Origin of the sequence: uncultured Methanobrevibacter sp. (genome assembly GCF_934746965.1) — an archaeon.
GTDB lineage: Archaea > Methanobacteriota > Methanobacteria > Methanobacteriales > Methanobacteriaceae > Methanocatella.
Genome location: NZ_CAKVFS010000001.1, coordinates 57,672 through 115,342, shown reverse-complemented (window position 1 = coordinate 115,342; position 57,671 = coordinate 57,672). Strand labels below are relative to the sequence as shown.

The 57,671-nt window shown below is 28.9% G+C and carries 54 protein-coding genes, 1 tRNA gene and 1 pseudogene (2 of these 56 cut by a window edge); 22 read left to right on the top strand and 34 right to left on the bottom strand.

Going from position 1 to position 57,671, the window contains the following annotated elements:
• The 3 genes from Q0984_RS00505 to Q0984_RS00495 form a co-directional block, all read left to right on the top strand.
• Window positions 1-1,148, top strand: the final stretch of a protein-coding gene (locus Q0984_RS00505) for a transglutaminase domain-containing protein (RefSeq protein WP_299521966.1). 6,073 nt of this gene lie to the left of the window's left edge; only the last 1,148 of its 7,221 coding nucleotides appear in the window; its start codon lies off the left edge, out of view; the stop codon is at window positions 1,146-1,148.
• Window positions 1,148-1,924: a hypothetical protein gene (locus tag Q0984_RS00500; RefSeq protein WP_299521963.1), complete on the top strand. Its 777-nt coding sequence runs from the start codon at window positions 1,148-1,150 to the stop codon at window positions 1,922-1,924. The genes Q0984_RS00505 and Q0984_RS00500 overlap by 1 nt, the downstream gene beginning before the upstream one ends.
• A 115-nt stretch (window positions 1,925-2,039) precedes the next feature.
• Window positions 2,040-2,846: a hypothetical protein gene (locus Q0984_RS00495; protein WP_299521960.1), complete on the top strand. Its 807-nt coding sequence runs from the start codon at window positions 2,040-2,042 to the stop codon at window positions 2,844-2,846.
• 387 nt (window positions 2,847-3,233) lie between these two features.
• Here Q0984_RS00495 and trpA read toward each other — a convergent pair whose 3' ends face one another.
• The 11 genes and pseudogenes from trpA to Q0984_RS00440 all read right to left on the bottom strand — a co-directional run bounded on the left by trpA (window position 3,234) and on the right by Q0984_RS00440 (window position 11,926).
• Window positions 3,234-4,007, bottom strand: coding sequence for a tryptophan synthase subunit alpha (gene trpA / locus Q0984_RS00490; protein ID WP_299521958.1), 774 nt, complete (start codon window positions 4,005-4,007; stop codon window positions 3,234-3,236).
• Window positions 4,000-5,184 carry a tryptophan synthase subunit beta gene (gene trpB, locus Q0984_RS00485; RefSeq protein ID WP_299522339.1) on the bottom strand — a complete coding sequence of 395 codons (1,185 nt, stop codon included), beginning with the start codon at window positions 5,182-5,184 and terminating at the stop codon, window positions 4,000-4,002. The genes trpA and trpB overlap by 8 nt, the downstream gene beginning before the upstream one ends.
• 21 nt (window positions 5,185-5,205) lie before the next feature.
• Window positions 5,206-5,781: pseudogene (locus Q0984_RS00480) on the bottom strand (phosphoribosylanthranilate isomerase); the annotation flags it as partial.
• Window positions 5,774-6,550: an indole-3-glycerol phosphate synthase TrpC gene (gene trpC, locus Q0984_RS00475; RefSeq protein ID WP_299521955.1), complete on the bottom strand. Its 777-nt coding sequence runs from the start codon at window positions 6,548-6,550 to the stop codon at window positions 5,774-5,776. The gene trpC and the pseudogene Q0984_RS00480, both read right to left, overlap by 8 nt.
• A 5-nt stretch (window positions 6,551-6,555) precedes the next feature.
• The gene (trpD, locus tag Q0984_RS00470) at window positions 6,556-7,563 is read right to left on the bottom strand and encodes an anthranilate phosphoribosyltransferase (RefSeq protein WP_299521952.1); all 1,008 of its coding nucleotides are present in this window, start codon (window positions 7,561-7,563) and stop codon (window positions 6,556-6,558) included.
• Window position 7,564: 1 nt separating this feature from the next.
• A complete protein-coding gene (locus tag Q0984_RS00465) occupies window positions 7,565-8,146 on the bottom strand; it encodes an aminodeoxychorismate/anthranilate synthase component II (RefSeq protein WP_299521949.1) in 582 nt (193 codons plus the stop codon).
• The gene (trpE, locus tag Q0984_RS00460; protein ID WP_299521946.1) at window positions 8,143-9,651 is read right to left on the bottom strand and encodes an anthranilate synthase component I; all 1,509 of its coding nucleotides are present in this window, start codon (window positions 9,649-9,651) and stop codon (window positions 8,143-8,145) included. The genes Q0984_RS00465 and trpE overlap by 4 nt, the downstream gene beginning before the upstream one ends.
• A 103-nt stretch (window positions 9,652-9,754) precedes the next feature.
• Window positions 9,755-10,153, bottom strand: coding sequence for a hypothetical protein (locus Q0984_RS00455; protein WP_299521943.1), 399 nt, complete (start codon window positions 10,151-10,153; stop codon window positions 9,755-9,757).
• A 50-nt stretch (window positions 10,154-10,203) separates the two neighbouring features.
• The gene (locus Q0984_RS00450; RefSeq protein WP_365906961.1) at window positions 10,204-10,950 is read right to left on the bottom strand and encodes a CPBP family intramembrane glutamic endopeptidase; all 747 of its coding nucleotides are present in this window, start codon (window positions 10,948-10,950) and stop codon (window positions 10,204-10,206) included.
• A 40-nt stretch (window positions 10,951-10,990) separates the two neighbouring features.
• Window positions 10,991-11,719, bottom strand: coding sequence for a DUF4013 domain-containing protein (locus Q0984_RS00445; protein WP_299521937.1), 729 nt, complete (start codon window positions 11,717-11,719; stop codon window positions 10,991-10,993).
• Between the two features lie 3 nt (window positions 11,720-11,722).
• Window positions 11,723-11,926, bottom strand: a complete 204-nt coding sequence (locus tag Q0984_RS00440; RefSeq protein WP_299521934.1) for a helix-turn-helix transcriptional regulator — start codon at window positions 11,924-11,926, stop codon at window positions 11,723-11,725.
• A gap of 171 nt (window positions 11,927-12,097) precedes the next feature.
• On the opposite strand from Q0984_RS00440, the gene purB reads away from it, so the two are divergent.
• Together purB and Q0984_RS00430 are read left to right on the top strand one after the other, a co-directional pair.
• On the top strand, window positions 12,098-13,450 hold the full coding sequence (gene purB, locus Q0984_RS00435; RefSeq protein ID WP_299521931.1) for an adenylosuccinate lyase: 1,353 nt from the start codon (window positions 12,098-12,100) through the stop codon (window positions 13,448-13,450).
• Between the two features lie 33 nt (window positions 13,451-13,483).
• Complete coding sequence (locus Q0984_RS00430; protein ID WP_299521928.1) at window positions 13,484-14,335, top strand: hypothetical protein; 852 nt, start codon at window positions 13,484-13,486, stop codon at window positions 14,333-14,335.
• A gap of 5 nt (window positions 14,336-14,340) precedes the next feature.
• Here the strand turns inward: Q0984_RS00430 and Q0984_RS00425 are convergent, their stop codons facing one another.
• From Q0984_RS00425 to Q0984_RS00390, 8 genes are all read right to left on the bottom strand, one after another.
• Window positions 14,341-16,788: a copper-translocating P-type ATPase gene (locus tag Q0984_RS00425; RefSeq protein ID WP_299521924.1), complete on the bottom strand. Its 2,448-nt coding sequence runs from the start codon at window positions 16,786-16,788 to the stop codon at window positions 14,341-14,343.
• A 161-nt stretch (window positions 16,789-16,949) separates the two neighbouring features.
• The gene (locus Q0984_RS00420; protein ID WP_299521921.1) at window positions 16,950-17,321 is read right to left on the bottom strand and encodes a hypothetical protein; all 372 of its coding nucleotides are present in this window, start codon (window positions 17,319-17,321) and stop codon (window positions 16,950-16,952) included.
• A gap of 428 nt (window positions 17,322-17,749) precedes the next feature.
• Window positions 17,750-18,118: a hypothetical protein gene (locus tag Q0984_RS00415; RefSeq protein ID WP_299521918.1), complete on the bottom strand. Its 369-nt coding sequence runs from the start codon at window positions 18,116-18,118 to the stop codon at window positions 17,750-17,752.
• Between the two features lie 204 nt (window positions 18,119-18,322).
• Window positions 18,323-18,478, bottom strand: a complete 156-nt coding sequence (locus Q0984_RS00410) for a hypothetical protein (RefSeq protein WP_299521915.1) — start codon at window positions 18,476-18,478, stop codon at window positions 18,323-18,325.
• Window positions 18,478-19,818, bottom strand: coding sequence for a hypothetical protein (locus tag Q0984_RS00405; protein WP_299521913.1), 1,341 nt, complete (start codon window positions 19,816-19,818; stop codon window positions 18,478-18,480). The genes Q0984_RS00410 and Q0984_RS00405 overlap by 1 nt, the downstream gene beginning before the upstream one ends.
• Window positions 19,819-19,965: 147 nt before the next feature.
• Window positions 19,966-21,189 (bottom strand): amidohydrolase family protein, encoded by a 1,224-nt coding sequence (locus tag Q0984_RS00400; protein ID WP_299521910.1) that lies wholly within the window; start codon window positions 21,187-21,189, stop codon window positions 19,966-19,968.
• 13 nt (window positions 21,190-21,202) lie between these two features.
• Window positions 21,203-21,592, bottom strand: coding sequence for a DUF126 domain-containing protein (locus Q0984_RS00395; protein WP_299521907.1), 390 nt, complete (start codon window positions 21,590-21,592; stop codon window positions 21,203-21,205).
• Between the two features lie 67 nt (window positions 21,593-21,659).
• Window positions 21,660-22,850, bottom strand: coding sequence for a YhgE/Pip domain-containing protein (locus tag Q0984_RS00390; RefSeq protein ID WP_299521904.1), 1,191 nt, complete (start codon window positions 22,848-22,850; stop codon window positions 21,660-21,662).
• Window positions 22,851-22,976: 126 nt separating this feature from the next.
• On the opposite strand from Q0984_RS00390, the gene Q0984_RS00385 reads away from it, so the two are divergent.
• Window positions 22,977-23,384: a PadR family transcriptional regulator gene (locus tag Q0984_RS00385; RefSeq protein ID WP_299521902.1), complete on the top strand. Its 408-nt coding sequence runs from the start codon at window positions 22,977-22,979 to the stop codon at window positions 23,382-23,384.
• 19 nt (window positions 23,385-23,403) lie between these two features.
• Here the strand turns inward: Q0984_RS00385 and truD are convergent, their stop codons facing one another.
• The 8 genes from truD to cfbD all read right to left on the bottom strand — a co-directional run bounded on the left by truD (window position 23,404) and on the right by cfbD (window position 29,702).
• Window positions 23,404-24,666 (bottom strand): tRNA pseudouridine(13) synthase TruD, encoded by a 1,263-nt coding sequence (gene truD, locus Q0984_RS00380; RefSeq protein ID WP_299521899.1) that lies wholly within the window; start codon window positions 24,664-24,666, stop codon window positions 23,404-23,406.
• A gap of 31 nt (window positions 24,667-24,697) precedes the next feature.
• Window positions 24,698-24,771, bottom strand: a tRNA-Arg gene (locus tag Q0984_RS00375).
• Between the two features lie 93 nt (window positions 24,772-24,864).
• The gene (locus Q0984_RS00370; RefSeq protein WP_299521896.1) at window positions 24,865-25,062 is read right to left on the bottom strand and encodes a hypothetical protein; all 198 of its coding nucleotides are present in this window, start codon (window positions 25,060-25,062) and stop codon (window positions 24,865-24,867) included.
• Window positions 25,063-25,075: 13 nt separating this feature from the next.
• Window positions 25,076-26,020, bottom strand: coding sequence for a hypothetical protein (locus tag Q0984_RS00365; protein ID WP_299521893.1), 945 nt, complete (start codon window positions 26,018-26,020; stop codon window positions 25,076-25,078).
• A 145-nt stretch (window positions 26,021-26,165) separates the two neighbouring features.
• On the bottom strand, window positions 26,166-26,597 hold the full coding sequence (locus Q0984_RS00360) for a hypothetical protein (protein ID WP_299521890.1): 432 nt from the start codon (window positions 26,595-26,597) through the stop codon (window positions 26,166-26,168).
• 52 nt (window positions 26,598-26,649) lie between these two features.
• The gene (locus Q0984_RS00355; RefSeq protein ID WP_299521887.1) at window positions 26,650-28,014 is read right to left on the bottom strand and encodes an AIR synthase-related protein; all 1,365 of its coding nucleotides are present in this window, start codon (window positions 28,012-28,014) and stop codon (window positions 26,650-26,652) included.
• A gap of 18 nt (window positions 28,015-28,032) precedes the next feature.
• Window positions 28,033-28,629 (bottom strand): imidazole glycerol phosphate synthase subunit HisH, encoded by a 597-nt coding sequence (hisH, locus tag Q0984_RS00350; RefSeq protein WP_299521885.1) that lies wholly within the window; start codon window positions 28,627-28,629, stop codon window positions 28,033-28,035.
• 5 nt (window positions 28,630-28,634) lie between these two features.
• A complete protein-coding gene (gene cfbD / locus Q0984_RS00345) occupies window positions 28,635-29,702 on the bottom strand; it encodes a Ni-sirohydrochlorin a,c-diamide reductive cyclase catalytic subunit (protein WP_299521882.1) in 1,068 nt (355 codons plus the stop codon).
• A 135-nt stretch (window positions 29,703-29,837) separates the two neighbouring features.
• On the opposite strand from cfbD, the gene Q0984_RS00340 reads away from it, so the two are divergent.
• A complete protein-coding gene (locus tag Q0984_RS00340) occupies window positions 29,838-30,797 on the top strand; it encodes a hypothetical protein (RefSeq protein ID WP_299521879.1) in 960 nt (319 codons plus the stop codon).
• A 42-nt stretch (window positions 30,798-30,839) separates the two neighbouring features.
• A complete protein-coding gene (locus Q0984_RS00335; protein ID WP_299521876.1) occupies window positions 30,840-31,235 on the top strand; it encodes a C-GCAxxG-C-C family protein in 396 nt (131 codons plus the stop codon).
• A 65-nt stretch (window positions 31,236-31,300) separates the two neighbouring features.
• Here Q0984_RS00335 and Q0984_RS00330 read toward each other — a convergent pair whose 3' ends face one another.
• The gene (locus Q0984_RS00330; RefSeq protein ID WP_299521873.1) at window positions 31,301-31,585 is read right to left on the bottom strand and encodes a hypothetical protein; all 285 of its coding nucleotides are present in this window, start codon (window positions 31,583-31,585) and stop codon (window positions 31,301-31,303) included.
• 69 nt (window positions 31,586-31,654) lie between these two features.
• Window positions 31,655-32,845: a redox-regulated ATPase YchF gene (locus Q0984_RS00325; RefSeq protein WP_299521870.1), complete on the bottom strand. Its 1,191-nt coding sequence runs from the start codon at window positions 32,843-32,845 to the stop codon at window positions 31,655-31,657.
• A gap of 93 nt (window positions 32,846-32,938) precedes the next feature.
• Here Q0984_RS00325 and Q0984_RS00320 point away from each other — a divergent pair, with 93 nt between their 5' ends.
• The 5 genes from Q0984_RS00320 to Q0984_RS00300 all read left to right on the top strand — a co-directional run bounded on the left by Q0984_RS00320 (window position 32,939) and on the right by Q0984_RS00300 (window position 40,097).
• On the top strand, window positions 32,939-33,826 hold the full coding sequence (locus tag Q0984_RS00320) for a metallophosphoesterase (protein ID WP_299521867.1): 888 nt from the start codon (window positions 32,939-32,941) through the stop codon (window positions 33,824-33,826).
• A 6-nt stretch (window positions 33,827-33,832) separates the two neighbouring features.
• Complete coding sequence (locus Q0984_RS00315) at window positions 33,833-35,974, top strand: phage holin family protein (RefSeq protein ID WP_299521864.1); 2,142 nt, start codon at window positions 33,833-33,835, stop codon at window positions 35,972-35,974.
• Between the two features lies 1 nt (window position 35,975).
• Window positions 35,976-36,614: a cobalt-precorrin-7 (C(5))-methyltransferase gene (locus Q0984_RS00310; RefSeq protein ID WP_299521861.1), complete on the top strand. Its 639-nt coding sequence runs from the start codon at window positions 35,976-35,978 to the stop codon at window positions 36,612-36,614.
• 129 nt (window positions 36,615-36,743) lie between these two features.
• Entirely contained in the window at window positions 36,744-39,881 is a 3,138-nt protein-coding gene (locus Q0984_RS00305) for an Ig-like domain-containing protein (protein ID WP_299521858.1), read from the top strand.
• Window positions 39,882-39,893: 12 nt separating this feature from the next.
• The gene (locus Q0984_RS00300; protein WP_299521855.1) at window positions 39,894-40,097 is read left to right on the top strand and encodes a hypothetical protein; all 204 of its coding nucleotides are present in this window, start codon (window positions 39,894-39,896) and stop codon (window positions 40,095-40,097) included.
• Between the two features lie 44 nt (window positions 40,098-40,141).
• Here Q0984_RS00300 and Q0984_RS00295 read toward each other — a convergent pair whose 3' ends face one another.
• Window positions 40,142-41,149: an ArsA family ATPase gene (locus Q0984_RS00295; protein WP_299521852.1), complete on the bottom strand. Its 1,008-nt coding sequence runs from the start codon at window positions 41,147-41,149 to the stop codon at window positions 40,142-40,144.
• 146 nt (window positions 41,150-41,295) lie between these two features.
• On the opposite strand from Q0984_RS00295, the gene Q0984_RS00290 reads away from it, so the two are divergent.
• The 3 genes from Q0984_RS00290 (at window position 41,296) to Q0984_RS00280 (ending at window position 47,154) form a co-directional block, all read left to right on the top strand.
• Window positions 41,296-42,096: an NAD+ synthase gene (locus tag Q0984_RS00290; RefSeq protein WP_299521849.1), complete on the top strand. Its 801-nt coding sequence runs from the start codon at window positions 41,296-41,298 to the stop codon at window positions 42,094-42,096.
• A complete protein-coding gene (gene leuS / locus Q0984_RS00285; RefSeq protein ID WP_299521846.1) occupies window positions 42,096-44,951 on the top strand; it encodes a leucine--tRNA ligase in 2,856 nt (951 codons plus the stop codon). Before Q0984_RS00290 ends, leuS begins: the two co-directional genes overlap by 1 nt.
• A gap of 592 nt (window positions 44,952-45,543) precedes the next feature.
• Window positions 45,544-47,154 (top strand): hypothetical protein, encoded by a 1,611-nt coding sequence (locus Q0984_RS00280; protein ID WP_299521843.1) that lies wholly within the window; start codon window positions 45,544-45,546, stop codon window positions 47,152-47,154.
• A 31-nt stretch (window positions 47,155-47,185) separates the two neighbouring features.
• On the opposite strand, the gene Q0984_RS00275 is transcribed toward Q0984_RS00280, so the two are convergent.
• Both Q0984_RS00275 and Q0984_RS00270 read right to left on the bottom strand, forming a co-directional pair.
• The gene (locus tag Q0984_RS00275; RefSeq protein ID WP_299522336.1) at window positions 47,186-47,911 is read right to left on the bottom strand and encodes a tRNA (adenine-N1)-methyltransferase; all 726 of its coding nucleotides are present in this window, start codon (window positions 47,909-47,911) and stop codon (window positions 47,186-47,188) included.
• 15 nt (window positions 47,912-47,926) lie between these two features.
• Entirely contained in the window at window positions 47,927-48,886 is a 960-nt protein-coding gene (locus Q0984_RS00270) for a zinc metalloprotease HtpX (protein WP_299521840.1), read from the bottom strand.
• 264 nt (window positions 48,887-49,150) lie between these two features.
• Between Q0984_RS00270 and Q0984_RS00265 the strand changes: the two genes are divergently transcribed.
• On the top strand, window positions 49,151-50,098 hold the full coding sequence (locus tag Q0984_RS00265) for a replication factor C small subunit (RefSeq protein ID WP_299521837.1): 948 nt from the start codon (window positions 49,151-49,153) through the stop codon (window positions 50,096-50,098).
• Window positions 50,099-50,107: 9 nt separating this feature from the next.
• On the top strand, window positions 50,108-51,604 hold the full coding sequence (locus tag Q0984_RS00260) for a replication factor C large subunit (RefSeq protein WP_299521834.1): 1,497 nt from the start codon (window positions 50,108-50,110) through the stop codon (window positions 51,602-51,604).
• Here Q0984_RS00260 and Q0984_RS00255 read toward each other — a convergent pair.
• Window positions 51,590-52,273, bottom strand: a complete 684-nt coding sequence (locus Q0984_RS00255) for an ATPase (protein WP_299521831.1) — start codon at window positions 52,271-52,273, stop codon at window positions 51,590-51,592. The genes Q0984_RS00260 and Q0984_RS00255 overlap by 15 nt on opposite strands.
• 9 nt (window positions 52,274-52,282) lie before the next feature.
• Window positions 52,283-53,128: a shikimate dehydrogenase gene (aroE, locus tag Q0984_RS00250; RefSeq protein WP_299521828.1), complete on the bottom strand. Its 846-nt coding sequence runs from the start codon at window positions 53,126-53,128 to the stop codon at window positions 52,283-52,285.
• Window positions 53,129-53,183: 55 nt separating this feature from the next.
• On the opposite strand from aroE, the gene Q0984_RS00245 reads away from it, so the two are divergent.
• The 4 genes from Q0984_RS00245 to Q0984_RS00230 all read left to right on the top strand — a co-directional run.
• Window positions 53,184-53,990, top strand: coding sequence for a CPBP family intramembrane glutamic endopeptidase (locus tag Q0984_RS00245; protein ID WP_299521824.1), 807 nt, complete (start codon window positions 53,184-53,186; stop codon window positions 53,988-53,990).
• Window positions 53,991-54,135: 145 nt separating this feature from the next.
• Complete coding sequence (hisS, locus tag Q0984_RS00240; RefSeq protein WP_299521821.1) at window positions 54,136-55,431, top strand: histidine--tRNA ligase; 1,296 nt, start codon at window positions 54,136-54,138, stop codon at window positions 55,429-55,431.
• A gap of 3 nt (window positions 55,432-55,434) precedes the next feature.
• Complete coding sequence (gene hisI, locus Q0984_RS00235) at window positions 55,435-55,842, top strand: phosphoribosyl-AMP cyclohydrolase (RefSeq protein WP_299521818.1); 408 nt, start codon at window positions 55,435-55,437, stop codon at window positions 55,840-55,842.
• A gap of 1 nt (window position 55,843) precedes the next feature.
• Window positions 55,844-57,671: the 5' portion of a PINc/VapC family ATPase gene (locus Q0984_RS00230; protein ID WP_299521815.1), read on the top strand. It continues 23 nt past the right edge of the window; only the first 1,828 of its 1,851 coding nucleotides appear in the window; it begins with the start codon at window positions 55,844-55,846; the stop codon falls past the right edge of the window.

The window sequence follows — 57,671 nt, the reverse complement described above, 5'->3', positions numbered from 1 at the left end:
CAATTAGTGTTAAAACTTTAAGGTATGGTGATACTAATTATGATAATAAATTAAAAAGTATGAATTGGAATTCCAATTTAGGTTATGAAACAGTAGAAAGCTTTTTAAATATTGAAAATATTAAAGTAACTGATGATGTTTTAGCACAAAACTTAAACCATGATAATTTTAATACACAAGCAGAATATGTTGCATACAATGCATACCTAACAAATCTTGCATATAGGTGGTTATCTGATAAATTAGCAGATGAAATAAGTGAAACTTACTATGTAACATGGTTTAGATTTGGTGGATCTACAGGAATGACAAGAACCAACATAGGATTAGATGGTGTAAATTTTGATGATAAAGATACATTAGATTTTAAAGGAGATAACTTTGCATCTTATAAGGCAAATAATGATTATTATCTAAAAGCTAGTGTATTAGAAGAATATGTAATGTATTTACATGGAGGAAATAGTACTTGTGGTGTTAAAGAAGTTATTAATGGTTTGATTAATGATAAAAACATGTATTGCAATATTTCATCAAGTAATCTTACATTAGGATTATCTGATGATTCTGCAACATTAATCTTTAATCTAATTAGGGGTAGTGTAGGTAGTTTAATTAGGCCGGATATTTCGATGAATCAAACTCAAAATGGAGGAGTATATCTCAGTAATTTTTCATTTTTAGATATTGGAGCTTTTTGTGACAATTTAATAAATGTATATAATGTTATTAAATCACCTGATGATATGGCAGGATACATTTGTGACCAATTAGGATGGGATGAACGAGCAAAAACCATGTTGTCTTTTACATTGGATGTTGGAGTCTCTGTTGCAATCATAGGATTTACAATTGCGTTTCCAGAATTTGCAATGGCTGCAATTGCACTTAAAGTAGGATCAAGCTTATGGTCTAATGGGATATTTAAAAATCCAATGGATAGAAATGCATGGCTTGGTGTTGGTGCTGATGTTATTGTTGGTAAAGCAGGTAGTAATGCAGTGAATTATTTTGTTAGACATAGTAAGAATACTAAGTTAAATCATGCAATAGCTGAAGGTTTATGGTATGTGAATGTTGAAAATCCAGTTAACATGTTAAAAACAGCATCCAATAAAGTAATGGATGATATTTGGGGAGAAGAATAATGGTTAGATTTATAAAAACGTTCATATATCATCATTCTATTGATTTGTTAACTGATAAAGAAAGGAAAATAAATGTTATATTTCAAATTATTATTGTAACATTTTTTTACTTTTTCCTTTCAGTTATGATGACTTTTAGACAGAATTATGAATATTTTATTCCAATATTTATAATAGGAATCAGTTTTTGGATACCTGAATGGATATTTAAAATATTCCTAAAAAAAATAGACAAATATTACAATGTATATGATAAAATCAGGCCAGATAAATTTTCATTTGATGGATATGCATTAGAAAATTTAATAAGAGGAATTAGTGTTTCTTCATCATTTTTAATCTTTTTTATAGCAATAAAAGCAACATTACCAGGGTTTTGTGTAGCTTTTTCCATGATCTATACAGTAATTTTCATATTCCTCCGAAGAAAAAAATACTGGAAAATGTTTGAACCCAAATTTGAAGAAGACCCAGACCCCATAAAACTACGAAAATTTATCAACATATTTTCTGGCGAAGGAGGAGTGATTTGTGGAATGATGTCTGTGGGATCTTCTTTTTATTTGATAAATGAATATATTATGGGGATTTCTCATACACCAATAATTTATCTGGTAATACTGACAATAATCGCATTCATTTTATTCACAATGACATTATACATTGATTTCTGGAATAAAATACTCCCATGGGACTTAACAGAATTTAAAAACTATTGGAATTATTGTACTGTTGCAAATGGTATTTGCTTAGGATTTACATTTTTAATATTTTAATATAATGTGATACTAATGTTTTAATTGTTTGTAATTTACTGTAATTTTAGCAAATTTCATCTGATAAAATAAAATTTAATATTTTATTTATCATTTTAAATAAGGATGTTTAAAAATGGTTAGATTTATAAAAACTTTTACATTTCATTATTCTATTGATGAGTTAACTGATAAAGAAAGGAAAATAAATGTTATATTTCAAATTATAATTGTAACATTCTTTTACCTTTTCCTTTCAGTTATGATGACTTTTAGACAGAATTATGAATATTTTATTCCAGTATTTGTAATTGGAATCAGTTTTTGGATACCTGAATGGATATTTAAAATATTCCTAAAAAAAATAGACAGACATTACAATTTATATTGTAAAATCAGACCAGACAAATTTTCATTTGATGGATATGCATTAGAAAACCTAACAAGAGGACTTAGCACCCCCACTTGCTTTTTAATAGTTCTTATAGGATTAAACGCAACATTGCCAGGGTTTTGTATAGCTTTTCCCATAATATATACAACAACTTTCATATTCATCCGAAGAAAAAAATACTGGAAAATGTTTGAACCCAAATTTGAAGAAGACCCAGACCCCGTAAAACTACGAAGATTTATCAATATACTTACTTGTGAAGGAGGATCTATCTGCGGATTTGCCTCAGTCGGATCATCTTTTTATGTGATAAATGAATATATTACAGGGATTTCTCATACGCCCATAATTTATCTGGTAATCATGACGATAATCGCATTCATTTTATTCACAATGACATTATACATTGATTTCTGGAATAAAATACTCCCATGGGACTTAACAGAATTTAAAAATTATTGGGATTATTGCAGATATGCAAATTATATTTGCTTAGGATTTACATTTTTAATATTTTATATATTTTCATGGTCTGGGCTTTTTTATTAATTGTCTGTAATTTACTGCAATTTAGTAAATTTCTTCTGATAAAATAAAATTTAGGGAGTGTCCTAAAACTCTCAAATTTTTTTCTTTTTTATTTTAAATTAAACTTTCGTTAAACTTATTTATTTTGTCTAATTTTAGTAAATTATTGTTTATTTTTTTAAAATAATTATATGAAAAAATTTTATTGGAAATAAGTTAAAATTAGAAAATAAACTTAAATATAAAGAGAGATAAAATCATTAATAAGCATAAAAACACAAAATCTCTCTTCAATTAATATTTTGATTGATTTTAACAAAATATGATATTTAGTTTTATAACTATCTTTTTTTCTGATTTTTTAAAAAATTTGTACAATAAAGGAAAAAGATTATATTTCCCTTTATTTTATTCATTGCATGCTTTTTTCATAGCTGATACATATTCTTTTAGTGGTTCTGTTGCATTTTCACCATGTTCTTCAATGATTTTTACAATGGCACTGCCTACAATTACTCCATCAGCTATTTTTCCTATGTTGGATGCTTGTTCAGGTGTGTTAATACCAAATCCAACTGCTAGGGGCAGGTCGCTAACTGCACGAATATCAGTTAAAATAGATTCCAAGTCGGTTTTTATTTCACTACGCATTCCAGTTACGCCTAATGAAGAAACAACATAGATAAATCCTGTTGCATCACTAGCTATTTTTTGAATTCTTTCTTTTGAGGTTGGAGCAATTAGTGAAATAACATCAACATTATTATCTGCTGCTATATCTGCAATTTCTCCTTTTTCTTCGTAAGGTAAGTCTGGTGAAATAATTCCATCAATTCCTAATTCTCCACATTTTTTAAAGAATTTTTCATACCCGTAGAAGAAAACCGGATTGATGTATGTTAAAAATATTAATGGAATGTCTGTTTTTTGACGGACTTTTTTAACTATTTCAAATACATCATCAGTTGTTGTATTGTTTTTTAATGCTCTTATGTTTGCGTCTTGAATTACAACTCCTTCAGCCATGGGATCGGAAAATGGAATTCCAATTTCTATTAAATCACAGCCTGCTTCTTCCATTGCCAAAATATATTCTACTGTTTTTTCAACTGTTGGATCTCCTGCAGTTAAAAATCCGATAAATGCTTTTTCATGTTTAAATGCATTTGCTATTTTACTCATTTAATTCAACTCCCCTATATTTTGCAATTGATGCAACATCTTTATCTCCTCTTCCTGAAAGACATATCATTATAATTTCATCTTTATCCATTTTTGGTGCTATTTTCATAGCGTATGCTACTGCATGTGCACTTTCAATAGCTGGAATAATTCCTTCTGTTTTTGATAAATATTCGAAAGCATTTACTGCTTCTTCATCTGTAATTGGAACATATTCTGCTCTTTTAATATCTCTTAAGTGTGCGTGTTCCGGCCCTACTCCAGGATAGTCTAAACCTGCTGAAACTGAGTATACTTCTGATATTTGTCCGTATTCTCCCTGATTAAATATTGATTTCATTCCATGGAAAATTCCGATTTGTCCTTTAGTTAAGGCTGCTGCATGGTATGGAGTGTCTATTCCCTGACCTCCTGCTTCACATCCAATTAATTTAACTTTTTCATCATCAATGAAGTTGTAAAATGCTCCCATTGCATTACTTCCTCCACCAACACAAGCTAAAACTGCATTTGGAAGTTTACCTTCTTTTTCTAAGAATTGTTCACGAGCTTCAGCACTTATTACTGCCTGGAAATCCCTAACTATCATTGGAAATGGATGAGGACCCATTGTAGATCCAATTACATAATTTGTATCATGAACTCTTCCAATCCAATCTCTAAATGCATCATTTACTGCATCTTTTAATGTTTTTGTTCCTGATTTTACTGGATGAACTTTTGCTCCAAGTAATTCCATCCTATAAACATTTAGTGCCTGACGTTGAGTGTCTAACTCTCCCATATATACTTCACATTCCATGTCTAAAAGTGCAGCTGCTGTTGCAGTAGCTACTCCATGTTGACCTGCTCCTGTTTCTGCTATTACTCTTGTTTTCCCCATTTTCTTAGCTAATAATACTTGACCAAGTACATTGTTGATTTTGTGAGCTCCAGTGTGATTTAAATCTTCACGCTTCAGATAAATCTTAGCTCCACCCAAATCTTCTGTCATTCGTTTCGCATAGTATAATAAAGAAGGTCTTCCAGCATATTCTTTTAGAAGTGTATTTAATTCTTCTACGAATTCTGGATCATTCATGTAGTGATAATATTGTTCTTCCAAGTAAATTAACTCATTCATTAATGTTTCAGAGATGTATTGTCCACCATACTCCCCATATCTTCCGTTGTTCATGTTTTTAGCCTCCATGACTTTTTTTATTTTTTTCTCATCTTTAAATCCGTCTGTTTCCACACCACTGCTTAAATCAATAGCATATGGTTTAAATTCTTTAATAGCTTGGGAAATATTTTCACTATTTAATCCACCTGCTAAAAAGAATTCTTTTTTTAAATCTTCTTTAATCAGACGCCAGTCAAACCTTTGACCAGAACCTTTCCCACTATCAAGCAATAAATAATCAGCTAATGAATTATCATATTTATGTAAATCAACATCTTCAGACATTTCAATAGCTTTAATAATCTTTAGTTTGTAATCTGTTTTTTCTTTTAGATTTTTAATATATTCTTCATTTTCATTTCCATGAAGCTGTGCTATGTCAATTACATTATCACTATAAAGTTTTAGAATTTCTTGAGAATCAGCATTTACAAAAACACCTGTACTTTGAATATTTTTAGAAAGTTTTTCTTTCATTTGTTTTGCAAGGCTGTGACTTATTTTTCTTTTACTTTCAGCAAAGACAAAACCTATATAATCTGGATTATAGTTATTTACAATGTCAATATCTTCCAATCTTTTAAGTCCGCAGATTTTAATTTTAACCATTCTTCAACTCCTTAATCATAGCTTCTTTATCCTCTGCTTTCATTAAAGTTTCACCAATTAAAACTGCATCAACATTATTTTCTTTTAATCTAGCAACATCTTCTTTTGTTTTGATACCACTTTCAGAAATAAATATAATATCTTCACCAACACATCCTCGTAGACGAATACTATTTTCAATATCAACACTGAAATCTTTTAAATTTCTATTATTAACTCCAATAATATCTGCTCCAGCATCAATTGCCCTTTTAATTTCTGTTTCATCATGAGCTTCAACAACAGCAGACATTCCTAAAACTCGAGCTACAGTTAAACATGTTTCCAACTGTTCATCAGATAAAATAGCTACAATTAATAATACTGCAGAAGCACCAAGTAATTTAGCTTCATAAACCATATACTCATCAACAACAAAATCTTTTCTAAGTACTGGAATTCTAACATTTTCAGTTATTTCTTTTAAATAATCATCAGACCCTTGAAAAAAATAAGGTTCTGTCAAAACTGAAATAGCTGAAGCCCCTGCTTTTTCATATTCTTTTGCAATAGCTACATAATCAAAATCCTCTGCAATTAAACCTTTAGATGGAGATGCTTTTTTAACTTCAGCAATAATACTAATATCATCACCACTTAAAGCTTTTTTAAAAGGATAATTCAGACGAACATCCTTATTAAGTAATTTAAATTTAAGCCTATCTAAAGAATTAATCTTTTTAGCATCATCTACTCTTTTCTTTGTTTTTTCAACTATTTTATCCAACATTATAATCAACTGTTTGTGTATTTAATGAATTTTTCAAGTTGTTCTTTAGCCTTACCAGAATCAATAATTTCACCAGCTAATTTAACACCTTCTTCAAGAGAATTTACCTTACCAGCAACATATAATGCAGCTGCTGAATTTAAAACAACAGCATTCCTTTTAGGTCCTTTTTCACCATTTAAAATAGATAATGTAATTTGTGCATTTTCTTGAGGGTCCCCACCTACAATATCTTCCTTGGAACACCTTTCCATTCCAAAATCTTCAGGTGCAATTTCATAACATTTTAACTCACCATCTTTAAGTTCACAAATAGATGTTTTATCACTAACTGAGATTTCATCTAATCCATCCTGCCCATATACAGATAATGCAGATTTAACACCTAAATTTTTAAGAACTTCACAAAGTGGTTTTGTAAGTGCATCATCATAAACCCCCAATACCTGCATTGAAGCTCCTGCAGGATTTGTTAGTGGTCCTAAAATATTGAAAATTGTTTTTATAGACAATTCCTTTCTGACTCCAGCTACAAACTTCATAGCTAAATGATAATTCTGAGCAAATAAGAAACATAAATTAATTTCTTTTAATATTTCTAAACTTTTTTCAGGTTCAATGTAAATATTAACACCTAATGCTTCTAAAACATCGGCAGCACCACATTTACTTGATGCAGACCTGTTTCCATGTTTAGCTACTGGAACTCCTGCTGCAGAAATTACAATTGAAGAAGTTGTTGATATGTTAAAACTATTGGATCCATCACCACCTGTTCCAACAATCTCCAATACTTCCTTATCATTTAACAGTTTTACACAATGTGCCCTCATAGCTTTTGCAGAAGCTGTAATTTCTTCAATAGTTTCACCTTTCATTGATAAAGCAGTCAAATAAGCACTCATCTGAACTTCACTAGCTTCACCAGACATTATCTCATCCATTGTTTCATAAGCTTCATCAGCAGTTAAGTTATTCCCATTTACAACTTTCAAAATAGCTTCTTTAATCATTTTAATTATCCTCCTTAATTTTATTTGTGAAATTTTCAATTATTTTAAGTCCATCAGGTGTTAATATAGATTCTGGATGGAACTGAAGACCATAAACATTATATTTTTCATGTTTAACAGCCATAACATCCTTATTGTCAATTGTCTGAGAAATTATTTTTAACTCTTCAGGTAATGTGTCTTCAACTAAACTTAAAGAATGATATCTTCCAACAGTAATCTCATTATTTAAATCTTTAAATATTGAATCATCATCTAATCTGATTAGAGATGATTTTCCATGCATTAATTTACTTGCATATGACACTTCTCCTCCAAATGCAACACATATTACCTGATGACCAAGACAAACTCCCAAAATAGGGATTTTATCATAGAATTCTTTTACAACATCAACACATATTCCAGCATCTTCCGGTCTTCCAGGTCCTGGAGATAAAATAATAGCTTCGGGATTTAAATCTTTAATTTCATTAGTAGTTATTTTATCATTTCTATAAACTACAATATCCTTATTTACCTGTCCGATTAATTGATATAAATTATATGAAAAGCTGTCATAGTTATCTATTAATAAAATCATAAAATTCCCCCATCAGCTATTTTTAAAGCATCAATTACTGCAGCAGCCTTATTTAAACATTCGTCAAATTCATTGTCAGCAATACTGTCTGCTACGATTCCTGCACCGGATCTTATGAAAACTTTATTATTACGTGCAAAAGCTATTCTAATTGAAATACAAGTATCTACATTACCACTTAAATCAATATATCCAATAGCTCCTCCGTAAATTCCTCTTTTATTATTTTCAAGTTCATTAATAATTTCACAAGCCCTGATTTTTGGAGCTCCGGATAATGTTCCTGCTGGAAGAATTGAATCAATAGCTGCAAGTGAATCCAAGTCTTTCCTTAAAGTTCCAGTTACTGTTGAACCAATATGCATTACATGTGAAAATCTCTCAATTGAAAGATATTTATCAACATTTACAGAACCTATTTCAGAAATTTTTCCAATATCATTACGTCCTAAATCTACAAGCATATTATGTTCAGCTAACTCTTTTTCATCACTTAATAATTCTTCTTCAAGAGCCAAATCTTCACTTTCTGTTTTTCCTCTAGGTCTTGTTCCTGCTAATGGAAATGTGTATAATTTTCTATTATTTAATTTAACTAAAGTTTCAGGTGAAGCTCCAGCTATCTCAATATCATCACTTGAGAAATAAAACATGTATGGGGAAGGATTGGTTGTTCTTAAAACTCTGTAAGTATCAAATAAGCTTCCTGAAATATCTGCTTCAATCCTGTTTGACAATACTACTTGGAAAATATCTCCTTCTTTAATATAATGTTTAGCTTTATTAACCATTTCACAATATTTTTCACGTGAAAATACTGGTTTAAAATCTGATTTTAATTTTAATGGTTCAATTTTTGCTTTTTTTCCTGTTTTGATTAATTTAGCTATTTTTTCCAATTCTTTGCAAGCTTTTTTATAGTTCTCATCCAGATTATCGGTTTTTATATTTGCAATTAAAATTATTTTTTGTTTAAAATTATCAAATGCAACAACCTTATCAAATAACATTAAATCAATGTCTTTAAATTGATCTTGATTTTCAGCATCTAAATTTAAGGAAGGTTCTGCATATTTAATATAATCATAAGCAAAATACCCTACAAAACCACCAGTAAATGGAGGTAAATTATCTAATTTTGGAGATTTATTTTTTCTGATTAAATCTTTAATAACTTCTCCAGGATTATCTGTTTTAATAACTACTTTATCATCATCAGTTAATTTAGAACTATCTTCAAAATCACTATCTCCCTTGATTTGAACAACACCATTTTGACAAGTAAATTCTAAAAGAGGATCAAATCCCAAGAAACTATATCTTCCCCATTTTTCAGAATCTTCAACACTTTCCAACATATAACAATGCTTACTGATTTCTTTTAAGATTCTTAATACTTCTATAGGAGTAGCTATATCTGAATATAATTCATAAGCTACTGGAACACGTTTGTATTGTTTATTTTCTGCAATTTTTTTTACTTCTTCCAGACTTGGGGAAAACATTTTCATCACTTAATTAATTATTCTTATATATTATACTTATAATAATGTACTATTTAAATCCTTGCTGTACTTTTTTGTACATTGAAAATTATTTTAAAAAAAATTATAATTTATTTTGCTCCTTACTAAAATCAATGACAATCTTTTTAATCTGCCTACTTTCCAAATAAGGAAGATTTTCCTTAAGTTCCATCTCTAAATTATGATTCAACTCCATTCTTTTTTGAACATAATCATCACCAGAATACTGAGTCAAATACTGCTTATTTAAATTAGAATACTTAGTTATCAAAGGCTGTATAACTCTTGTAATATCCTCATCCAACCTATCATTAATAAATTTTTGTTTTTTAACAGCAGATAAATAACCTATCAAAGTTATAAGAAAACCAAAAACAGTAACAGTCAATGCAGAGACCATGTATTTATAAGAATCAATGAACATCACACATAATGACAAGCCCACAATAATTACTGCAAAACCTATTTTTTTAATATCCATATCAAAAACACCTTTAATTATATAATTAATTTTTAGAATATATAAAAATATTATTTTTTATTCAAATAATTTAATTCCATCTTTAAAGAGTTTAATATTAAATATAGAGATATAATCGCCAAAATAGTAATCACAGTCATTACAATACCATTACTGAAAAGTATTGCATCATGATCCAGGTAAAATAAAACTTCTGCAAAGAAATTATTCATAATATGAGCAGAAATCGGCACTAAAATATTATCTGTCTTAACATATAAGACACACATACATAATCCAAAAACAAATGCAGAAATCATACTTCCATAACTATGAAGAACACCAAAACATAAAGAAGACACTAAAATAGCCATATCTACAGGAACAACTAATTTCAACCTATTTAAAATAATACCTCTAAAAATCAATTCCTCAGAAATAGGAGAAATTAAAACAGTTCCAATCAAACCTCCAACAAAAGCAATATCTTTTAAATTTGGAATTAAATTAAAAGCAAGCAGATTTCCTAAATTTAAAGTGTTTGCTAAGTAAAGCATCCCATATGAAAAAAATACATTTACAATAACAATTAAAAATACATATTTAAATTTAATTTTTGAAAAAATATTTAAATTAGGTTCTGTTTTATATTTTCCAGATTTAATAAGAACATAAACAATAATAAGGACATACATCCACTCCATATTTAAATCAAATCCACGAAAACTAAAAGCAATATGCAGTGAATAAAAACACAAAATTAAAATTAATAATTCAATTAAAGTTGTTTGTTTAATAGCCTTATTTAATGAAGACATAATAACTAAATCCTAAAAAATAAAAAAAGAGGTGAAATAATCACCTAATATTATAAAGTAAACCTTGGCAACGACTTTGGAATATTTGCAAATAAGGCATAACAATAAATGTTATTACAAAATTAACAATTAAACTTGATATAACTCCTGTTGCAGTAGCAACACTCATCACAGGAACTGCTGAAATAGTTGCAAATCCTAAAAGCATTAAAATTGCTACAATTACAGCAACTACAACTGTTGTAATTACAAAAACAATTATTAACATTCCAATATATGTTGTGAAACATCTTCCCCAACCGATAGACTTGGCAATGTTGGTTATTTCCTTAATCTCAAATGCGGATTTCATAGATCCATCATTAGTAGCCATATGAGATATAGCTAAAAAGGAATATAATGTAAATATTAATGTAATAATAATCCCAACAATAAATCCAAGAATAAGTAAAGAAAGATTATTAATTTGACTACAGCCAAATAGAATACCTGCAAAGATAATAATCGGAATAATTGCATAAGCTACATAAACTACGAAACATTTAATTCCTTCAACAAACATCAAAGTCCAGTCTTCAAATTCAGGAAGTTCATCATTACCATTAATCATTCCCTCAGTAGCTATTTTAACAATTCTATAATTGTAACCTAAAATAAAAAATATGGGAATGACTAAGAAACCGAATAAATAAAACACTCCTAAAATCAAGAGATTCTTAACATTTTTAGAAGCATATTCAAAAGAATCTTTATAAATATCTAATATCATCTCTCACTCACCATCACCAATGATGAAAACATCCTCAATGTTTTCTTTATCTAAAATCTTAGTTATTCTAAAGGCTAAAAGTAAAGAAGGATTATATCGAGCATTTTCTAAAGCATTAATAGTTTGTCTTGTAACACCTGTCAAGTCCGCCAGTTTTTGTTGACTTAATCCTTTTTCATTACGAAATTCTTTAATTTTAGTTTCCAAAAAATCACCTAAGTTTTTTATACTTAGTAAAAAATAATTTACTAATATATATCACAATCATATATTATAAACTTAACCACAATTTAATTAAAAAAAAGTTAAGTAAGAATAATATAAAATACTAAAAAAATCAAATAATAATATTATTAAATAAAACTGAGATGATATAAAATGGCTATACATCCAATTGAATATAGATATGGTACTCCTGAAATGAAATCCATTTGGGAAACTGAAAACAAATTACAAAGAAAGTTAGATGTGGAATCAGCATTAGCTCAAGCAGAAGGTAAACTTGGAATTATCCCTCAAGAAGTAGCTGATGAAATAGCTGCTAAAGCTAATACAAAATATGTTAAATTAGAAAGAGTAGATGAAATTGAAGCTCAAACTAAACACGACATAGCAGCATTAGTTAAAGCTATTGGAGAAGTTTGTGATAATGATGCTGGAGAATATGTCCACTTCGGAGCTACTTCAAATGATGTTGTAGACAGTTCAAACTCTTTACTTTTAAATGATTCTATAGAAATATTAAAAGAAAAAGTAGAAAGATTAACTAAAATAATGTTAGACTTAGCAGAAGAAAATATGGACAAAGTCTGCATTGGTCGTACTCATGGTCAGCATGCTCTTCCAACTACTTACGGTATGAAATTTGGTATCTGGGCTGATGAACTTCATAGACAATACATAAGATTAGAAAATGCTCAGAAAAATGTTTGTGTAGCTATGATGGACGGTGCAGTAGGTACAACTGCAGCTCTTGGTGAAGATGGATGGAAAATCCACAAAGAAGTAGCTAATATATTAGGATTACCTGCAGCAACCATTACAAACCAAGTTGTTCAAAGAGACAACCATGTAGAATTTATTTCAACATTAGCTAATATTGCAAGTACCTTAGATAAAATCGGTTTGGAAATCAGAAGTTTGCAAAGAACAGAACTTATGGAACTTGGTGAATACTTTGACCCTGAAAAACAAGTAGGTAGTAGTACCATGCCTCATAAAATGAACCCTATTACTGCTGAACGTATTTGTGGTGTTGCAAGAATTGTAAAATCTTTCGTAAATGCTGCACTCGACAACAACCCTCTCTGGCATGAAAGAGATTTAACTAACTCTTCTTGTGAAAGAATAATGTTCCCTGAAAGCTGTATTTTAACTGATTATATTCTTAATTTAACTATCAAATTAATGAGTAATTTAGTATTTTATGATGAAAATATTGAAAGAAACTTAAATATGACCAACGGATTAATTATGGCTGAAAGGTTAATGGCTGAACTTACAAGAAGTGGAATGGGAAAACAAACAGCATATGGAATTGTAAGAAGAAATGCTATTAAAGCTAATAAAGAAGGTGGTCTTTTAGGAGAACTTATTTTAGAAGAAGAGGAAGTTCAAAAATATTTAACTCCTGAAGATGTTGAAAAAATCATGAACCCACATACATATATCGGATCATCAAAAACAATTATTAGTGAATTACTTGAACAATCAAAAGAATGGTTTAAATAACATTATGGAATATATGTAAACTGAGGTGAAAATATGGATGATGTAAAAAATTTAACATCAATTGATATAACATCATATACAACTATCGGAACTGGAATTGGAGTATTATTCTCAGTTTTAATTTCTATAGTGCTTTTAATAGGAATGGGAATACTTTATCCTCAGAATATTGGGGTTTTAGCTTATTTCATCCCAGCAATAGTTGTTGGAACCATAATGTATTCTATATATAATAGATTTGCAGAAGGATATCTCTACAATTGGTTGACAAAAAGGATGAATCCTATTACTATAGAATTAAAAGATGATAAAGAAATTACCAAGATTTCTACTGTGCCAACAGCTCTTATTATAGCAATTATTTCAACAATTCTTGTTATTTTAGCTTACGCACTTGCAATATTATTCGTTCCTTTAATTGCAACTTCCATGATTCAAACTTTAATGTTTAGTGGACAAACTGTAATGGCATTTGCTCTTTATCAAGGTGCAATGATGATAACACAACCATCAGTAATCGCACTTGTAATTGTTGGTGTTTTCATTATAAGTTTTGTATTTACTTTAATTGCTACTTACATTTACAATTTCTTAGGAAGTAAAGGAAAAGGAATTATTGTAGATTTATCTAAAGACGGTGAAATGACCTTATTAAATTCTATTAATCCAGTTAGTTTAATTATTGTATTAACTGCAATTAGTTTAATATTCAATATTATTCTTGCTATTATTTCATTAGTTAGTGGTGGAAATGCTTACACTGCATTAGGAAACATTATTAGTGGATTAATAAATGGAGTTGTAGGTGGAGGTCTTTTAGCTGTATTCTATAATTTCTTAGCTCCAAAACTTGGAAAATTAAAAATAGAGTTAATTGATAATTAAATCAATTAACTTCTTGTTTCTTTTTTTATTTCAGGGACATATCCTTTAAGAGCAAGGGATAATGATATAACTGTCACTGAACTTAATGCCATTGCAAGAGCAGACCATTCTGGCATGAACATTATTCCAAAACTACTATACAATGCACCAGCTGCAAGTGGAATTAAAATAACATTATATGCAAATGCCCAGAATAAATTTTCTTTAATTCTAGTCATTACTTTTTTAGAAAACTGGACAGCAGCAACTACATTTTCCAAATCACCTTCCATTACAACAATATCTCCACTTTCCATAGCAATATCTGTTCCATTACCCATAGCTACACCAATATTAGCTTGAGTAAGTGCAGGTGCATCATTAATACCATCACCAACAAATAAGACAGTTTTATCTTCATGTTGAAGATTTTTAATAACATCTAATTTATTTTCAGGTAAAACACCAGCTTTAACATTATCAATACCTACTTCACGAGCTACATTTAATGCTGTTTTCTGATTATCCCCAGTTAACATGTATGTTTCAATACCCATATTATGTAATTCTTCAATAGTTCTTTTTGAATTAGCTTTAATTTTATCAGATAAACTTAATATACCTTTAACCTCTAAATCAACAGCTACCAGGATTATAGTTTTACTAAGATTTTCCAAACCTTCATATTCATCTAAAACACTTTGAGGAATTTCAATATTCTGAGATTCTAAAAGTTTTTTATTACCTGCTAAAATATTTTTACCATCAATTTGAGCTTTCAAACCTCTACCAGTTACATTTTCAAATAAGTCAGTTTGATTAAGTTCTAAATTCATTTCATCTGCTTTTCTAACAATTGCTTTAGCTATTGGATGATTGGAATTTTTTTCCACACTAGCTACAAGTCTAACTAATTCATTTTCACTAATCCCATAATTAATAACATCTTCAACTTCAGGAAGACCTTCAGTTATAGTTCCAGTTTTATCAAATGCTGCTACATCAATTTTACCAGCATTTTCTAAAGTATCCCCATTCTTAATAAGAATACCAAACTCTGCAGCTCTACCAACACCTACTGTCACTGCAGTTGGAGTAGCTAAACCTAATGCGCATGGACAAGCAACAACCAAAATAGAAATTAAAGTTGTAAGTGCAAATAACAAAGTAGAATCAAATACAAAATACCATAACAAGAACACAACAACGGCTATTGTGAGAATTGTTGGTATAAAATAACTAACTGCAGTATTAGCTATTTTTTGAACTGGAGGTCTTGAACTTTGAGCTTTTTCAACTAAACGAATAATATTGGACAATACTGTCTGTTTACCAATTTTTTGGGCTTTAATATGTAAAATACCATCCTGATTAATAGTACCTGCAAATACTTCCTCACCATTTCTTTTAGCTTTAGGGATAGGCTCTCCATTAATCATGGATTCATCAACATAAGAATGACCGCCAATAACTTCACCATCCACTGGAATTTTATCCCCCGGACGAACAAGTAATATATCATCAATTTGAATTTCACTTATATTAACTTCCCTTTGAGATAAAATATTTCCCTCATCATCAAGTTCTATTAAAGTAGCTACTGTTGGCTGAAGACCAATAAGCTCACGAATAGAATCAGAAGTTTTCTGTTTAGCTTTTGCTTCCAAATACCTACCAACAAGTAAAAATGACGGAAGCATAACTGCAGTTTCATAGAACATAAAAGAATGATCAAGAATAATATTAAATGTTCCAAGAATACTTGACACATATGCAACAGCTATACCCATAGAATACATTACATCCATATTTAAATTCTTATGAATAATACCATTAAATCCTGCTTTAAGTGTAGGTAAAGACACATAAAGAAATGGAATAATACTTATAATCAAAGATACAACACCCATTGATAAACCAAATGGCATCCAATGAACATACATTAAAATCATCAATATAGCAGATGCTGTAAAACCAACTATAATCCTATTTCTTTTGTCTTTTAAATCATTTTTATAAATCTCATCTTCATTAACTTCAAGTTGCCCATCAATTCCAAGTACTTCAAATCCTAAAGAATTAATAACCTCTTCCATATCATTTATATCTACTTTAGTCTTATCATAGTTAATACGTGCTGTTTGTGAAGTTAAATCTGCCTTAACATCAAAAATGCCATCTAAACGTATTAAAAAGTTTTCAACATTCATGACACAAGAAGCACAATGCATTCCATTAAGTTTAAGAGTAACTTCATCAGTATGAAGTTCAAACCCTAAATTTTTAACTAATGTTTCAATTTGTTCAAAAGGAAGTTTTTTTGGATTAACAGTTAAATGTAATTTATTTGAAGCTAAATCTGCATCAACTGACTCCACACCTTCAACTTTTTCAAAAGTTTTATTTAAACTTAAAACACAAGAAGCACAATGCATTCCTTCAATAGGCAAATCCATCTCCTTAAGTTTTGCCATTATATCACAACCAAATTATTTTTAGTTAAAAGTAATAATCACACATATATAAATTATATGCTCCCCTTAATAAAAATTTATGCATACCTAAATATCCAATTGTTAAAAACAATTAGTTTAAAAATTTACTAAAATTCCAGCAAAAATACTATAATGCAGTTTTATAAAATTATAACTATTAACACAAGTACAACAAGCACTGCCGTAGAATACTTATGAAACTTAGTAGTATTAATTCCTCTTACAAATTCAATAATTTCAAGCCCCCGAGCAGACATTTCAAAAAAACCAATTAAACCTACAATAGCAAAAGGCTTAAGCCAAGGCATACTATGAAGAACATTCGACCAACCTCTACTAGCCGTAAATCCCCACCATACAATAAATCCAAACATACCTATAACCAAAATAAATATATTTAAAAATTGATTACCCTCTTTTTGTTTAAATCTTAAAAACGTATTATAAACATATCCAAACACCACAATTACAAAAAATACAACAAACAAAAATGCTAATAACAATCCTTCCATAAAATCACCACATCACTTAAAAAAAAACAAGGACAAAAAATATTAAAATATTTTTACCCTTACTAATCACAATTTCCATACTCAACATACCCAATTTATTTACTATTCAAATTATAAATAAACAATACACTCATTGAATGTATTGATAATATTAATCAAACAAAATTAAAATTGTATAATAAATACTTAATTTAAAAGAATTTAATAATGATAACCATACTAATAAACGAAATTATTTCAATCGCTTTATAAATAGTTATCGAATGCGTATTCATCTTATTATACAACACAGTCATCATATATACAACAGCCAATAACTAATATAGCTAATTTAATCTCCGAAACCATCATATCACATATTCATAATTTAAATAATTTCGTGTTCTCCCCAAATTATATCTTCAATGATGTATCATAAAACATCACATTTATGAAATTATAACTATTATAACCAATACAAGAAGCATTACCGCAAGATACTTATGGAACTTACTATGAATTCCCCTCCTAAATTCAATAATTTCAAGCCAACCCGCGGACAATTCAAAAAAACCAATTAAACATACAATAGCAAAAGGCTTAATCCAAGGCATACTATGAAGAACATTCGACCAATTCCTACTAGCAGCAAATCCACCCCATATCATAAATCCAAACATGCCCATGACCAAAATAAATATATTTAAAAATTGATTACCTCCCTTTTGTTTAAATCTTAAAAACGTATTATAAACATATCCAAACACCACAATTACAAAAAATACAATAAACATGAATGCTAATAACAATCCTTCCATAAAATCACCACATCATTTTAAAAAAAAAACAAGGAAAAAAATATTAAAATATTTTTTACCCTATTAACTCTAACTTCCATACATCTGCATATCCAATTTATTTAGTATCCCAATTATAAAATAAAACAGCACCTCATTTAAATGTATTATAACTAATACTAATCAACAGTCAAATTGTATACTAAAACAACATTACATCATGACTCAAAAGAATTTAACAATGATAAATATACTAATAAATGAAACTATCCAAATCACTGTATAAATAGATAGATGCTTATTCATTCTATCATACATCAATGCCATCAAATATACAATAGATAAAATAACTAATATAGCTAGTTTAATCTCCGAAACCATCATATCACACCATATTCAGAAGTATGATCCCAAAACCATCTCCATGCAATATCTTCAAAAACACTTGCTCCATACATTCCAGATATTTTAATAATTTTTTCAACATTAGTTTCCCCTAATGCTTCATCTATCACATATCTTGTAGCTGTTTTTATAGGTTTTTTTGGATTATCAGTTTTGATATATTTTGTAGATTGATGTAAAACAGTTCTATGATAACCCCCATTGAAATTACGGACAATAACCTTATCATTATTCTTTACAAGTAACTTAGTACCATCCTTACCAAAACTTTTGACTGCAGTATTAGTTAATGCACCAGCACCCATAAATGCACCTACAACATTAAGCCCCATAGAAAAACCAAAGGAAATTAAATTTTCATTAGTAGCTCCAACATATTTACCATTTTTATCAAAATCAAATAACCCACAACTATAAGCAGTGAATAAAGTACCTGCACCCATTAAACCAATCCCTAATGGAAGGCCAATACCTCTAACTGTAGCAATTACCCCTACATCAAATAAAATACCTCCTGCAATACCTGCCCAAAATTTAGGGTCAGAAACATACATTTTAACATAATCTTCAAAGGTCATACTGGTTGCAGTAGCTACAACACCGCCTAACAAACCAACAAGACAACCTAGAGGAGTTCCTTCAACAATTTTAGTTGCAGCATCCATGAAAGAATTCCATGCTTCACCTAAAATTAAATCACCAAATTCTTCCATTAACAAACTACCTTTCAATAAATTACCTAAAGACTCAGATAATCCATTTAAATCATTATATGAACCATTTAAATATCCCTTAACAGTATTAGACTTATCTAAGATTTCTTCAGCTAAATCACAAGCCCATTCTGCTTGTTGATTAGAATAACAGTAAGAACCATAAATACTCATAATATGGTCTCGTAGTATACCTGTTTGAGAATCATAAATTAAAAGCTTATCATCACTATTATTTTCACGAATTAAAGTATAAAATCCGTCACGAATAATTTCCAATGAACCACCATGTTCTAAAATATAACCTAAACCCACAGTAGCAGAAGTATTATCATTCCAATTTGGGAATAATGTTTTACCTACATAATGTTCTATTGGTGAAAAACTCGCAGAACATGCAAAATTAAAAGCTCGAACATTATCTACATCACCTGTTACCGTTCGTCCAAAATTAAAAGAACATTCTCCACTTAAAATAGTTTGGTAAACCTCATCTCTTACACTCATAACCATGGGACTTGTACGATCCCAAGTTACATTAAAACGTGCTGCAGAAGCATCAGCAACCAAATCATTACAATAAATCACCAATAATCTTTCCATGAAACTTTCATAAAACAATTACAGAATTATTTAATTATTCATTATTAATTATATTTGAAAATACATATAATTATTTTGATTTAAATTTTCATGAATAGCTAAAAATAAAGGTAAAATTAAAATAATAGATTCATTTATTAAAAAAAATTAAAGGTTTTTAACAAGATTTCCATCTTGAATAACTTTTAGAATATTGTCATTATTAGCTAAAATATTAATGTTTTCTAAAGGATTGTCTTTAACTAAAATTAAATCAGCTATTTTATTTTCATTAACACTACCTAATGAATCTTTTTTATTAATAAATTCTGCTGCTTTTATTGTTCCACTAGCTATAGCTTCAGAAGGACTCATTCCAATATCTACCAAGTGATTTAATTCTTCCAAGTTATGTCCATGAGGTATTACTCCACTATCTGTCCCCATTAACAATTCCACTCCTTCTTCATAGGCAGTAGCTATGTTTTCTTTGTGAACTTTAACTATTTCTTTTAGTTTAGCTGTTTTTTCAGCTGCATAATTATCCCATGGTGGAAAGCCTTCACGATACAGGAAATCATGGACCAACATTGTTGGAACTAGCTTAACATTGTTTTCAACCATTTTCCTGGAAGTTTTTTTATCTATGAATGTTCCATGTTCTATAGAATCGAATCCTGCATCTATACAGTTATTCATTCCTTTTAGACTGTGGCAGTGTGCAGATACTTTTAAATCATTTACTTTAGCTTCATCAACTATTGTTTTAAGTTCTTTTGTATTAAATTGAGGATAATCTGGAGAGGTATTGGTTGTTAGAACTCCCCCACTAGCCATGACTTTAATAAAGTTTGCTCCTGCTCTTTTAATTTCACGGGTCTTTTTTAGAACTTCCAGTGTTCCATCACATCTTCCTTTAGGAAATCCGGGGTAAATTATTTCCATGTCAAAACCTGATGGTAAAAATAAGTCAAAATGTCCTCCAGTTGATATTAATGGAGTGACTGATATTTCCATTTTGGGAGCTATGAATAAACCTTTTTCTTGAGCTATTTTAACTCCAATATCTGCAGGACCACAGTCTTTAATTGTTGTAACTCCTGCATCAATTGTTTGTTTTCCATGAGGGATTGTGTTATAAAAATGTAGTGCTAAAGGATTTGCCATGTTTTCTTCTTTATGAAAACCATTAGCCATAATATGTGCATGGCAGTCAATGAAACCCGGCATTAAATAGTTATCATTTCCATCAATAATTTTAACATTATTTTTAGTATGTATTTTTCCAGTGTTTATTTGTTTAATATGTTTATTTTCAATTAAAACCTGGCAGGATGTTTTAATTTCTTCATTTGGATTTAAAATATTAACATTTTTAATCAGAGTTTGCATAATAACCACTTATTTATAAAATAGCTATTTTACCATTATCTCCATCCACTTCAACTAAAACTCCATTTTTTAATTGGTTAACATCTTCAGGACAGTCAACCATTGGAATATCAGACATTATGGCACCAGTAGCTATGATTGGTTCTGCATTTAAACATATGATAGCCTTAGGTGCAGTATTATTTTTTTTCATTTGAAATATAACATAAGATCCGACAGTTGAACCTTTTCCTCCAGGAATAAATAAAACTTTATCTTTAATAGATTTTCCTTTAAGTTCATGATTTGGATCTATTACTATTCCAGTTTTAGGATCTACTCCTCCTAAAAAACTAATTGGTTCACTACTTACTATTAATTCCCCTTCATCTTTTCCTTTAGCAATATTTCTACAGTCAATCATAAAAATCACTTAAGTAATAATTCTTTGATATAATTTTATAAGAACTATTACTTAAAATTAAAGAGAATTATTTAAATATTCCAGTGTTATGTAAACTTTCATCAAATCTATCTATAATTTTATTTAATGTTTTAGAGGATTTACATAATATTCCAAATATAAATAATACAATTGGAAATATACAAAGTTTTAAAATATCATTAGTGAAATTTGGCCAGTAAATTCCAAATAATGTTTCTCTTAAACCTAAAACAGTGTAAGTTACAGGAAGATACGGGTTTATCATGAAAAATATATTGCTAAATGCAGTTGTTACCTCAATTGGATAAATTCCACTTGTTGCAGCTACCTGGAAAACTAATAATACCAGAGCCAAAACTTTACCAATATTTCCTAAAGATGAACATAATGAATACATGACCACCATGAAAGCAACACTAGCTAATATCATGAATAATGAATATTCTAAAGGATTATTAACTTGAACTCCCATTAATAATGTTCCAATTACAACTAAAACTGCTTGTATTATAGCCATTGTTATAAATAATATTGATTTACCTGCAAAAATTTCAGTTTTTTTGAATTCACCATCAATAACAGGTTTGAAACTTAATAGTAAACAAGCTCCTAAACATCCAACCCACAGTGAAAGAGAAACATAAAATGGATAAACACCACTTCCAAAGTTATCTTTTGGATTTTCAACATCTTCAACTATTTTTACAGTGTCAGTGTAATTATTTGTTGTGTAATTTAAAATTTCTTTATTAATATTATCTTGAATTTTAAGTACTGTTGTATTTGTTATAGATGCCATTGATGGGCTGAATTTATCATTTACTAAATATTCCATTTCAGCTTGTTGTGGAGTTCCCATAGCTACACTTGAAACAATTGTTTGAGAATAATTTTCAGGAATTATTAATGCAGCTACATATGTTCCATTTTCAACACCTTTTCTGGCATCGTCTTCATCAACAGTTACCCAGTTAAAACTATCATCATCATTTATTTTATCAACAACTTGTGATCCAAAATCATATTCTTGGTTTTGAACAATAACCTGATTATCATTATTTACAATTGCAAAATCTAAATTATCACAGCATTCTACAGGGTCCCAGAATGCTGCAGTATTACATAATCCATATAATGATGGAATTAACATTATTATAATTAAAGCCAATACAAGTTTAGGATTGTGAAATACAGCTTTAAAATCTGCTTTTGCAATTTTTAATATATTATTTAACATTTTAATTTTCACCTAACTTTTTAAGTATATATCCTAATAAGATATATATCTAAATAAGAAATATATTCTTATAATATATAAATCTTTTTATGAAATATTTTATAAAAAATAAAATAGGATGAAACTATGGACGAAAAAAAATTAGAACCAATAATGGAAGAAATGTTCGAAGAAAACAAAAACATAAGTAAACACGTTATAATCGGATTAACCAGATTCATAATAATCTGGAGAATATCCAAAGGCAAAATACACGGATACGGGCTTATGAAAACTATAGATGAATTCTTTGAAGAAGAAATAAAATTTGGAATAGTAAACAAAGCAAACCCAAGTAGAATTTACCCAATACTTAAAAAATTAGAAAAATCTGAAATAATTATTGGAGAATGGGAACTCCAAAATAACAAAAATATTAAAGTTTATTCAATAACTCCAAAAGGAGAATTATTCCTTAAAACAATGAAAGAAAAAATAAATATATTATCCAAAAAGTCAATATGGAAAGAATTAATTGAAGATTTAAAGAATTAAATAAAGAATTTCCTTAAATCTAAACAACATCTTTTTTCATAACTTCTCTTAAAACAGCTGTAGCATAAGAACCTCTATTTATAGAAAACTCAGTTAAAACTCCTTCATCAGTTGGAATAGCTGAAGCATCCCAAACCTGAATCCTCATAGATCTTCTTAAACCATGACTTCCTAAACGTGGCATTTTAGGAACTTCAAAATCTTCTTTAGTTAAATTATAGCCATCTAAAACTGATTTTTCCATTTCACCAACTTCACCACCAGCAAAAGGCACTTTAGTTCCATATAACAGAGAAGTAGGATTAGCTTCAAAATTATCTATTAATTTCTGATATTCCTCAGGAGTTTTATCATAGACAATTTTTTCTTCATTATCAATGATAATATCCCCTTCAACATATTTATTAATCCCCATAGCAACTCTTCTACTAACTGCATCATTAAATAAGTAAGACTGATATGCATGGACAAACATTCTTTGAAGAGGTTTTGGAAGTGCATGTAATGCATTTTTATAAGCTTTATCATCCAATGGTCCTTTTTTAGCATCTTTAATTAATTCACGGACCATCATTTTTTCATAACGCATTCCTTTACTCATTAATTCTAAAGATTCTTCCAAATTACCATCATCATAAGCTTGTCTTGCTTTTTGATTTTCTTCATGTTCTTCACTTGTAGGATTTCCTATATATCTCCTTACAGCTTCTTTTAAATCGTTTTGAACTAAAGCCTCCCCTACTAAATGAGTATTTGTTCTAGGTTTACCAAACCTCTGCCAACCAAAATAATTAGGAACTCCAGTAACTTCCAATTGTTTTAAAATACTATCAGCTACTTTAGCACTTTCTTCAATATCCTCAATATCACGAATAAGAATTCTAAATTTATTTCCTTTTAGTTGACCCATTCTAAGTTTTTTACGTCCACGAACAACTTTTAAAAAATCAGTTTTATAAATAGTTCCCTCTAAATCTTTAACCTGATTAAACTGTTCCTCAGATTCCATATTAGATATACAAATCCATTGACGAGTACGAGCTTTTTTATCTTTCATTCCTGCAAAGCCCATTCTTTTCCTACTAATATGTAAATCCCTAGCTATATCTAAAACAACATCCAAAGTAGTTCTACCTACCTTTTCAATCCAAATCCAAATATTAGGTCCTTCACCAGTAGGAGTCATCTCAGGGATTTCTTCAACATAAAAATCTTCATATTGATTTCTAATAGTTCCGCCAATCCCTTCTTCATTAGTTACATAAGTATTAGCATTTAACATTATATCACGGATTTTAAAAAAAATTATACAATGCCCCGACCGGGATTTGAACCCGGGGAATAGGATCCGCAGTCCTATGTGTTATCCAAACTACACCATCGGGGCTACATTAAAAATAGTTATCAATTAATATTATGATTTTAATAGTATTTAAAAGCACTGTTTTAGTTGAAGATTTTAGAAAAAAATAAAAATGAATCATTTCTTCAATGATTCTTTTAATTCACCTAATGTAGCCATACCAATATCACAGGCATAAGAAACATTATATAAACTAACATCTTTTATTATTAGATTTTTAGCTATGTTAAATTTTGTTTTCTCAATCCCCTCTTTCATTCCCTTTTTAAATCCTTCATCATATTTTTCTTTACCAAATTCCTCTATTGTAACCATATTAACACCCATATTATTTTCCATTATTATTGAATAGTTCTAATCTTCCTATAGGTACATCAGTTACTTGTGAAATTAATTCTAAAGGCACTTCCTCTTTCAATAGATTTTCAGCTATTTCCCAACTCCTTTTCTCAGATCCTTCTTTAAAACCCTTTTTTATACCTTTTTTTATTCCTTTTTTTATTCCTCTTATTTCACCTCTTTTTTCACCTTTTTGTTCTCCTGCTTCGTATTTTGATTGACCAAACTCTTCAATTAATCTCATGTTATCACTTAATATATTACTTAATTTTTGTCGTGTTTCGTCATCTTCGATGAATTTGTCAACTAATATCCAAGTTAAAGTAAATACAAATTTTGAATTCTCTTTAATGGATTTTCTTAGTTTATTTAGTGTTTGCACTGTTTTTTCCAAATGTTGAGACATTGAGGATTCAATTGTCATTAATGGTGATAATGCAAGATTTATTAATTCGTTCTGGTTTATTTTTTGGTTGTTTTTTATTTTAATTTCAATATTATTTATAATTTCGCTTGCATTATAATCTTTTAGAGATATTACCAGTATTTTAAAACTAGATACAGGATTAATTTTATAATCAATTACATGAGTGTCTTCTACAGTGCTAAATACAATCACATATATTGGTTTATTACCAAATCTAGCTCTATCTTTAATTGCTGTATAAATATTAAATCGTCGTTTATCATCCAAATAAATATGTGTCGATTGAAATTCAAACATTAAAATCATATAATCTAATTCCATAATCAAATCTGCACGATAAGCCTTCAAATCTATTGCCATTAATTCAGTAGGATTAAAATTAACCATTTGAGTTAATAGCTGTTTTGGATTAATATCAAGCATCCATAAAGGAATCATATTAATTAAACTGAAAGCATCACTTATTCCAAGGCCTTTAAAAAACTTATCGAAATGCTGAGTTGCCATGATTTTCACCTAATTAAAATTTAATTTGTAATGAGCAATATAACTTAAAACTTATTTAAAATTTTCTATTTATAAATACAACAATTATTAGAAGTCATTATAAAAAAATAAAGACAAATAAATAATTTAAAGTGAAAACAACACATTACCAAATATATAAAGTGTAATCATAATCTCCATAGCTACGACTAGCTATACTAACATCTTCACATAATGCTCCAGAACTAGCTAATATTTTTCCTCCCAGAACATTGTTTTCCTTAAATTGATAATTTTTAAGATCCAATTTTTCAAATTTTTCACGACATAATTTAGAAACTTCTCTTACAGATTGTTTTGAATTATGGTTGTTACTTAAAATAGTAGAAATATCTTCTAAGAAAACCCTATCTGTAAAATTAACTTTAGCACTTAATATTTCCATTGTGTCTTGAGCTGAATTAAAATCATAAGCATTATTAGAATAATTAGGATTAGGTGTAGAAATTATTGTATTAACCATTAAAATAGCAATTAGTAAAATTAGAATAGCTAAAAATGCATCAATAATATAAAAATATCCCTTTTCATCTTTCATGATATAAGGATTATAATAAAAAATAGATAAAATTTAAAGAAATGTGAAAATATTAATTTTCACGAACGTGTTTTACCACTTTTTCTTTTTTAAGTATTGATTCATCACAAGCTTTTTGGACTTTTTGTTTCATTATTTCAAAGTCTTCAGGAGTTGTATCCCCAACAAACTTCTTAACTTTAGTATAAGCAGCTTCCCTAAATAATGGAACTAATTTTTCAATATTTCCATCTTCTTTAATTAAATTCGGTTCACCAGAATTATCTACTTTACCAATTTCACGTATAGGAACATTATATTTATTTACTGCCTTTTTAACATCTTCAACTATTTCTGGAGGTACAATTAACATTAATGAATCAGTTGAAACACCTAATGGATCAATGTTCAATGTTTCCAACATGTTTAATACTTTTGGAGCCACACAGTCACGAATTTCTTTTTCATAGAATTCTAAACCTACTCCTGTTGTATTAGATATTTCATGAGCATCTCCACGTAATCCACCATTAGTTACATCAGTCATTGCATGAATATCTTTAATTAAATCTGCTTCAAAGAGAGCATGTGATGCTTGAACAAAATTAACATTTAATGTATCCCACACTACATCAAAAAATCCATTATACAATGCAGTTGTTGTAATAGTTCCTCCACCAGAACCTTCAGTAAGTAAAATTACATCACCTTCAGTAGCTCCTTTTCTTGCAGTTGGTGGATAATCTGAAACTCCAACACTTCCCACAGCAGAAACAAACCTATCACCTAAAACCATGTCTCCACCTACACGTAATGTACTTCCAGCAACAATTGGAACATCAACAAGCTCAGATACAGCTGCTACACCTGCAGTAAAATCAAATATTTTACCAACATCCCCATCATCAGCTAAATGAACATCACTTAAAATAGCTACAGGATCTGCTCCCATTACACAAACATCTCTTAATGTAGCTCTTGTAACATGAAATCCTCCTAAAAATGGATAATCACTTAAACGAGAGTGTATACCATCTACAGCAGTGGTTACATATACCTCATCATTTTTAACTGGTGCTTTAACTACTCCTCCATCATCCTGCTGAGAAGGGTTTACTAAGGAAGCAGTGTCTGTACTTGATACTATTTCTGCTATTTTTCTATGAACAAAAAAATCTCCAGCTCCACGAGAACCTACACCCATTTTTCCCATAGCTACATCAGCTTTTGGAATATCAACAATTTCCTTTAAAAAATCATCATCAATAGAATTTAACTCTAAAGTAGTTTTTACTTCATCAATAACTGCTTCAGCCATTTTACAGGAATTTTCTTCAGATAAATCTTTGTATTCCCTAATTCTACTTGCTAAAAGAGTAGTTAAATCTTCATAACTATAATCACCAATTCTTTGTCTTACAAAACCTTCAATATCCATAAAATACAACCTCTTACTTTATAATTCCAAATTAGTAAAATTTTTTAATATTTTTAAACCTGCAATTCCACTTTTTTCTGGGTGAAATTGTGTTGAAAATAAATTATTCCTACTTAATGCTGCAGCAACATCAATTCCATAATTACAAGTTCCTGCAATTATTTCATCATCATCTGGCACAACATGATATGAGTGAACAAAGTAAAAATATTCATTATTAACATCTTCTAAAATCGGACATTTTTTAACAACATTCAACTTATTCCAACCCATATGAGGTATTTTAAGTCCTTCTGGAAGATAACTAGCATGCCCACCAAATAAACCTAAACCTTCAACATTTGGACTTTCATCACTTGAGTCCATAAGAACTTGCTGACCTAAACAAATTCCTAAAAATGGTTTATCATCACTGACATGTTCATGAATTACTTTTTTAAATTCTAAAAGATTTTCCATTGCACTACCAAAAGCCCCAACACCTGGAAGAACCAGATAATCACTACTAGCTATTTTTTCCACATCACTTGTAATTTCCACATCACATCCAATTTTTTTAAATCCATTAGAAATACTTTTTAAATTCCCACTTTTGTAATCAATAATTGTTATCATAATCTTTACTTCCAGTTAATAGCTGATCTGATCATTCCTCCAAAATCAGAAAAAACAATTTCATCAGTTCCTAAAGTTTTTGAGTGAGCATCAAGTTCTGCAACTACATTATCATAACCTAAATCTCTTAATGGTTCAACTAAACGAGGGCCATCTGTAACAGCTATAGATTCACCTTTAATTTCTTCAACAGGAAACGCATGAGGAACACCACATACAACATATAAATCAATAGGATGTTCTTTTAAATAATCTCCAGCAATCTTACCAGTTACAGGATATTCATCTAATCCTCCAGTAATATAATCAATATCTTCTTTTAATTCCTGTTTAATATTAACTGCATGATTTCTAATTCTTGAAAGACCAGTATTTTCATCTAAATTAGCTATAATTATTGGTTTATTATCTGGATTAATTTCACGATAATCAAAGTTTAAAATATCTGCAAATAAATAAGAAGTTTCTTTTTTAGCATTTAACACAAAAGCAACCTTTTTATTATTTTTTAAAGCATTAATAACTTTTTTTGCTACTTCTTCTTTATTATCTCCAAAATTAGGTTGAATATATTTGCCCTGAGCCATCCCCCTAGTTTTTTCTATTTCAGTAGCTTTTTTAAGCATTTCAATTTGACGATCTGCTTCATCTCTTGGAATTACGCCATATTCAACAGCAGAATCTAAAACCATTATTGCACCTTCGGTATTATCCCCTTCACCAAATCCTCCATGAGATTCAACAGGAATAACTGTACAATCTAAATCAGCATTAGCTATTGCTTCTTTTAAGTCTTCACCAATAATCATACTAGCACAAGTACCTACAACACCAATAAAATCTGGTTTAAACATGTCATAAGCTTCTTTTAAAGTATTTTCTAGTTTTTCACTAGCTCCCAAAATAAAATCATTTTCAGCCATTGCAGTAGTTAAAACACGTACACCATCACTTTCTAAAAGTCTGCCAGTTCTAAAACAACAGCCATGAGGCCCATGCATAATAATAACATCAACATTCATATCTCTCAAAGTATAAAGAGATGCAGCTATTGGACTTGGTCTTGGATGCATTTTTTCACCTATCAAATAAATTTTTTATATAATAATATTAAATTTTCTTAATTTATAAAACTTAAAGATTTAATAATATAAACAATATAATAACTAAAGTATACAAATTATGTTAAATAAAAATAAGGAGATAAAATGAATAAAAATGTTGCAATTATTCTTTCAATAGCTGCAATACTTATTACCATAACCTGTGTTGGAGCTACTGTAATCAATAGTGATGGAGATATGAAACAAAATACATTTGACGGACTAAAAATAAATGTTCCTCAAGATGCTGATTTTATACAAATACAAAATGGATTTAAAGAAAACACTTATGGAATAACAATCCAAACCTTCAAAGATAACCAATCAATGGTTAATTTCTTAAATGGATTACAAGGCGCAAAAATTGTATCCTTAACCGACCAACCACCTCAATCTGTTGCATTTACTCAAAATGATACTACAAACATCTTAGTAACTAATGGAAAAGAGGGAATTTGTGTTGGTGCTCCTGATCAAAAATTAGTACTTAAAATGGCAAACAGTGTAATTTTCAGTAATGGTCACCCATCTGAAAGAAACCACGGAGTTATGGGAGTAGGGCAAAAACATCTAGACAAAGATAAAGATTTCAACATTATGATTGGACTTATGATTATAGTAAATAATACTGAAATTAATATTGACAATTATACTACTGCAATCTCCACTACAATTAACGAAACCAATACACTTATAGATAATAATTTCGACTTTAACAATGACATAAACTCAAACCAAAACTTGGAAAATACAAGTGAAGACAATAATCTTGACGAAGAAAGTCTTACACAACAAGAATGTGAGCAAATGGTAAATGACTATTTACAAGGCACCAATTGTGTTATAAGTGGTGTAAGTAATAATGGTGGAGTATATGTTTTCAATATTGTAGATAATGAAGGTCATGATGCAGGAACAATAACTGTTGATTCACAAACTGGAAACATGAATACAAATAGTTTTGAAATACCTGAAGAAGAACCTGAAGAAGATATGTCCCCTAATTTAAATTCAGACACCATGGGTGATTTTGACCCAAGATATGAATATTATATGGAAATGTAGGGGTATCCAACCCCCAATATTATCTTTTTGTAGAGGAATAATATGAATTTAGATTCAAAATTAGCAGAAGAAAAAATTAGACAATACCGTGTTTTTAAAAGCTGTTCCCAATCAACTCTCATGGGACTTTGTGAAGTAGCCAACCATCCAATGAGTCAAGCCAGATTATGCACATTAGCCAGTGGTTTTTCAGGAGGTATTGGAGGTACTTTTGATGAAGGAACATGTGGTGCATTAACTGGAGCATTAATGGCATTGGGATTTTTAGAAGATGATGAAATTAAAGTAAAATTAGATGCTAAAAAATTATATGATGCTTTTAAAAAAGAATATGGATCAGTTCAATGTGGTGTAATTTCAAAAAACGGAGAAGATAAATCTCCATGTGTTGACTGCTGTGTTTATGCAGCTAATGAAGTAATAAAGTTATTGAAATAGCTATTCTTTTATTAAACTAAAAATATCAGTTTATTTCCCAGTTAGCCCATTAATATTAAAATAAACTATATATTTTTTACACCATATGTTTCAATATAATCTTCTTCAACAACATTCAATAATTCTTTAATAAACTCTGACATGTTTTCTTCTTTAATAGAAACATGTGAATTATTTTTTTGATAGACATATTCTTGAGCAAATAATCTACTAATAAATTCAACATCTTTAAAATTTAATATTAACACATTTAATTCATCATCTAAATCTTGAAATATTCTCTTAGCTGTGGTTCCCATTCCTAATTTTTTAGCAAAAGATTTTTCAAGATTTACTTTTTTTTCATCCATTTTAACCTCATCACAATTAGAAAATATTAAAAAAGAGATTTATACATAAAATATTGCATGGAGAGGTGATTATCCTCTTGTAACAATACTTATAACATCTTTATCTTGTAATTCATAATTTGCAGCAATTCTCATGTTTTTACGTGCATCTACTGCATGCATGAAGTTATCACCAATATCTGAATGAACAAGATAAGCCAATTCTTTAGGAACCGCACCTTTAGGTACTAAAATTCCATCAGGCAAAACATTTCCTTTTTGATCAGTGTATTTATGTTCATCTTGAACTGGATAAACTACAATCATATTAAGTAAACCAAATACAGCTTCATTTAATGCTGTTTGAATACCTGTTCCACCATATTTCTCTAAAATATTTGTTCTAATATATTCCAAAGCTTTAATTTGATTATCAGATAATTTATCTTTTTCTAAAATTTCAAAATCTGAATCACCAGGAGTATAACTAATCAAACCTGCTTCAGCTGCTCTAACTAATGCTATCTCAGATTCTGCAGATGCTGGTATAACATAAGGATATTTTTCCTGCATTCTTTTAATATTTTCTTCAGCAGTTGGTAAATCTGCTTTATTAGCTACAATAAGCATTGGTTTAGCTATATGTAATATATTACGTATAAGTTCCATGAAATCTTCTTTTTCCCATTTAGTATAATCTGGATTAACTTTTCTTTTAGCTTCAATAATATCCTCCAAGCTTATTCCAGTACCAGATAATTGGTCAAAAATAACTTTAGCAATATCTAATTTTTCAGCTTCAATTTTACGTACAAGTCTAACCCAATTCCTATTAAGAATTCCATACATCCACATTACTATTTCATCTTCTAGAAATTCAATATCATCTAAAGGATCATGAGAACCAGGTTCTACACTTTGACCTTCAGCATCAGTAGAACCTGAAGCATCAATAACATGAATAAGAACTTTAGCCTGCATTAAATCATCTAAAAACTGATTACCTAATCCTTTACCTTCATGAGCTCCAGGAACAAGTCCTGCAACATCTATTAATTCAACAGGCAGTAATCTTTTTCCATCAATACATATGGAATTTCTAGGATTACAAGTAACATTTAATTCTTTACAAGGACATTCACTAATAACATGAGCAACAGCTTTATTAGCATCAATAGTAGTAAATGGATAGTTAGCCATTTCTACACTTGAAGAAGTTGCAGAGTTAAAGAATGAAGATTTTCCAACATTTGGTTTTCCAGTAACTGCAATTTGAAGCATAATATCACAATAAAAATAAATAATTACTTATATATTTAAGTTTTAAATTATATAAAACTTAATACAAAATTAAAAAAATATAAGTGAAATAAAATGGACAACAACAAACCTTCTGTTCTAAAAGTTCGTCAAGGTTTACAGGAATTTATGACTCAATCAAGAGAAATAAGCTTTGGAACAGAATTTAGTAAAGAATACTTTGACCTTGTTAATGTAGATATTGAATTAAATAATTTAGACTTAGCATTTAATAATTATAAAATTGTTAATTTAACAGACATCCACATTGGACAATGGTTAACTCCAGAGTATTTAGATGGAGTTGTTGATTATGTAAACACTTTAAAACCAGATATGATAACATTAACTGGAGATTATGTTTCATATATTTTAGAAGGATATGAAGAAGACCTGAAAAATTCTTTTAAAAAATTAAAAGCAAAAGATTCAAAATTAGCAGTTTTAGGAAATCATGATCATTGGCTTGGAGCTAAAGAAATAAGAAACATACTAAAAAAAGCCAATGTTAAAGATTTAAGTAATGATGTTTACACGCTTAAAAAAAGTGGAAAAAAAGACAATGAAGAAAAATTACTGAATATTGGTGGAGTAGACAGTTATACTGTTGGTGCTGATGATTTAAACTGTGTTTTAAATAAATTACCACAAGAAGGTCCAGCTATTTTACTTGCACATGAACCAGATTTTGCTAAAATATCCAGTGAAACTAAAAGATTCGGACTACAAATCTCTGGACATTCACATGGAGGGCAATTTATCATTCCAGGAACTAATATTACACCATTCAGAGGTCCAAAATCAACTAAATACCCTGTTGGAAAATATAAAGTTAATAATATGATTCAATACACCAGCAGAGGACTTGGAACAAATATGTTCTGGATGAGAATAAACTGTAAACCTGAAATAACTCAATTCAACCTAAAAAGTCGCGAAAAACAAAAAATAAAAATTGAATAGATTACTATGGGAAAAACTAATACCACCAACATCAATAAAGCTAAGACCATTATAACTCCAATAATAATTGGAATAACAAACATATTAATAATCATAGCTATGTCCAGAATTAACAAAGATTTTGTTATAGGGCACTGGACAAATGCGATAGTTATAATAGTTTTACTAACCTTCATAAATGCATTGCTATGGCCTATTTTTACCAGAATACTGATGAGATTTTTTATTGTAACATTTGGAATAGGTGCTCTTTTTTTAAATGGACTTATGTTTTACGCAGTAGGCTATATTTTACCAAATGTTAAAATAAGCTTAGGAGATGCATTAATTGCTACATTAATTACAAATATAGTTACTACACTCATATTTAACTTAACAAATATTGATTTTTACAACAATTATATTATACAAAGACTTTCCAAAAAAATTAACAATAAAAAAATAGTTAAACGAAAATATCCTGGATTAATAATGCTTGAAATTGATGGATTAGCTAAAGAAATCTTAGAAGAAGCTATTCAAAATGGACACATGCCCACACTAAAAAAATGGATTGAAAATAAAACACACTGCCTAAAAGGATGGGAAACAGATCTTTCAAGCCAAACTGGAGCTAGTCAAGCAGGAATTTTACATGGAAACAATGAAAATATAATTGCTTACAGATGGGTTGAAAAAGAAAATAACAATAAAATTATAGTTTCCTCAAATTTTTCACATGCTCCAATAATTGAAAAAAGTGTATCTAACGGTAATGGTTTATTAAGTAATAAAGGAGCCAGTAGAGCTAATATGTTTAGTGGAGATAGTGACGATTTTATATTTACTTCATCTAAAATTATAGAACTTAAAAAATTATACAATAAAACCTGGTATTCCGTATTTACCACTTCTTACAGCTTTCAAAGAGTATTTGTATTATTTTTATGGGATATTCTTAAAGAGTTAAAATCTCAAATAGTTCACAAAGTTAAGGATATACATCCCAGAATGCACAGAGGAATTGTATATGCTACTCTAAGAGCTGGAGGAAATGTATTTTTAAGAGAAGTAGTAACTGAAACATTAGTTGGAGATATGCTTAATGGAGAAATAAATGCAGCATATGCAACTTACGTAGGGTATGATGAAGTAGCTCACCACTCAGGAATACGAGATAACGATGTGTGGGATGTTTTAGAAGATATAGATTTAGAAATTAATCGTTTACAAAATGCAGCAAGTATCTCTAAAAGACCATATGAATTTGTAATACTTTCAGACCATGGACAGGGAAATGGAGCTACATTTAAACAACGATATGGAATAACATTAGGTAACTTTGTAAGAAGATTCCTTCCAGAAGATATGAAATCATTACAAATAGACGAAGATTTAGACCACTTTAAAAACTCATATATTCCTAAAAATGAATCTATTGAAAATATAAAAGAAAAAGTAGATAGTATAAAAGACTATGATTTATTTAATGAACATGAATCCTTACAAAACTTAAAAGAAAAAAGTATGGATTTTTTCAAAATTGATGAAATATATGGAAATAAACAAATACAAAATCTTAGAAAAAAATATAATGATAGCTTAGATTACATAAAAGGGCATGAAGCATCACAACATACTACTAAAAAAGCATCTGACTCTGAATTAATCGTTTTAGGTTCTGGAAATTTAGGTTTAATTTATTTAACACAATGGCAAAATAGATTAACCTATGAAGAAATAATAACATTATTCCCTGACTTAATTCCTGGACTTGTAAAACATCCTGGAATTGGATTCATATTAGTTGAATCAATAACTAATGGTGGAATGGTTATTGGAGAAAATGGAATTTATTATTTAGAAAATGATGAAATAACTGGAGAAAATCCACTAGCTAATTTTGGTGAAAATGCTGCAAGACACCTTAAAAGACACAATACATTTAAACATATGCCAGATATTCTTGTAAACAGTTTTTATGACCCTGAAAGTGGAGATATCTGTGCATTTGAAGAATTAATTGGAAGTCATGGAGGGCTTGGTGGAACTCAAACTAAACCCTTTATATTATACCCATCTAACTGGGATTGTCCTAATGAACTAATAGGAGCAAAATCAATATACAATTTCTTAAAAAATGGAATGGAAAAATTAAAAGAGGAATAATATGGAAAATAAAATTTTTATAATTGGAATAGGTCCAGGATCAAGTGAATATTTAACTAAAAAAGCTATTGACACAGTAAAATCCAGTGATTACACTGTGGGAAGTACAAGAGCAATAGAATTATTTGACAACATTAACAATAAAATTGCATTTAATGTGAAAGACTTATTAGATAAACTTAAAAAAGGAGTAGATTTAGCTATTGAAGGAAATAGTGTATCAATATTATCTACAGGAGACCCTGGATTTTCAGGTGTTTTAAATACTGTTTTAAGAATAGCTAGTGAAAAAAATTTCCCAAAAGAAAAAATTGAAGTAATACCTGGAATCAGTTCTCTTCAACTAGCTGCTGCCCGTAACCACATACAATGGGATAATGCAAATATTATGACATTCCACGGAAGAGAAAATACTGAAGACATATTGGAAGTTATAAATAATAGTAAAACAACAATTGCACTACCTTCTAAAAAAGTTAAAGATATGGCGCAATTTTTATTAGATAATGGAATATCTGAAAGTAGAAAAGTAGTTGTCTGTGAACGTTTAAGTTATGATGATGAAAAAATTGTAGAATCTACATTAAAAGATATTGCAAATAGTGAATTTACTTATATGTGCATTATGATTATATATTAGAAATATTTACTCTTAAAATACATTTTAAAAATCATTTACCATTTAATTTTAAAATTAAACCTTTTATAATCTATTAATCATAATTTAACTGTTAATTTTTTTAAAAAAAGTTAACAGTTGGTAGATATTATGATTAGAAAAATAAGTATGATAGGTTTCATTTTCCTATTTATTTTTTTAACAGGCACTGTTTGTGCCACAACAGCTGAAAATGAAACTCAAACATTAAATAACAACTTAGAAATACCTTCTGAAATTCAAACAAAAGAAGCAATATCTTCAGATAATGACATTTCAAAACCTAAAACCAGTACAATAATTAGCTCACCACCTGTTGAAATGTATTATAAAGACGGAAGTAAACTCATAGCAACTCTAACAGATAATAACAATAACATGCACCATCCAATAAGCAATGCCAAGGTAATAATAAATATTAATGGAATAAATTATACTCGAATAACTAATTCCAACGGTCAAGCAATATTATCTCTAAATTTAGAATCTGGAGAGTACATTGCAAATGTGATATTTGAGGGATGTGATTTTTACCATTCTGCAAGTTCCATATCTAAAATAAATATCAAATCTACAATAAATGGAGGAGATCTTACTAAATATTACAAAAACAGTTCACAATATTATGCAAAATTCAGTGATAATCATGGGAATCCTATAGTTAATCAAGAAGTAAATTTTAATATAAACGGAGTATTTTACACAAGAACTACCAATTCAAATGGACTAGCTAAATTAAATATTAATCTAAATCCAGGACATTATATTATAACAGCACACAATCCAAAAACTAATGAAGAAAAATCCAATAAAGTAACAGTTTTACCAACAATAAGTGCAAACTCAAATTTAGTTAAATATTACAAAAACAAGAAAGCATATTCTGTTTATTTACATAATCCTAATGGCAGTTATTCCAAATATACAAATGTAAGTTTTAATATAAATGGAGTATTTTACACAAGAACTTCAGACAATACAGGTTATGCATCATTAAATATTAATTTAAATCCAGGACATTATATTATAACTGCGATACATAATAACTGTCTTGTTTCAAATAATATTACAGTTAAATCAACAATAGAAAGTAAAGATTTAGAAATGAACTATAAAGATGGAAGTGTTTTTAAAGCATTCATAACAGACAACCAAGGAAAACCAGTAGGTGCTGGTGAAAACATTACATTTAATATAAACGGAGTATTTTATAATAAAATTACTAATTTAAACAGTATTGCATCTTTAAATATTAATTTAAATCCTGGAGAATACATAATAACAACATATCACAACAATACGCAAATTGGAAATAAAATACTTATCCACAATATAACAAACACATCAAAAGAATTAAATAACGAATTTACTTATGAAATAGCTATTCCCAACTATGTAAATGTAACACTTCCAAAAGTAGAAGCTAAAAATAATTATAGTGTAAAATTAGGAGAAAAAGGAATTGTAAAATTACCAAAATATCAAATTTTCGAAGTTAACAATGGATTAAAAAAATTTACACTTACGAATTATGTAATAGAAAATAAAACCAGTGTTCTAATAAATGATAAATATATTTTTATACCTTTTGGAAAAGATAAACTTAAAACAGGAAAAACAATCCGTATTCAAAAAGACAGTGGGATTTTAATCCATTCTAATGAAAATTACACTTACATCAAATATTATAACAAAGCTGAAAGACATATTGGACAATTTGGAGTTACTATAAATAAAGAAGGTAAAATAGCTGAAAGAATCAATTATATTGAAAATGGTGAGATAAGAGCAAGTATTTTATTTAATACAACTGGTTTTGATGAATATGGAATTAAATATAATTTAGCACTAGCTAATAATTTAAATCCTGAAAACAGTTTAAATTTAAATTATGTTAAACTTACAAACAATAAAATAAACCCTATAAAATTTACATCAACTAATAAAACAATAAACTTAAACTCCAATCGAGAAAACATCATTGGAGACATAACTAATGAAAAAATCAATACTATTTTCAAAACAAAAAACAATCTCATTGAAAAAGTAGAAACAATAACTTATGGAACTCATCCAAAATATAATTCAAATAATAACTTTGAAATACTTCAATCATATGCTATTATTAATTCTAAAGTCACCTCACAAGATATAGAAAATTTAGCTTTTGGACTTGATTATTTAACTAGCTATACTTTAAAACATACACAGGGAATGTTTTTAGCTGGATTAAATACTGCATTTCTAAGTGACATCAATGCAGACCAATATTCCAAATATTATAATACTTCCTGGCAACGAACAAAAACTGCAGTTATTCTAGGAGGAATTAATAATGATAAACTTTATCTTCACATTGCTAATCCAAATATGGGGTTAGATGTTAGTGGAAAGAACACAACTCAAATAGCTGAATTTAAATTTGTAAATTCATTATTACTTTCTAAAATAGAACAAATGGTAATGAGTCCAGTTGGAGATATTTATAATGCAAATATCACCAGTTCTTTTGATGAAATAATAAATGGTCTTTTAAAATCTGAAGTTAGTTTTGTTAATAAAGGAGATTTATTATACATACTCTGCGAAAATGGAGATAAATCTGCACTTATTATAAATACTACAACAGGAATAGCTAAAACTGTTTTATTTGATGATGAATTTGCATATAAAGGAGTTACACAGAAAACAGATAACAGTGAATGTACTATCTGCATAATTCCAAAATTATTTGAAGAAGTTTTAAATGATGAACTAAAAAATCTTGAAAAATACATTATTGCTCATCTAGATAACAGTATTGGGAATATCCTAAAAAATATCCAACCTACAATTAAATTAAGTTATACTATTGGAAATATAGTCCTAAAAATCATTGGAGGAAGTATTGGTGGAGCTGCTTCTGTGATAATATTTCCAGCTACTTTTGCAATATTATTCCAACAAGGAGCAAACACGTATAGAACTACATATGTTGATGAAAAAGATACACATTACTGGTACTCCCATTTTAGCGCAAGTAAACCTGGATACTTCCAGGACACTAAAGTATTTTTAATTCCAAAAGAAGATGGTACAACAGATTATGTAGAAGTACATATCAATCCAGATAATTCTTTAAATCGTAGTCAAGCAAAATATATAAGCAAAGGTAATACAAGAAACTTAAGTGTAAGTGAAACATATAAATATTTTGATGAAGAATCTTGGACTCCATTTAATGTTCCTCAAAAATTATGGAAAACATAGTTGGCGATATAAATGAAAAGATGGAATGAAATAAAAAATAATGTTCAAAATAAACCCAAAATATTAAAAATAATCTATGTTCTTACACTCATAGCATTTATTTTAATAATATGCAGATACTGCGGATTGCAATTTTTAACTAATGTGAATTTAGATCTTATATTTGTATTATTATTAATTATTTTACTTGTAGGTGATGTGTGTTCAGAAATATAAATTAAAAAAGTTAAAAAAATAATTTTAACTTTTTATTTTCTTTTTTAAAGTTGAATAGCTTTTTGTTCAACTTCGTCATTATCTTGATCTTCATATAATATTTTAGCTAAATTTAATAATTTTTCTTGACCTTTAACTTCATCTTTAAATAAAGGAACTTGAGCTACTACTTGTTGTGAAAATTTTTGGTCAATTAAAGCTAAACGTTTTTGTTGTAACTTATGTCTAGAATGACAGAAATCACAATCAGCAATATCTGGCATTACTTGATTTACAATTACACTATCTACAGTAATATCATAATGTTCTAAAGCACCTAATGCTCTTTCAGATTCATAAATAGACATTTCTTCAGGAATTACAACCATTTTAAATGTGGTTCTGTCTGGATCAGATAAAACTTTTTTAGCTTCATCAATTTGTTCTTTAGTTCTTTTTAATTCCTCACTAGTTTGTGGATTATCAGCAGCATCCATAAATGGAATAAGATTTTTTAAGGAATTAGCTGCAGAACCTAATTTAGCTTTAATCATCATCATTTTACCTACCCATGAATCCATAACATCTGGGAATGATAATAATCTTAAAGTATGTCCTGTTGGTGCAGTATCAAATACCACTACATCATATTCATTTGAAGTCATGACAGACATAAATACTTCAAAAGCTGCTGCTTCATCAGCACCAGGTGCATCTGCTGCCATATCCATTTGGTCAGATAATAAATCTAATCCCATTAATTTTTCAGAAGTAGAATTAGCTTTTTGAGCATCTAAAACTGCTTGTTTTTGAGCCATTGCTTCATCAGGATCAATTTCAACTGCAAATAAATTTGTTTTGATTTCTCTAGGATAATGGCCAATTGGCACTTCTAAAGAATCAGATAATGAATGTGCAGGATCTGTTGATACAATTAATGTTTTTTTACCTTGTTCAGCCAACCATAATGCTGTTGCTGAGGAAATTGAAGTTTTTCCAACTCCTCCTTTTCCTCCAATAAATATAAAAGTTGTTTTATCTTTGTTAAATTTAAAATAATCTTTAAATGCCAAGAAAATTACCTCCTTATTAAAAAGTTAATTTTAGTAACTAAAAGTAATTTTATAATTTTTTAATATATAAAGATTTACTATCTAATATATAAGTTAAAAAAATCATAATAATTATCATTAAAAAATTACCAAAGGAGCGTACTAGCATGAGCGAGCTTCCAAAATTAGATACTAAAAAAACAAAAGAAAATATAATTAAATTTATTCAAGATAAAGTATCTGAAGCTAATGCAAAAGGACTTGTTGTTGGATTAAGTGGAGGAATCGATTCAACATTAACTGCATACTTAGCTACAGAAGCTGTTGGTAAAGAAAATGTGTTTGGAATTGTAATGCCATCTACAACCACACCAACAGAAGATAAAATCCATGGAACAGACATTGCTAAAATTTTAGGTATTGATTATAAAGAAATTGCTATTGACAGCATTTTAAATGAATTTTTATCTGTAACCCAATATAAAACAGAAAATGAACAATTAGCTATTGGAAATCTTAAAGCAAGAATTAGAATGTCCATAATTTATTATTATGCAAATTCAAAAAATTACCTTGTAAGTGGAACTGGTAATAAAAGTGAAATACTAATTGGATACTTTACAAAACATGGAGACGGAGCCTGTGATATTGAACCAATTGGAGATTTATACAAAACTGATGTGTTTGAAATAGCTAAATACATTGGAGTTCCTGATGAAATAATTAATAAACCTCCACGTGCAGGTTTATGGAATAATCAAACTGATGAAGACGAAATAGGAATGACCTATGAAAACTTAGATAAAATTCTTTACCAGTATAATGATAAAGAAAATTCAAAAGAAGAAATATCTGAAAACTTAGACATTTCAGACAATGACATTGATATGATTATAAATAAAGTAAAAAGGAATGCGCATAAAAGTAAAGTTCCTGAAAGCCCTAAAAAGAGTATAATGGTGATTTAGTGACAGAAAATATAGAAAAAAAATGGCAGAAAAAATGGGAAGAAGACAAACTTTTTGAATCTGACCCTAATGACAAAGAAAAATTATTCCTTACAGTAGCATTTCCTTACCCTAGTGGAGCTATGCATATTGGACATGGCCGTACATATACAGTGCCTGATGTTTATGCAAGATTTAAAAGAATGGAAGGATATAATGTATTATTCCCAATGGCATGGCATGTAACTGGAGCTCCAGTTATTGGAATAGCTGAAAGAGTTAGAAGAAAAGACCCATGGACATTAGATTTATATGAAAATGTTCATAAAGTTCCTAAAGAAGAACTTCCTAATTTAGCAGACCCAGAATACATTGTAAAATACTTTAGTAATGAATATCATGAAGTAATGCATGATATGGGTTATTCAATTGATTGGAGAAGAGAATTTAGAACAATTGATCCAACTTATAAAAAATTTGTAGAATGGCAAATTGGAAAATTAAAAGATAAAGGATTAATTATAAAAGGTGAACACCCAGTAAAATACTGTCCAAGAGACAAAAATCCAGTCGGAGACCATGATTTACTCGAAGGTGAAGGTGTAGGAGTTAATGAATTAACTTTACTTAAATTCAAAATGGATGATAAACTCCTTGTTACAGCTACTTTAAGACCTGAAACAATTATGGGAGCTACCAACATATGGTTAAATCCAGACATCGAATATATTGAGGTAAATGCTGAAGGTGAACACTGGATTATTACAAAAGAAGCTCATCACAACTTAAAACACCAAATTAAAGATTTGGATATTATTCAAGAAGTAAATCCAAATGATTTAATTGGAAAATTTGTTGAAAATCCATTTACAGGAGATAAATTACCAGTATTCCCAGCTAGTTTTGTAAGTGGTTCATATGGTAGTGGAGTAGTATTTTCAGAACCTGCAGATGCACCAGCAGATTACATTGCTCTTCAAGACTTAAAAAACAACAAAGAATTAATATCCAAATATCATTTAGAAGACATTATTGATGATGTTAATCCTATTAATGTATGTAGTGTAAAAGGATATGGAGAAATCCCTGCCAAAGAAATAATTGAAAAATTAGGTATTAAAGACCAAAATGATCCAAAACTCCACGAAGCAACTAATGAATTATACAAAATAGAACACAGAAAAGGTATTATTAGTGAACATATTCCAGAATATGGTGGTAAAAAAGTATCAGTAGCTAGGGAAGAGTTTAAATCTGATATGATAGCTAAAAACATGGCTACCACAATGTATGACTTTGCTGAAAGACCTGTTATTTGTAGATGTGGAGAAAACTGTGTTGTTAAAATAATGGACAATCAATGGTTCCTTAAATATTCTGATGAGGAATGGACTCAAAAAACTCATGAAGTCCTTAATGGTGAAACAATCATACCTCAAGAAGTTAAAAATAATTTTGAATATTATATTGACTGGTTAGATGACTGGGCTTGTTCCAGAAATGTCGGACTTGGAACTAGACTTCCATGGGACAATCAATGGCTAATTGAACCTCTTACAGACTCAACTATTTATATGTCATATTATACAATAGCTAAATACTTAAGAAACATGAATCCAGATGATTTAAACACTGCATTCTTTGATAAAGTTCTTTTAGATATTGATAGTGATGATGTAAAAGTAGATAGTGAAACTGTAAGTGAAATTCAAAACGAGTTTAATTACTGGTATCCTCTTGATTGGAGATTATCTGCAAAAGATTTAGTTGGAAATCATTTAAGCTTTTTAATGTTCCACCACAGTGCAATTTATCCTAAAGACAAATGGCCTAGAGGAACTGTAGTCTTTGGTATGGGTCTTTTAGAAGGAAACAAAATGTCTTCATCAAAAGGAAATGTTATTCTCTTAAAAGATGCAATTGATGAATATAGTGCAGATGTTGTAAGACTCTTTTTAATGGCATCAGCTGAACCATGGCAAGACTTTGATTGGAGAGAAAAAGAAGTTCTTGGAACTAAAAGAAGACTTGAATGGTTTAAAGAATTTGCTTCTAAAGTAGAAGAAATTAAAAACTCTCCATTAGATTTAACCAATATTGAGAAAGTTGAATTAAGTCGTACAATTGATATCTGGATGTTAAGCCAATTAAATCAACATATTAAGGAAGCAACTGAAGCTTTAGAAGGATTCCAAACAAGAAAAGCACTTCAAGAATCATTATTCTTACTTAAGAAAGATGTTGACCATTACTTATACAGAGTGAAACATTTACTTGACTCACAAGACCCTGCTATTATCTATGTGCTTTCAACTGTTCTTGAAGCATGGATCAGATTACTTGCACCATTTACACCACATACCTGTGAAGAATTATGGGCAAAATATGGTGGCGAAGGTTATGTAAGTCAAGCTAGTTGGCCTGAAGCTGATGAAAGCTTAGTAAGTCCAGAAATTGAAAAATCCGAAGAATTAGTTCAAAATATCATTAAAGATATTAACCAAATTAAAAAGATGGTTAAAGGAGATGTGGAAAAAATTCATGTTTATCTTGCTTCCGATTGGAAATGGGACTTATATGAAATAGCTGAAGAAATTGGTAAACCAGATATTGGTCAAATTATGGGCAGAGCTATTGGAGCTAATATTTACGATGACAAAAAAGAAATAGCTGCTGTAGCTAAAAAAATTGGTCGTGAAATGACTAAAACAAAATATGTAGGTAAAATTGATGAAAATCAAATTATTACAGATGCATTAGATTATATTATGGAAGAAACTGGCGATGAAGTCATTGTACATACTGATGACAGTTATGATCCTGAAAACAAAGCTAAAAATGCAATGCCTTACAAACCAGCTATTTTTATGGAATAAGGATTTACCCTTATTTCACAACTTATTTTTTAAAAATCAAATTAAACATACTACCAACATTTCCCACCTAATTTAATCAGTGTTTGGTAAGTTTAAAATACAATCACCACCATAATTTCTATTAAATAATAAAGATTATTTTAAAAATTTTAATAGGAGAAATAAAAATTGAATAAAAACTACAAAGTATGTATCAGTTTTACTAATTCTTCTATTTGCACTAACAATCACTTCAGCCAGCGCTAGTAATATTGATGTTGGAGGCAATGGGAGCGCTTATACAACAGTTAATGAAGCTGTAATTAACTCACAAAATGGAGATACAATTTACATAGAATCTGGAAATTATAATGAAAATAATATCCAAATAAACCATGATTTAACCATATCTTCAAAAAATAATGCACAAGTAACAATTAATGCAAATCATGATAAAGTATTCACTGTTGAGAAAAATACAAAATTAACATTAATTGGAATAAATTTTATAAATGGAAAATCAGATTATGGAAGTATAATCTACAATAATGGACAGACAGATATAAAAAACTGTACTTTCTCCAATTGTAAAGTAGACAGTTATGGGGGAGTAGTGTTTAACTTAGGAACTTTAAATGTGGAAAATTCCATATTTGAAAATAATTCTGCAAATGGACAAGGTGGATTTTTACATAATGAAGCAGGAACTGTAAAAATTACAGATTCCACATTTATTAATAATCAAGCACCACGTGGCGGAGCTATTTACAACCATCATGGATTTCTAACAGTAGACAACTCTAAATTCCAAAAAAACAATTGTGGTAGAAATGGAGAATTAGGAGGAGCAATTAAAAATTGGGGTCCTGCATCTATTACTAATTCACTATTTGAAAATAATGACGGTGCTCTGGAAGGAGGAGCTATTTATAACTTTTACACATCATTAACTGTTAAAAACTGCAGATTTATCAACAATAATGCAGTTCACGGAAAAGGAATTGAAAATATTCAAAATACATTAAGTTTTGAAAAAGCAATTATAGAATATTGCGTATTCACCAATAATGGAATTGAAAATCAAAATGAAAAAGGAGATGTTATTTTAAACTACAATAATATTTTAAACTCAACAATAATTGGGCAAAATATTGATTATTCATATAATTGGTGGGGAACAAATAATGTAACTAATATAAATGTAAATAATTGGGTAATAGCTACAATTACATCAGATAATTTAATTCAAAACTCAAAAGGAACTATAACTGTAAATTTAAATAATTTCTATAACAACATCACAAAAACAACTAACAGCAAACCTATGAATATAAATGGAGAAGTTATTTTTAAAAGTTCAAATTACACACAAAGTGTTAATTTAAAAAATGGAATAGCTACACTAACTTTTAACACAGGAAATATGGACAATATAACTGCAATTATTGGGAATCAAAAATTTACATTAAATATACTTAAAGTATCAAGTGAAAATCTTGTAAAATACTATAAAAATGACAGTAAATTTGTTGTGAAAACATTAGCTAATACAAGTGTGATTTTTGAAATAAACGGAAAAAATTATACTAGAACCAGTGATGAAAATGGAATAGCTTCAATAGCTATTAATCTCAGACCTGGAAATTATACAATAAAAACTTATACTCTTGGAAGCATTTTAACTAATAATATCACAGTACTTTCAACAATAAATGCTCAAAATATTGTTAAAATGTATAAAAATGGAACTCAGTTTTACGGAAAATTCGTAAAAGGAGATGGAAGCCCATTAGCTAACACAAATGTTAGTTTTAATATTAATGGAGTTTTCTACACCAGACAAACTAATAATGATGGAATTGCAACATTAAATATAAATTTAAGACCAGGAACTTATATTTTAACAGCTATTGATCCATTAACTGGATTAGATATTGCTTATAGTGTTAATGTTTTACCAACTTTAATCGCTGAAAATATTGTAAAAACATATGGAAATGCAACACAATTCCACATAACCCTTTTAAATGAAAAAGGAATTCCTGTAACCAATAAAAATATAACATTAAACATAAATGGAGTATTTTACAATAGAACAACAAATGAATCAGGAATTGCAACATTGAACATTAATTTAATACCTGGAAAATATATTTTAACAGCTACTGATCCATTTAACAATTTAGCTATTGGATACAATGTTACTGTTTTAGAAAAAGATTAATTAAAGAGTTTAAATAACTCTTTAACTTTTTTTATAATTTACGAGCAAAAACTAAATAGCCAGTATGGCCAACCATACGAGTTTTTGGTCTAACACCTTGAGGTCTAACTTCCAAACCTCTTTCAAATGTTTCTAATATTTCAACATTGAAAAAATTAAGTTTTTTAGCTATTCTATAAGCTATTTCTGCTTGATCAATGTATGGTGCATAAACTGCTAACCAACCACCTACTTTTAAAGAATCATAAACATCTTCAAAGATTTCAAAAGGCTTTGGTAAATCTAAAAATATTAAATCAATATCATTTTCATCAATACCTTCTTTAATATCTTTATTTTTAACCTCAATATTTGTAATTCCAAAAGTATCAATATTTTTCTTTGCAACTTCAGCAAAATCTTCCCTTATTTCATAAGTATAAACTTTACCTGTGTCACCTACTACATTACCAAAATTTAAAGCAATGGCTCCAGCACCAGTTCCAGAATCAACAACTCTATCTCCAGAACCTAATCCAGTATATGCCAATACAGTACCAATATCTTTTTTAACTAATATTGAACAACGCCTGTCCATCAAATCTATAAAATCATTAACAGTAGGTTTAACGATTTTAAATGAATGGTCCAAGTGACTTTTAAGTTCATCACCTACTTTACAATTAGCAATTTGTTCTTTAGTAACAATACCTAAGTCACTTTGAAATTCACAGTCTTTTTTAAGAAGATACTTTTTACCACGTTCATCTAAAATCATTTTCAAATTAATCACCTAATTTTCCAATTCTGAAAGTTTTTTTACTCTTTTTAATGTATCTGGATGTGTTGAGAATATTTCCATAAGTTTGTTTGATTTAGATACATTAATATTTGATTGGCTAAGCCTTTTTAATTCTTCATCAGAAATAGATCCATCACCATCAAAATCTACTTGTCTAAAGTCAGTTAAATCCCTATTAGCATTATTTACATCATTTACAAAAAATGCACGTACAGTGTTTACATCATCAATAGTTTCTTTATCACATCTAGCAGCTCCATAAGATAATTTATAAAGAGCTGAAACTAAAGCTGCTGGACGATTTCCATATTCAACACTAGCTTCATCTGCATAATATTCTCTTGTTCTTGATATAAATAATACAAGTAATTGTCCTAGAAGATAGAATACATAACCTATTATTCCAATAATAATTCCCGCATTATTTTCATCATTACGTGAAAACATAAAAGACAATGCAATATAATAACATATCATTGGAACTAAACTTACAATAGCTGTGACAATCATATCATTATGTTTAATATGACCCATTTCATGACCTAAAACTGCTCTTAATTCATCTCTATCAAGTAATCCTAAAATTGGACGAGTAATAGCTATATGTCCACTTCTTTGAGATCTACCATATGCAAATGCATTTGGAATATTTATTTCAGAAAGTCCAACTTCAGGTTTAGGAACACCTGCTTCACGTGCAAGTTCTTCAACCATTTGATGAATATTAGGTGCTTCACTTTCAGATAATGGTCTTACTTTCATAGAATGTTTAACTAAACTTGGACCAAACCAATATTGTGCAGCCACAATACCAATACTTAAAATTAAGTAAAATGATGGTCCGCCAATTCCTAAATAGCTACTAGCTAATAAGACAAGGAAATAAACAATAGTAAACAATATAATCATTGTAAGTACCATTCTTAATTTAAGTTTCCATGTACCTTTCATTAATATACCTCATATTTTTTAATATAGTTTAGATAATTATACTTTATTAACCTATTCTTTTCAGTTACAATAAAAAATTTATTCTTTAAAAAACACAGTTAAACTAATAATTAACCGTCTAAATAGAATTATAACCTCATTTACATCTATATTACCCTACTATATTTTACATATATAAACTTTATAAGTATTAAATTAGACAGTACCAAAATCTTAATTTAATAAAAAATACATAAGTTTTATCAGATTAATTACGGTGATTTAATGAGCGGACCTTGGGTAGAAAAATATAGACCACAAAATTTAGATGATATCATAGGGCAAAAACAAATTGTAAACAGACTTAAAAAATATGTAGGCGAAGAAAGCATGCCTAATTTAATGTTTACTGGACCCGCAGGTGTTGGAAAAACAACTACTGCTATAGCTCTTGTAAAATCTATTCTTGGAGAATATTGGAGGCAAAACTTTTTAGAATTAAATGCATCAGATGCAAGAGGAATTGATACTGTAAGAAATGATATTAAAAATTTCTGCAGATTAAAACCTGTTGGTGCTCCATTTAGAATAATATTCTTAGATGAAGTAGATAACATGACTAAAGATGCTCAACATGCTCTTCGTCGTGAAATGGAAATGTATACTAAAACTGCATCATTTATTTTATCTTGTAATTATTCATCTAAAATTATTGACCCTATCCAATCAAGATGTGCAATATTCAGATTTGGACCAATCAAAGGTGAAGAAATATCAGAAAGACTAAAATATATCTGTACATCTGAAGGATTTGACTATACTGATGAAGGAATTGAAGCTATTAAATACTTTGCAGAAGGAGATATGCGTAAAGCAGTTAATGTACTTCAAGCAGCTGCTTCTGAAGGAGAACATGTAGATGAAGATTCTGTTTATGAAGTTGTTTCAAAAGCAAAACCTCAAGACGTCCACAACCTCATAACCCAAGCATTGTCTGGAGATTTCATGGGTGCACGTAACCTTCTAAGAGAAACCATGGTTTTACAAGGAACTAGTGGTGAAGACATGGTTAGTCAAATCTACCAAGATGTTTCCAAAAGAGTATTTGAAGGTAAAATGGAAGCTGACATCTACATTGATTTAATTGAAGCAATAGCAGATTGTGATTTTAGAATACGGGAAGGAGCAAATCCAAGAATCCAACTAGAAGCTCTTTTAACTCAATTCTTATAAGGTATAGCAATGTTATGGACAGACAAATACCGACCAAAAACATTAGATGAAGTGGTTGGTAATAATAAAGAAAAAGCATTAATCCAAAAATGGGTTGAAAACTGGAAGGCAGGTAATCCTCAAAAACCATTGCTTTTAGTAGGACCTCCAGGAATTGGAAAAACAACCCTTGCACAGGCAATAGCTAGAGAATTTTCTGAATATGTAGAGCTAAATGCAAGTGATAAACGTTCACAAGACATTATTAAACGTACAATTGGAGAATCATCATCTAGCAGATCATTATTTGGAGATGAATATAAGTTACTTATCCTTGATGAAGTAGATGGAATTCATGGAACCAATGATCGTGGAGGAGTAAGAGCTATTGGAGATATCATCAAAAAAGCAAAACATCCAATGATATTAATAGCTAATGACTTTTATTCAAAACGTATTACATCATTTAAAACAAAATGTGATGTTTTAAAAATGAATAAAGTTAGAAGCCCAAGTATAAACAAATTACTTAAACAGATTGCTGCTAACGAAGGAGTTAAAGCAAATCCCGCTGCACTTAAAGAACTAGCTAAAAAATCCAATGGAGATATGCGTTCAGCAATAAACACTTTCCAAGCATTAGCTGATGAAAATGAGGTTCTCGAATTAAAAGATGTTGAAAATATAACTACAAAAGATGACAGATCAACAATAATCAACGGAGTTACAGCTGTTTTAAAAAGTAAAAATCCCAACCATGTAAAAAAAGCATTAATGGTTGAAGAAGACCCAACACTTGTAATGGAATATATTGCTGAAAATATCCCTAGAGAATACACAAAGAAAAAAGAAATTAAAAAAGCATACGAGAATATTGCTAAAGCAGACTTATACTTTGGAAGAGCTAGAAGCAGCAGATACTACGGATATTGGAAATATGCAACAGATTTCATGGGAGTTGGAGTTAGTGATGCAAAAGATGAAACTTATAAAAAGTTTACAAGAATCACTTCCCCTACTACATTTACATTAATGGGACGTAACAGAGGAAAAAGAAACCTTAGAGATAAAATAGCTGAAAAAATGTCTCAAAAAATGCATATATCCCATAGTGTAGCTATTTCAATGTTTCCATATCTTGAAATCATGTTTGAAAATAATGAACTTGCATGGGAAATATCCGACTTTTTAGGCTTTGAAGACGATGAAATCAAACGTTTTAGATCAAGAAAAATACCTAAAAAAGTTATTGAAAAAATGGAAAAACAGAAAGCTCAAAAAAGAGTTGAAATAAGAGATGCTCGCGCTAAGGAAATTCAAAACGGATTAATGGCAGCAATTCCAAATCAAAAATCTAAAGAAACAAAAGAAGAAGAAAAACCTAAAAAAGAAGTTAAAACTAAAAAAACACCAGAAGAAAAACCTAAAAAAGAAGTTAAAACTAAAAAAACACCAGAAGAAAAACCTAAAAAAGAAGTTAAAACTAAAAAGAAAACTGATAAACAAGTTTCTTTATTTAACTTCTAATTCTTTTTCAATATAATTATAAGCTTTTAAAACATTTTCACGATATTGAGGAGATACATCTTCTAAAAATTCCATAAAAGAAGTAGATAATTCATCATAATCCTCAGTTTCCATCTTTTTTTTACCATCCATTTCTAAAAATGAATTAATCCAATTCAAAGGAACATTAATTAAAGGATATATCTCATTAGGCTTTTCATTGAAAGTTAAACCTGTTCCTTTAAAAATATCTGAAAATATATTATTTACTTTATCATCTAAAATAATCGGATTAACAATTACATCAGAATTTCCACTATGAACTAATTTTACACCATACTTACGAGTATAAGGCTCTAAAATAATTTCTATTAACTCATTATTTTCAGGAATTAAAATAGCACTATTAGGTTTTATTTCATCAGCCAAAACTTTAGAAGATTTAGAGCAGATTTTTTGAAATAATGAATTTCTAACAACTTTAATATCCGGATATTCCTTATTAAATGTAGATTGTCTTTTTCTAGAGAATTTAGAAAATCTTAAATTATTAATATAAATTTTATCTTTAGTATAACTAATAAAACGTGTATCTACACCAATTATTTTCAAAAACTTCAATACATCTTTTTTAGATGATGTAAATTCATCTTCATCTCTTTCAATAGCAAAATTAAATATAGAATCCATTTTATCTACTCATAAATTAAGTGTTTTTCTAAGTGTTTTTTCCATCACATCAACAGGAGCTTCTTTTCCAGTCCAAATTTCAAAACTTTCTGCACCTTGATATAACAACATTTTAATTCCATAAACTGGAGTTGCTCCTGCTTTAATAGCTTCATTAAGAAGTACCGTTTCATTAGGATTATAGACAATGTCATTAACTACTAAATCAGAATGCATATCCTCTGACTTGACAATAGATTCATCATTTATATGTGGACTCATTCCTACAGGAGTTGTGTCAATCAAAATATCTGCATCATTTACATAACTAGCTATTTTATCAATTGAATCAAAATTAATATTATCAGTCAGTTTAGAACTTTTAACATCTCTAACTAATAATTCTGCTTTTTTAACATTCCTATTTAGAATATTTATAGATTGAGGATTTTCTTTAGCTAAATAAAATGAAATAGCTCTTGAAGCTCCTCCTGCTCCTGCTACAACAACATTTTTGTCTTTAATTGAAGTTACTTCTTCAATAGCTTTAATACAACCTATCCCATCAGTATTATATCCTTTCATTTCTTTAAAATCAATAGTGTTAACTGCACCAATTAATTTAGCTATTGGATCCAATTTATCCAAATATTTCATAACATTGATTTTATGAGGAATAGTTACATTAAATCCAACAATATTAAGAGCTTTTGCCCCTAAAATAGCTGATTTTAAATTGTCTGGAAAAACATTAAAAGGAACATAAGCATAATCCAAGCCTAATTTTTTAAAAGCAGCATTGTGCATAGATGGAGAAAAGCTGTGTTCTACAGGATGACCTATTAAACCTACAACATTTGTACTTCCATTAATCATATACTAGACATATTTATTTAATTATATAAATATTTCTTTTTACATATATTGAATTATGGATTTTAATATCAACAATTTTAATGAAAGATTAAAAACTATAAAACTTAGAGAATTAATAATTGGTTGTATAGTTGCAGTAATACTTATAACTATTCTAAGTGCAATATTTCCAGCTATTTATGAATCTGATGAATTATGGTTTGATGTACTAACATTATTAATATTAATATTTTTTATTTATGCTTTAAAAAACACGAATGGCTTAAAAAGTAATATTAATAATGTTTTTGAAAAAAATAATAAAAAAGAAATCATATATGTATTTTTAATAAATCTATTTTTTGCAATGATTTTTTTAGCATTACTATCAGGTTTTGATATTGTACTTGGATTTTTAGACCCAAGTTGGGAAACTGGATTTGATTGGGTTTACGAACCACTTACTCCAATTGCATTTATTCTTGATGCTATTGGAACTATTATTCTTGCACCTCTTGTAGAAGAATTAGTATTCAGAGGAGTTTTACTTAACAGACTAAAAGTAAGAATTGGAGTTATTCCAGCTATTTTAATTTCATCTTTTTTATTTGGAATGGGTCATGAATTTGGAGGAATGATAAGTGCATTTTTATTCGGAATTTGTATGTGTATTTTATATTTGAAAACAGACAATATTCTAATTCCAATAAGTGTTCATTTCTTAAATAATTTAGTGGTAACTATTTTAGAATCTAGTAATATAGATGTACTATTATTAGAATTCCCATGGATTATTCCAACATTAATTATTTCATTACTGTCAGCTGTTTTATTGATAATCTATATTTACAAAGGAGTTAAAGAAGTGAAAAATCTTACTTAAACTCCTAATTTACTTATTTTAAACCTAAAAATTAATTGTAATGCTATTTAAAAAAAATAAATAATACATTCAAACACTTATAAATATATCAAATAATAAAATTTATAATATTATGAAATTATTATTAAATTAATGGAGGACCACAATGGAGTTTACAAGACCTAGAGGAACTAGAGATTTTCTTTTTGATGAAATGAGACAAAGAAAAAAAGCAGAAAACATATTAAGGGAAGTATTTGAAAATTATGCATACCAAGAAATTCAAACCCCTTTATTTGAAGAATTAAAATTATTTACAACAAAATCTGGAGAAGAAATTGTAGATCAATTATACAATTTTAAAGATAAATCCGACAGAGAATTAACATTAAGACCAGAAATTACAGCCCCAGTAGCTAGATTATACTTAAATGAGCTTCAAAAAACTGCATCAAAACCTATCAAACTCTATTATTATGGAAGTTGTTTTAGATATGAAAGACCTCAAAAAGGAAGATTTAGACAATTTTGGCAATTTGGTTGTGAATTAATTGGAGCTAAATCACCTCAAGGAGAAGCTGAAGTAATCACAATGTGTGCAGAATCCATAGAAAAACTTGGAATTCATGGAGCTGATGTTAATATAAATCATTTAGGAATCATTCGTGGATTATTTAAACATTTTAACATAGATACTTCAACTCAAAGAGAAATTATGGTGGTTATTGATAAAGGAGATAAAGATCTTTTAAAAGAATCATTAACTGGTGAAAACCCTATAATCAATAATGAAGAATTAAACAATGTTTTATTTAAATTAATTGATTTAGTTGGAGATAAATCCATTATTAAAGATATTGAAGAATTAGTTGCTCCTTATTCAGAAGCACATGATGCTTTAAATGAATTAGAAGAATTAGTTGACACATTAGCTAGTTTTAAAATGGAAAATTATACTTTAAACTTAGGTGTTGCTAGAGGACTTGACTATTATACTGGAATCGTATTTGAGGTTTATATTCCATCTCTCGGAGCTCAAAAACAAGTTTGTGGTGGAGGAACATACAGTTTAATTAAAATCTTTGGTGGTGAAGAAGTAGTTTCAACAGGCTTCGCATTAGGTTTCGATAGATTAATGAATGCAATTGAAGAATTAACTACTCCTGAAGAACTTAAATGTCCAATAGATATTTATATAGCCCCAATTTCTGATGATGTAAGACAAAAAGCATATGAAATAACTCAAACATTAAGATCAAATGGAATAGCCTGTGATGTTGATTTAAATGGTAAAAAATTCAAAAAAATAATGAACCATGCAAATAAAATCAAAGTAAAACAGGTAGCAATTATTGGAGCTAAAGATTTAGAAAACAATCAGATTACCATTAAAAATATGGAAAGTGGAAACCAGGAGTTAGTAGACCTTAACAATGTAGTTGAGTATATTAAAGGTGTATAAACAATGGAAATTAATTTTAGGCATGATATAAATGGTCAAAAAGTAATTACTGCCATTGCTCAAGATTGGAAAACTGGGCAAATATTAATGGTAGCTAATATGAATAAAGAAGCTTTACAAAAGACAATTGAAAGTGGAAAAGCTCATTATTGGAGTACTTCACGTAACCAACAATGGTTAAAAGGTGAAAGTTCCGGACATATACAAGAAGTTAAAGAAATACTTGTTGATTGTGATATGGACGCAATTGTTTTAAAAGTTAAACAAAATGGGGCAGCGTGTCATGAAGGCTATTTTTCATGCTTTTATAGGAAATTAAAAACCACAAATAAACCAAACATTGAAAACTTTAATGAGGAAGATCTTGAAACAATTTTAGAAAGAGTTTTCAATCCAGATGACGTGTATTAAAATGAAAACAATAATACCAGACACAAGTGCAATAATAGAAGGTGCTATAAGTAGAATAATAGCTAAAGAAAATTTAGATTATCCTGAAATTATTGTTCCTGAAGCAGTTGTTTGTGAACTTGAACACCAAGCAAATGCTAATAGAAATGAAGGAATAAAAGGTTTAAAGGAACTTCAAAGATTGCAGGAAGCTCAAGATAATGATGAATTAGCTATAACCTTTAAAGGAAGACGTCCAACTAACTATGATATAAAATATGCTAAAAGTGGAGAAATTGATAGCTTAATTAGAGACTTAGCTAGAAGTGAATTTGGAACATTAGTTACAAATGATAAAGTTCAAGCAGAGACTGCTAAAGCACAAGGAATATCTGTTTATTATTTTAAACAGGAATATCAACACGAAAAATTGTCTATTGAATATTTATTTGATGACAACACCATGTCCATTCATTTAAAAGAAAATGTTGTTCCAATGGCTAAAAAAGGAAAACCAGGACATGTTGAATTTGTAAAAATTGGAGATGAACCTTATACTTACTCAGATATCTCAAACATATATAATGAAATCTTAGAAAAAACTAGACGTGACCCTAAAAGCTATTTAGAATCTAATAAACTTGGATCCACAGTTATTCAGTCTAGAGAATATAGGATTTCCATTGCACAACCTCCATTTTCAGAAGCTTTTGAGATAACTGCAGTTAGACCTGTAGCCAATGTTAGTTTAGATGAGTATAATCTTTCTGAAAAACTAATGGAAAGAATAAGTAGAAGTGCTGAAGGAATACTTATCTCAGGTTCTCCAGGAGCAGGTAAAAGTACATTTGTTCAAGCATTAGCTAAATATTATTCTGAAGATTTAAATAAAATTGTAAAAACCATGGAATCTCCAAGAGATTTACAATTACCTTCCAAAATCACACAATATGCTCCATTAGAAGGAAGTATGGAAAATACTGCAGATGTTTTATTACTTGTTAGACCAGATTATACTATTTATGATGAACTTAGAAAAAACAGCGATTTTAACATTTTTGCAGACATGAGAATGGCTGGTGTTGGAATGATTGGTGTAGTTCATGCAACAAGACCAATTGATGCAATACAAAGAATATCTTCAAGAGTAGAACTTGGAGTAATAACTTCTGTAGTTGACACAAGTATTTACATTGAAGATGGAGAAATCAAAGAAGTTTACGAAACAAGAATGACTGTCAAAGTTCCATCAGGAATGAAAGAAGCTGATTTAGCTAGACCAGTTATTGAAATTCGTGATTTTGAAACTGGTGAACTTAAAAATGAAATATACACTTATGGTGAGCAGACTATTGTAATGGACTTGGATTTAATAAATAATTCTTCAGATGATTTAGCAAATACAAAATCAGCAGTAGACAGATTAGCTGAACAACATATACTTAAAAAAATCAAAAAATTAATTCCAAAATCAAAAATAGGTGTTGAAATAATTTCTCCTCAAAGAGCAAATATTTACATAAATGAAAAATACATTCCAAAAATCATTGGTAAAAATGGTAAGAGAATAGCTGAAATCGAAAAAGACATTGGAATCAGTTTAGGTGTTGAAACATTTGAAAATACACCAGCTCATTCATCAAAAGGGGAAAAATTTGAAGTAGATATTATTCACACTAAAAAACAGTTGATTTTAGATTTAGGAAAATTAAATGGAACACAGAACTTTGATATATTTGTTGGAGGAGAATATCTGCTTACAGCAACAACAAGTAGAAAAGGAGAAATTAAAATAAAAAGAGGTATTGAACTATCTGATATCCTATTAGATGCTATTGAAATGGGATTTG

What these genes read in the sequence shown, in the direction of transcription:
- Q0984_RS00400 (WP_299521910.1), bottom strand. Translation starts at nt 21,189, where the DNA reads ATGCAAACTCTGATTAAAAATGTTAATATTTTAAATCCAAATGAAGAA.
- Q0984_RS00410 (WP_299521915.1), bottom strand. Translation starts at nt 18,478, where the DNA reads ATGGTTTCGGAGATTAAACTAGCTATATTAGTTATTTTATCTATTGTA.
- Q0984_RS00405 (WP_299521913.1), bottom strand. Translation starts at nt 19,818, where the DNA reads ATGGAAAGATTATTGGTGATTTATTGTAATGATTTGGTTGCTGATGCT.
- trpD (WP_299521952.1), bottom strand. Translation starts at nt 7,563, where the DNA reads ATGATTAAAGAAGCTATTTTGAAAGTTGTAAATGGGAATAACTTAACT.
- Q0984_RS00430 (WP_299521928.1), top strand. Translation starts at nt 13,484, where the DNA reads ATGGATGATGTAAAAAATTTAACATCAATTGATATAACATCATATACA.
- Q0984_RS00355 (WP_299521887.1), bottom strand. Translation starts at nt 28,014, where the DNA reads ATGGATATTGAAGGTTTTGTAAGACAAAGAATTGGTGATTATAGTTAT.
- Q0984_RS00495 (WP_299521960.1), top strand. Translation starts at nt 2,040, where the DNA reads ATGGTTAGATTTATAAAAACTTTTACATTTCATTATTCTATTGATGAG.
- hisI (WP_299521818.1), top strand. Translation starts at nt 55,435, where the DNA reads ATGGAAATTAATTTTAGGCATGATATAAATGGTCAAAAAGTAATTACT.
- Q0984_RS00290 (WP_299521849.1), top strand. Translation starts at nt 41,296, where the DNA reads ATGAGCGAGCTTCCAAAATTAGATACTAAAAAAACAAAAGAAAATATA.
- Q0984_RS00265 (WP_299521837.1), top strand. Translation starts at nt 49,151, where the DNA reads ATGAGCGGACCTTGGGTAGAAAAATATAGACCACAAAATTTAGATGAT.
- Q0984_RS00365 (WP_299521893.1), bottom strand. Translation starts at nt 26,020, where the DNA reads ATGGCAACTCAGCATTTCGATAAGTTTTTTAAAGGCCTTGGAATAAGT.
- hisS (WP_299521821.1), top strand. Translation starts at nt 54,136, where the DNA reads ATGGAGTTTACAAGACCTAGAGGAACTAGAGATTTTCTTTTTGATGAA.
- purB (WP_299521931.1), top strand. Translation starts at nt 12,098, where the DNA reads ATGGCTATACATCCAATTGAATATAGATATGGTACTCCTGAAATGAAA.
- trpC (WP_299521955.1), bottom strand. Translation starts at nt 6,550, where the DNA reads ATGTTGGATAAAATAGTTGAAAAAACAAAGAAAAGAGTAGATGATGCT.
- Q0984_RS00245 (WP_299521824.1), top strand. Translation starts at nt 53,184, where the DNA reads ATGGATTTTAATATCAACAATTTTAATGAAAGATTAAAAACTATAAAA.
- aroE (WP_299521828.1), bottom strand. Translation starts at nt 53,128, where the DNA reads ATGATTAATGGAAGTACAAATGTTGTAGGTTTAATAGGTCATCCTGTA.
- Q0984_RS00315 (WP_299521864.1), top strand. Translation starts at nt 33,833, where the DNA reads ATGGGAAAAACTAATACCACCAACATCAATAAAGCTAAGACCATTATA.
- Q0984_RS00450 (WP_365906961.1), bottom strand. Translation starts at nt 10,950, where the DNA reads ATGTCTTCATTAAATAAGGCTATTAAACAAACAACTTTAATTGAATTA.
- Q0984_RS00335 (WP_299521876.1), top strand. Translation starts at nt 30,840, where the DNA reads ATGAATTTAGATTCAAAATTAGCAGAAGAAAAAATTAGACAATACCGT.
- cfbD (WP_299521882.1), bottom strand. Translation starts at nt 29,702, where the DNA reads ATGCATCCAAGACCAAGTCCAATAGCTGCATCTCTTTATACTTTGAGA.
- Q0984_RS00395 (WP_299521907.1), bottom strand. Translation starts at nt 21,592, where the DNA reads ATGATTGACTGTAGAAATATTGCTAAAGGAAAAGATGAAGGGGAATTA.
- Q0984_RS00320 (WP_299521867.1), top strand. Translation starts at nt 32,939, where the DNA reads ATGGACAACAACAAACCTTCTGTTCTAAAAGTTCGTCAAGGTTTACAG.
- Q0984_RS00270 (WP_299521840.1), bottom strand. Translation starts at nt 48,886, where the DNA reads ATGAAAGGTACATGGAAACTTAAATTAAGAATGGTACTTACAATGATT.
- Q0984_RS00255 (WP_299521831.1), bottom strand. Translation starts at nt 52,273, where the DNA reads ATGGATTCTATATTTAATTTTGCTATTGAAAGAGATGAAGATGAATTT.
- Q0984_RS00300 (WP_299521855.1), top strand. Translation starts at nt 39,894, where the DNA reads ATGAAAAGATGGAATGAAATAAAAAATAATGTTCAAAATAAACCCAAA.
- Q0984_RS00325 (WP_299521870.1), bottom strand. Translation starts at nt 32,845, where the DNA reads ATGCTTCAAATTGCAGTTACTGGAAAACCAAATGTTGGAAAATCTTCA.
- Q0984_RS00305 (WP_299521858.1), top strand. Translation starts at nt 36,744, where the DNA reads ATGATTAGAAAAATAAGTATGATAGGTTTCATTTTCCTATTTATTTTT.
- Q0984_RS00390 (WP_299521904.1), bottom strand. Translation starts at nt 22,850, where the DNA reads ATGTTAAATAATATATTAAAAATTGCAAAAGCAGATTTTAAAGCTGTA.
- Q0984_RS00425 (WP_299521924.1), bottom strand. Translation starts at nt 16,788, where the DNA reads ATGGCAAAACTTAAGGAGATGGATTTGCCTATTGAAGGAATGCATTGT.
- trpA (WP_299521958.1), bottom strand. Translation starts at nt 4,007, where the DNA reads ATGAGTAAAATAGCAAATGCATTTAAACATGAAAAAGCATTTATCGGA.
- Q0984_RS00370 (WP_299521896.1), bottom strand. Translation starts at nt 25,062, where the DNA reads ATGGTTACAATAGAGGAATTTGGTAAAGAAAAATATGATGAAGGATTT.
- Q0984_RS00455 (WP_299521943.1), bottom strand. Translation starts at nt 10,153, where the DNA reads ATGGATATTAAAAAAATAGGTTTTGCAGTAATTATTGTGGGCTTGTCA.
- Q0984_RS00330 (WP_299521873.1), bottom strand. Translation starts at nt 31,585, where the DNA reads ATGGATGAAAAAAAAGTAAATCTTGAAAAATCTTTTGCTAAAAAATTA.
- Q0984_RS00420 (WP_299521921.1), bottom strand. Translation starts at nt 17,321, where the DNA reads ATGGAAGGATTGTTATTAGCATTTTTGTTTGTTGTATTTTTTGTAATT.
- Q0984_RS00465 (WP_299521949.1), bottom strand. Translation starts at nt 8,146, where the DNA reads ATGATTTTATTAATAGATAACTATGACAGCTTTTCATATAATTTATAT.
- Q0984_RS00415 (WP_299521918.1), bottom strand. Translation starts at nt 18,118, where the DNA reads ATGGAAGGATTGTTATTAGCATTCATGTTTATTGTATTTTTTGTAATT.
- Q0984_RS00260 (WP_299521834.1), top strand. Translation starts at nt 50,108, where the DNA reads ATGTTATGGACAGACAAATACCGACCAAAAACATTAGATGAAGTGGTT.
- trpE (WP_299521946.1), bottom strand. Translation starts at nt 9,651, where the DNA reads ATGTTTTCCCCAAGTCTGGAAGAAGTAAAAAAAATTGCAGAAAATAAA.
- Q0984_RS00445 (WP_299521937.1), bottom strand. Translation starts at nt 11,719, where the DNA reads ATGATATTAGATATTTATAAAGATTCTTTTGAATATGCTTCTAAAAAT.
- Q0984_RS00310 (WP_299521861.1), top strand. Translation starts at nt 35,976, where the DNA reads ATGGAAAATAAAATTTTTATAATTGGAATAGGTCCAGGATCAAGTGAA.
- Q0984_RS00360 (WP_299521890.1), bottom strand. Translation starts at nt 26,597, where the DNA reads ATGAAAGATGAAAAGGGATATTTTTATATTATTGATGCATTTTTAGCT.
- trpB (WP_299522339.1), bottom strand. Translation starts at nt 5,184, where the DNA reads ATGAACAACGGAAGATATGGGGAGTATGGTGGACAATACATCTCTGAA.
- Q0984_RS00340 (WP_299521879.1), top strand. Translation starts at nt 29,838, where the DNA reads ATGAATAAAAATGTTGCAATTATTCTTTCAATAGCTGCAATACTTATT.
- Q0984_RS00275 (WP_299522336.1), bottom strand. Translation starts at nt 47,911, where the DNA reads ATGATTTTAGATGAACGTGGTAAAAAGTATCTTCTTAAAAAAGACTGT.
- hisH (WP_299521885.1), bottom strand. Translation starts at nt 28,629, where the DNA reads ATGATAACAATTATTGATTACAAAAGTGGGAATTTAAAAAGTATTTCT.
- Q0984_RS00500 (WP_299521963.1), top strand. Translation starts at nt 1,148, where the DNA reads ATGGTTAGATTTATAAAAACGTTCATATATCATCATTCTATTGATTTG.
- Q0984_RS00385 (WP_299521902.1), top strand. Translation starts at nt 22,977, where the DNA reads ATGGACGAAAAAAAATTAGAACCAATAATGGAAGAAATGTTCGAAGAA.
- truD (WP_299521899.1), bottom strand. Translation starts at nt 24,666, where the DNA reads ATGTTAAATGCTAATACTTATGTAACTAATGAAGAAGGGATTGGCGGA.